Here is a 56,011-nt window from a genome sequence, read left to right on the forward strand (position 1 = left end):
CCGCGATCTGCCGCTCCTGGGCCGGACTCAGGGCGATGCCATGCTCGATCCCCGCCTGCTCGAGGAATGCCTGGGCAGCCAGATAATCATGCAGGTCGATGATCGATGCCCGGGCACACTCCAGGCTCGCCTCCTGCCCCTCCTCGAAGTACAGCAACAGGTCCGAGAAGGCATACAGGTACAGGTTGCCCAGTACCTGGGCGCCACTGGCATCCTGCTCGTCCACCACCACGGCATCTAGCTCCGCTTCCAGGCCTTCGCAGTCCGGCGCCGACCCTCCACCCAGGCAGATCCAGGCCTGGTCGAGAAAGTCCCGGCAGAACCCGGGAACCGTCAGCGGCTGCGGCAACTGGAGGCTTGCCAGTCGATCAAGGGACTTCAAGACGACGTACAGCTGGATGCGCTCTTGTGCTTGCATAAAATCTCTTCGCTCCCGGGCTTACTGATACTGATCCAGCTCGTCGTGGATCAAGCCTGCCAGGTCATCGGGGCTGATGAATACTCCTGGATGCGTCGGCACGGGGAATACCTGGCAGGCGCGGTTGTCCGCCTGCAACCCCGGCAACCATCTGCCACGAAACTCGTCGAGGGCGATAGGCCGCGCGCTAAAACCAGCCCAGGCGCCGGTGGCGCAAGACTCGGCCAGCGCGGCCTCGGCCCAGAAGGGCACGGCCTCGCCAGTATCGCAAGCCGAGGTGGCCCATCCGCTGTCGTAGAGTCCCCATGCCTGCTCGAAATCCACCAGCTTGCGCACGAAATAGTCGAGCCGCTCCTCGGGCCCCAGGGCCAGGAGATTGTGCAATTTGCGCTCATGCATTCCAGGCACCTGCCGCGAGCTGTCGAAGGGTCATCGCCGATATCCGGCCTGGCAGGTCATTGGCCATTGCTGGCCACCACTGGCACACAGTGCTGCTGGTTGTCCCAACGCAGTCGCGCGATCGAGCGCGGATCGTCCAGCTCGCGGCACTCCAGAAGCTCCAGCAAGCTCGAACACCAGGCAAGCTCATGGGCGATTTCCTGCTCCAGAGGTTCATCCAGCACATCGATGGCCTCGAGCACCTTGCCGACGGCCCAGCGAGCCTTGTCAGGTTCGCCCGCAAGCAGGTACTCGATGCAGTAGCAAGTACCGATCACCGCGCACTGAGCCTGGTCGGCCAACTCGTCGCTGAAGTCCTGGGTATCCGGGATCGCCTCGTACAACCGCTGGTGCAGCGCCTGCAACGGCAAGCCGTGCCAGCGACCGACCTGCTGGAACAGCAGCTCCAGGACCTCGGCATTGACGTCCGTGCCCGAACGGTACTTCTCGGAAAAAGCCCGGTAGACCGGCACCAGCCGCTCCGCAGCCAGCAGACAGAACAACCCGGCTTGCGCCCTGGGCATGCCCTGCAGCCTTCCATGGTCGAACATCATTGCAGCCACTCTCCCGCTCAAGCTTCCAATTCCAGGCGCCCCGCGATCAGCGGCAGGGGCGCGCCATGGTAGACAACCCAGCGCCCTTCCCGAAACCCTGACGGAATCTCTTGGCGACTTGCACGGGGGCCATATCGGCCCTCTGCCGAAGCGCCAGGACCAACCAGCGGCAAGCCCCGCCCCGTTCAACTGCTGGAACACTCCTGCACTTGCTGGCGCAACCAGCGATGCACCTGGTCGTTGTTCACCCGTGGGTGCCAGGCCTGGGAGAACTCGCCGCTGGGGGTCACCACCGGCAGGGTGAAGATGCTCAGCGGCAGCAGCGGCAAGGACCATTCGACGAAACGCCGGGGAATCACCGCCACCAGCTCCGAGGTGCTGGCCAACTGCATGGCCGCCTGGAAGCCGGGCACCACCAGCGGTACCTTGCGTTGCAGGCCGATCTTCTCCAGCTCCAGGTCCAGCGGCCCGCGGGTGCGCCCCCGACGCGAGACCGACAGGTGCGGATAGGACACCAGGTCCTGGGCACTGACATGGGCCAGGCGAGCCAGCGGATGCTGGTTGTTGACCACCCCGACGAAGCTGTCGATGTACAAGCGCTGCTTGTACACCTCGGGGCCCAGCGGCCCGGCGATCCCAATGTCCAGATCGCTCAAGCCATCGCGCAGGGCAGCGACATCCTCGTTGCCCTGGGACATGAAGCGCAGGGTGACATGGGGCGCCTGCTCGGCGACCCGCTGGCTCAGGCGCAAGGCCCAGGCACCGGTGAAACCGTCCTCGGCGCGCAGGGTGAACACCCGCTTGATGGTGCCCAGGTTGAGCTGCTGCTTGTTGCCCAGGACATTGCGCGCGTCTTCCAGCAGGTCATGGACCTGGGGCGCCAGCTCCAGGGCCAGTGGCGTGGGCACCAGGCGCCGCCCCGCCAGGACGAACAGCGGATCGCCCATGGTCTCGCGCAGGTTGGCCAAGCGCCGGCTCATGGCCGGGATGCTCAGGCTCATGCGTTCGGCGGCACCGGTGACGCTGCCTTCGCGCAGCATCGCGTCGAAGGTCAAGAGCAGATTGAGGTCGGGGAAGTTCATCGTGGCGTCTCGTTTGCATTTGGCGCAAATCTAAACTCCGTTATTTGCAATTTTCAATACACCTGGGCCTCTCTAGCATCCCGTCACAACCTAATCGTTCAAGGACGTTGTGATGGCTCCTTATCGTTTGCTCCAGTCTGCAACCCTGCTGGGCCTGCTACTGACGCTGCCGGCCTGCATCAGCCCCGGGCACACGCCCGAACCGCCCAAGCTGCTGTCCGCCGACGCTCTCGCGGCCGGCCAGGACCTCACCCAGGCCACCACCCGGAGACCGGCCAGCGACCACGACCTGTGGTGGCGAACCTTCCAGGACCCGGACCTGGATCGCCTGCTCGACGCGGCCCTGGATAATTCGCCCAGTCTGGCGATCGCCAGTGCGCGCATCAGCCGGGCCGAGGCCGAGGCCAACGTCGCCCAGGCCAATACCCGGCCCGGCCTGTCGGCCATGACCCAGATCCTGCGCAGTCAGGATTCCGAGCACTACAAGACCAGTGCCAGCGAATCCGGCACCTGGCATAGCGACGGCCAGGCATTGCTGCAAGGTCGCTACAACCTCGACCTCTGGGGCCTGAACCGCGCGTTGAACGAAGCGGCAGTGGGTAGCCTGCGGGCCGCCGAGGCCGACCGCGCGGTAGCGCGCCTGGCCCTGAGCGGCAGCCTGGTGGAAACCTGGTTCGCCCTGGCCGGCGTGCTGGAGCAGCAGACCGTGGTCGACCAGGCCCTGGAGCAGCGGCGCAGCATCTACCGCATCAGCGAACAACGCTTGCAGTCCGGATTGGGCACCCAGGTCGACGTGGTCCGTGCCCGCGGCCCCATCCCTTTGCTCGAGGCCGAGCAGGCCCGGCTGCAGGGTGCTACCCGCGTTTATCAACTGCGCCTGGCGGCCCTGGCCGGCAAGGGACCGGGCTGGGGCGAACAATGGCGGCCTCGCGGCACGGACCTGCGACGCAGCGTGGTATTGCCCGGGCAGTTGCCAGCCGACCTGGTGGGCAACCGCCCGGACGTCATCGCCCAGCGCTGGCGCGTCGAAGCCCAGGCCCAGCGCATTGGCGCGGCACGCGCGGCGTTCTACCCGAACATCGACCTGCTGGCCTTCGCCGGATTCCAGAGTTTCAGCTTCCAGAACTTGTTCCACCACGACAGCCGCACCTACGGCGTCGGCCCGGCGCTGACCCTGCCGATCTTCGATGCCGGCCGCCTGCGCGGCCAGTACCAGGCCCAACAGGCCGGCTATGCCGAGGCCGTGGCGAACTACAACCAGGTGCTGGTGGATGCCCTGGCCGACGTCGCCCGCTATCTCTCGCAACTGCGGGCCCTGGAGGGCCAGCGGGTGAAGACCGTGCAGGGCCTGGACGAAGCCGAACGGGCCTATGACCTGGAATACCTGCGCTACCGCCAGAGCCTCACCGACTTCCTGCATGTGCTCGATGCCCAGACCCGGGTGCTCGATGCCCGCATGCAACTGGTCCAGCTCAAGACCGCAGCGCAACAGAACCACGCCGGCCTGTTGCGTGCCTTGGGCGGCCGGACCGAAACCGACAAGAACGTCACCCGACTTGCAGAGACTTCCCATGACTGACGCCTCCCCAACCCCGACCCCGGCCAAGTCGCGCCGTGGCCTGAACTTCCTGATCATCACCCTGGTGGCCCTGGCCCTGATCCTCGTGGCCGGTGCCTGGTGGCTGCTCTACGGCCGCCTCTACGAAAGTACCGACAACGCCTACGTGCGCGGCGACGTGATCCTGGTCTCGGCCCAGGCCCGCGGCACCGCTACTGCAGTGCACATCCAGAACACCGACACGGTGAAGGCCGGCGACGCCCTGGTGGAGATCGACCCGGTCGACTCCCGCCTGGGCCTGGATGCCGCGACCCATCAACTGGCCCTGACCGTGCGTGCGGTCAACAGCCTGTATGCCGAGGAAAACGACCTGGCAGCCCAGGTCAAGTTGCGCCAGGCCGAGGCCAGCCGCGCCAGCCAGGACCTGCAGCGGCGACGCGCGGTGATCGCCCAGGGCGGGGTCTCCGGCGAAGACCTGCACCACGCCGAGGAAGCGGCGCAGGTGGCCCAGTCCGGAGTGCGCGCCGCCGAGGCCAAGCTGGCGGCCCTGCAGGCACGGATTCAGGGGACCACGGTGGAAAATCATCCGCAGGTTAGCGCGGCGGCCGAACGGGTACGCGAGGCCTACCTGGCCCTGGCCCGGACCAAGGTTCCCGCGCCGGCCGATGGCCTGATCACCAAGCGTGCCGTGCAAGTGGGCCAGCACATCGAGCCCGGCACCGTGCTGATGGGGCTGGTGCCATTGGACAAGGTCTGGGTGGAAGCCAACTTCAAGGAGTCGCAGCTGGGGCAGATCAAGGTCGGCCAGGCGGTGGAACTGTTCGCCGACCTGTATGGCCAAAAAGTGACGTACCACGGGCGCATCCAGGGCATCGAGGCCGGCAGCGGCGCCGCCTTCGCCACCATCCCGGCGCAGAACGCCACCGGCAACTGGATCAAGGTGGTGCAACGGGTGCCGGTGCGTATCGCCCTGGACCGCGAGGAAGTGCTGCGCCACCCACTGCGCATCGGCCTGTCGATGACCGTCAAGGCGATCCTCGGTGAACCCGGGGAACAGCCCGCGCAAGCCAAGGTGCAAGACAGCACCGGGGTCTACGACAACCTCGAGCAGGGTAGCCAGGCGCTGGTCGAGCAGATCATCGCGCAGAACCTGCAAGCGTCGAAACTCAGCCTGTCGAGGAACGAACGATGATCGCCAAGCGTCCCATCGAACCACTGAGCGGCGGCACGCTGTTCCTGGGCGCGCTGGCGATCGGCATGGCCAACTTCATGATGGTGCTCGACACCACCATCGCCAACGTCGCGGTGCCGACCATCTCCGGCAACCTCGGCGTGGCCCCCGACCAGGGCACCTGGGTGCTGACTTCGTTCAGCATTTCCCTGGCCATCGGCCTGCCCTTGACCGGCTGGCTGGTACAGCGCTTCGGCCAGGTCAAGCTGTTCATGACCGCGGTCGCCCTGTTCGTGCTGGCCTCGGTGTGCTGCGGCCTGGCGCCGAACCTTGGTTCGCTGCTGCTGTTCCGGATCTTCCAGGGAGCGGTGTGCGGCCCCCTGGCCCCGTTGTCCCAGGCCCTGCTGGTGGCGATCTTCCCGCCTGAACGACGCACCTCGGCGCTGGTGGTGTGGTCGATGACCACCTTCCTCGGGCCGGTGTGCGGCCCGATCCTGGGTGGCTATCTGACCGACAACATCAGTTGGCCGTGGATCTTCTACATCAACGTGCCGGTCGGGGCATTCATCCTGCTGACCCTCGGCCAGGTCCTGCATGGCCGGGACAACCCGACCCGCAAGCTGCCGGTGGATGTGGTCGGCTTGCTGCTGCTGATGGTCGCGGTCGGTTCGCTGCAGATCCTCCTCGACAAGGGCCAGGACCTGGACTGGTTCGCCTCCACGCCGATCCGCGTACTCGCGGTGGTGGCGGTGCTGGGCTTTGCGTCATTGATCAGTTGGGAACTGACCGAGCAGCATCCGATACTCGACCTGCGCCTGTTCAAGGAGCGCAACTACGCCATCGGCACCCTGTGCGTGACCCTGGGCTTTTCCCTGTACTTCGCCTCGCTGGTGCTGGTGCCGCTGTGGCTGCAGACGGAGATGGGCTACACCGCGACCTGGGCCGGGATCGCCACCGCGCCGCTGGGGATCGCCGGGGTGGTGCTGGCGCCCTTCATCGGGCGGCTGATGCAGCACCTGGATGCGCGGATGCTGGCGAGCATGGCCTTCATCTGCTGGATCGGCGCCTCGTTGTGGCGCATGGGCTTCGAGACCGGCCTGGACATCCAGTTCATCGGTTGGAACTCGGTGCTGATGGGCGCCGGCACGGCCTTCCTGTTCACCCCGCTGGTGGCCATTTCGCTGTCGCGCCTGCCACCGGAAAAGATTCCCGCGGCCCTTGGCTTGCAGAACGCCCTGCGCATGACCGGCGCCAGCTTCGCCGTGTCCCTCGGCCCGGCGTTCTGGGATCACCGGGCCCGCGGCCACCAGGTCGACCTGGCCGAACGCATGAGCCCTTTCGATCACTGGAGCGGCCAGGCCCGGGCCAACCTCGACAGCCTCGGCCTATCACCCGAGGGCGCCCTGGAATGGCTGGGCCGGGCCATCGATCGGCAGGCCCACATGTTGGCGCTCAACGACTTCTCGCTGGCCAGCGCATGGCTGTTCTTCGCCGTGCTCAGCATCGTCTGGCTGGCTCATTCACCCAAGGCGAAAGCCAAGTAGATCCGGAGTATTCATGTTCCTGCGTAAAAAATGAAGTACGACATCGAAGTCACCGCCATCCATGACCTCACCCCCCTGGTACGGCGCGTCACCTTCAGGGGCGAGCTGTTCGGTGGCGACCTGGAGTGCCAGCCGGCCCAATGGCTGAAGCTGTTCCTGCCCAATGGCGGCAACCCCGCCAGCCGTGCCTACAGCATCCGCCGGCATGATCGGCAAGCGTCCAGCGTCGATATCGATTTCGTCCGCCATGGCCATGGCCCGGCCGGACGCTGGGCGGAACAGGCCCGGGTCGGCGACTGGATCGGCTGCTCGGCATTGCGTGGTGGTTTCCAGCCCCAGGAAGAGGCCGAATGGTTACTGCTGGCCGCCGATGAAACCGGCACCCCGGCGGTGATGAGCATCCTCGAGAGCCTGGCCCCCGGCGACCGCGCGGTGGTGGTGCTGGAAGCGGCGAACATGAACGAGCTGCAGGCCATGGACACCCTGGCCACGGTCAACTACGAATGGATGTTCCGCGACGAGCATCCGCACGCCACCAACCTGCTGCTCGAAGGCATCGACAAGCTCCAGCTGCCTTCGGGGGTCGGGCAGTTCTGGATCGCCGCCGAAGCCCAGGCGATCAACGAAGTCCGCGACTACCTCACCGACGCCTGCTCGATCCAGCGCCGCCTGGTACGCAGCAAGGGCTACTGGATGCGCGGCGTCGCCGACCACCGCGACCGCGACTGAAGCGCCCTCCTGCCACTCCCCTGGGCCACGACGTCCAGTCGTGGGCCCGGCGCCGAGCCGGGCCCCAGGTCCTAGTCGATCCGCGGATGCTGCTGCACCAGGTTCTTGCGCTTGGCCTCGAGCTCGGCGATCTGCGCATCGATGTCTTCGATCTTCTGCTCGATGTTGTCGTGGTGCTCTTGCAGCAACTCCCGAGCCTCCTCGATATCGGCCGCCGCCGGAGCCGCACCACGCAATGGCTTGTTGGCCGTCTCGCGCATAGAAATACCGGTGATCAAGCCGATCACCGCGATCACCATCAAGTAGTAGGCGGGCATGTACAGGTTCTGGGTGGTTTCCACCAGCCAGGCGGCGATCGTCGGGGTCAGGCCGGCGATCAGCACCGAGATGTTGAAGGCGCTGGCCAGGGCGCTGTAGCGGATGCGCGTGGGGAACATCGCCGGCAACGTGGAGGCCATCACGCCGATGAAGAAGTTGAGCAAAACGGCCAGGATCAGCAGGCCGGCGAAGATCACCCCCAGCACCCCGCTGTTGATCAGCATGAAGGCCGGGATGGCCAGCACGAACAGGCCGACGCTGCCGAAGATGATGAAGGGCCGGCGTCCGACCTTGTCGCTCATGAAGCCGATCAGCGGTTGCACGAACAGCATGCCGACCATGATCGCGATGATGATCAGCACCCCGTGGTCTTCGCTGTAGTGCAGGTTGTGCGACAGGTAGCTGGGCATGTAGGTCAGCAGCATGTAGTAGGTGACGTTGGTCGCCACCACCACGCCGACACAGGTCACCAGGCTGCGCCAGTGCTGGGTCGCCACTTCCTTGAACGACACCGCCGGGCCCGAGGCCAGGCCTTCGCGGTCACCTTGCTCGAGCTTCTCGACATGCTGCTGGAAGGCCGGGGTCTCCTCCAGGGCATGGCGCAGGTAGAGACCGATGAGACCCAGTGGCAAGGCCAGGAAGAACGGCAGGCGCCAGCCCCATTCGAGGAACTTCTCTTCACCCAGGATGGTGGAGATCAGCACCACCAGGCCCGCGCCGAGGACGAAGCCGGCGATCGAGCCGAAGTCCAGCCAGCTGCCGAGGAACCCGCGCTTGCGGTCCGGGGCGTATTCGGCGACGAAGATCGAGGCGCCGGTGTACTCCCCGCCCACGGAAAAGCCCTGGGCCATCTTGGCCAGCAACAACAGGATCGGCGCCCAGATGCCGATCGAGGCATAGGACGGGATCAGGCCGATGGCGAAGGTGCTCAGGGACATGATCACGATGGTCGCCGCCAGGACCTTCTGCCGTCCGTAGCGGTCGCCCAGGACCCCGAAGAACAACCCGCCCAGGGGCCGGATCAGGAATGGCACGGAGAAGGTCGCCAGGGCGGCGATCATCTGCACGCTGGGGCTGGCATTGGGGAAGAACACCTTGCCCAGCGCATAGGCGACGAAACCATAGACACCAAAGTCGAACCACTCCATGGCATTGCCCAGCGCGGCGGCGGTGATCGCCTTGCGCATCTTGGCGTCGTCGACGATGGTGATGTCCTTCAAGCCGATCGGCTTGACCCTTTTCTTGCGCGACTTCATAGCAGTTTCCCTATGGCTGGACTGTGCTCATGCATACCTTTGCCCCGGGCCCGAATGGTGGCAGGTACGAGCTGACAGCGAGATGACCAGTGTTCTACCGGCCGGGGCTCCATGCCATCAGATAGCCAGGAATCCGAAAAAATTCACTGTCCATGGCAATTGGCGATTTGTTTGTCCCGTGGTGCCTGCTGGCAGGCCGTACGACAAGGGCGCCTTGCGCTTTCCATCCCTAGGGCTTTAGTGCTATTGAAAACGCCGATCAGGCTGTTCGACAGTGATCCAGTCGACGGCAGGTTGGAACTCACGGTGCTGCCCATCCACTAACTTCGGTCGCCGCAACTCCAGTACCCAGACATGGCCTAGTGCCGATAAGGACATCCAATGAAAACTCTAAAAAGCCTGCGTTCCTTGGCGATCCTGGCCCCCGCCAGCTTGTTGGCCGCCTGCGCATCGATTGGCGGCCCTGCCAGCCCGCCGCAACAGAACCCCACCAACCAGCTGCTGGACATGCTCGACCAGGCCACCCGCGAAGGCATGTCCGTGGTGCTGGTGCCGACGCTGATGCCCAACAAGAGCGTGACCGATCTTTCCAGCTATTCGCACCGGGTCATCTTCAAGAACAAGGACATGCCCGGCATCGCCTACATGCAGGCCTTCGCCAACAACGACCTGGAGAAGATCAAGGACGCCGTCTACCTGTGGGACTTCCTCGAGGTCAACATCATCCCGCCGGGGACCTACCTGTTGTCCGGCGGGATCGACTACAAGATCGACAGCACCCTGGCCGACATCAAGGCGCCCAAGGGCCAGCCGGGGGCCACGCCCTTGGGCGCGGTGAACCTGTCCGCCGTGCTGTATCGCCGGTTCGTCAAGGAAGAGTATTGGCGTGATGCCTCCTATGCCGACAGGACCTACTCCCAGAACGTCTGCAGCGCCGTGCACATGGCGTCCGGCCAATGCGTGAGCTGGTCACAACAGAACTACACCCAGCGCGAGCAGGTCTCCCAGGGCGGTTGGACCGAAGGCACGAAGATTCAGGACGTCCAGTCCATCAAACTGCAAGCGCAGATACCCGACGCCTATGCCCCGCTGGCCTTCACCATCAAGCCGGGCCAGATCCTGCTCAGTGACCGCTTCCACCTGAAGACTCCGGGCGTGCACTACGACCCGAAAACCTGCAAGGCCGTGGACACGCAAAACATCAAGTGCGCCCTGCGGGACATCCAGGTCTACATGCGACCCGCGCCCATGGAGTTTACGCAGAAGTTCATCGATCACGAGCAACCGAAACTCTCCGAGACAGGCCGCCAGGTGCTGGCGCGCATCCAGCCGATGAAGACCCAGGTACTGGGTGAGAAAGGCATGGAGGACCTGGTGTGGGGCCTGCCGGTCAGCCTGAAGAAACCAGGCAAGTAGACCCGTCGCCGCACCGCACCCGGCCTAGGGAACCGGCTCGCCATCGGGCCGGAACTCCACCGTTGCCCCTGCTGCCTGCAATTGCTCCTGCAGCGCCAGCAGGCGTATGCGCAAGCCGCTGCCGACCAGGATTTCGTCCTGCTGCGCCAATGCCAGGGCCTGTGCCAGGGGCACATCGAGCGCGGCGCGGCAAATCTTCACCACCTTGATCTTCTGCGGACCGATGTGGGTGACGAGCAATTGGCCGCGTTGGTAGAGGCTCTGGTCCAGCACTTGCTGCTCGGCATCCGGTTCTGCCGGCTGGTCGCACTCGCTGCGTTGCCGATGGACTTCGCGCCACAGCTCAAGGGCCAGGTCGGTTTCATTCTCGATCAAGTGCAGGGCTTGCGGACTTGCCGGGGCCAGGTCGTGCAATGCCGACAGCAACTGGGCGAAACCCTGCAGGCTGGGGGCGATCATCGTCGCCTCCCAATGACCCGCTCCATGCCTGGCAAAGTACACGGGAAAGCCCGCGGCCTGCTCATGGATATCGATGAAGAACGGATCGTCGAAGTAGTTCCTGGCGATCACGTACCAGCCCGGCTGCCAGGCGCCGCAGGTAGAGGCGACAAGGCTTTCGCCGGTCAGGCCATGGGAGCGATAGCCGATCTGGAAGCGCGCCCACTCGCCTAGCGTCGGATAGCTATCCGGCAACTCGAGGTCGCCGGTGACGATGGCTGCGGCAATGAACTCTGCGACCTCGCCCGGCATGGGGTCAGGGAGGTGGTCCTGGTCGGTGCTGGACATACGGCGGATCATCCTGGCTGGTATGGGCGCAGGGCCTGGAGTGCAGGCGCCATCATCTGGACAGTTGCCTGGCCTGGGTTTCATCGAAGCCCTCGGGCGCCAAGTCCTTCATCACAAGATTCATGTGGAAGACCCGATGCTGGTCTTTCGACCAGGCGCCATGAACATGCCGCCAGGTCGCAAAGTCGGCCCGCGCCAGTTTTCTCTCGGCGAAATAGAGGTTCTTGCCATCACCCGAAAACTCCTCGGTGAGGATTCGCCATTGTGCGGCGAGCACGCCCTTGAGCGGCTTGCCATCGTAGTAGACGGCCTCGCCATCACAGGCATACAGGTCGTTCTCGGCAATGACCCGCAAGTCCATGCAGCGTGGGTTGCCGCTCATCTTCCGGCCGTAGTACCAGGCGCTGTGGTCGTCGGCGCCGTAACTGCCGCCCACATGGCGAAAGCTGCCGGGATCGACGTCCCGCAGGGCCTTGAACGAGGTTTCATATTCGAAGTAGACATGCTGCCGGTCCAGCCAATACAGGCCGACTCGGCGAAAGCTGTCGCGGTCTATTTTCGGCAAACGGCTCCAGGCGTGGTAAATGCAGGAAGCATCCCGGCCCAGCAAATACTGCTCTTCGCAGAACTCGAATGTCTGCGGATCAGCGGCCGCCAGCTTGCGCCCTTGATGCCAGACCTTGCCCTCGCGAATGGCCCAGTATTGGATCCCGTAGGCACCGACGAACTTATGCTCGGGGAGTGCGGCCAGCTTTTTCCATGTCATCGAAGCGATCCCTGGTGCGAAATGAGGGCGAGGCTACGCCATCTGGCCTTGGGGTTGCCAGCGCTAGACAGGCGCAGGCGACAGCGGATGGCCTTGCAGCCCTGCGGGCGACTGATCTCAATCCGCTTTCAACTGCACCCAGAGCTTGCCAAGAACCTTTTGCAGCAGCGCGCATTCGTCCTGGTCCAGGCTGCTGGTCAGGGATTCGCACATCCCCCAGAACACCGGCAAGGACCGCTCCAGCAACTCGCGCCCCTGCTCGGTCAACTCCAGGGCGAAGCTGCGCCGGTCCTCGGTACTCAGGCGGCGCCTGAGCAGGTCGCGCTTCTCCAGCCAATCCAGCAGGCCAGTCACCGTCGAACGGGTCACGCCAAAGTAATCCGCGATGTAGGACGGCGTGACCGCCTGGCTTTCTATCAGGCCCCGCTCGGCCAGGCCGAAGAACATCAGCAGGTCGAACTTGCTTTCCGATAACCCGAACGGCGCCAGGCTGGCATTGGCGCGTTGCTCGATGTCATCGCACAGCCAGAGCATCAGCAGGCCCAATCCGGCACGGGATCGATCGGTCGCGCCTTCGGCGGTATCGCGCATCAGGGCGAGGTGGGGACGGGTCGCGGCGGATGCGGCGAAAGATGTTCCGGAGCCTTGCTCGGGACTGGCGACAGGCTTGGATGCAGGTGGTTTTGAGCGGGACATGGGCGACATGGGTCAATGAGGAGGTTGCCAATCATACCAAGGGGAAATAGTATTTTATCCGTATAGTACGTCACACGTACTATATTTCGATATTGCTATCACGCCCCTTCCCGGGGCCAGCGCGTGCAAACCAACAAGGAAAACGCAATGTCCGTGAAAGTTGTTGAGCTTCACCACGTAGGCTTCGGCGTGAACAACGCCCAGGCCGATGCCATGCTGGACTTCTATCGCGATGTCCTTTCACTGCCCCAGGACCCGGCCCGCTGGAAGATCCCGGGTATCTACGGCTCGTGGTTCAACCTGCCCAATGGCACCCAGTTGCACATCCTCGGGTGCGATGGCGTTTCGCAATATGCCAAGCGCCCTGACCAGGACCCGGTCTCCAACCACTTCGCGCTTGCGGTGGAGGATGTGCTGGCAGCCGAGAAGGTGCTCGTGGAGCGGGGTATCGAGTACTTCACCCTCGACAATGTGGCCTCGCCCTCCTTGAAACAGCTGTTCCTGCGCGATCCGGCCGGCAACCTCATCGAGTTGCACCAGGCCAGCGAGCGGCGCCCCGGCGTCGACTCGGCCAACCAGGACAAGACCCTCACCGCCAATCGCTGAAACCGTTCAGGACATAGCCATGTATTTTGATATGAAGGCGCTGAGCCCGGAGCAGCGCAGCAACCTGGTGCACTCCACCGTGATCCCCCGCCCCATCGCCTGGGTCAGTTCCTGCGATGGATCGGGGGCGGTCAATGTCGCGCCATTTTCCTTTTTCAACGTGATGTCGGGAGACCCACCGCTGCTGTGCCTGTGCATCGGCTCGCGCTCGGGAGAACCCAAGGACACCGCGCGCAACATCATCGAGCGTGGAGAGTTCGTGGTTAACCTGGTCTCGGCCCCGATGGCCGGGCGCATGACCGTCACCTCCATCGATTTCGATGCCCAGATCAACGAGGCCCTCGAGGCCGGCCTGCAGATGCTGCCCGGCCAGCAAGTGAGCATTCCACGCATCGCCTCGAGCCCTTGCTCGATGGAGTGCCGGGTTCGCCAACTGATCGACATCGATGGCGTGCGTACCTTCATCCTCGCCGACATCGTCGGTACGCACCTGTGCGAGGAAGCGATCATCGACGTGACCCGCATGTTCATCGACCCGACGTCCATGGCCTTGATCGGCCGACTGCACAGCCCCGGCTGGTACTGCGAAGTGTCTGCGGACTTCCAGATGCCGACACCGACGCCACAGGCCTGGCAGTCCTTGAAGGCCCAGGGCCGAGAACAGGAACTGCTGGCATGGCGGGAACCATCCACCTCGCAAACAGGCGCAAAAGAACGATGCTGAATGCCCATGAAATACAGGAATGCGCCAATCGCCTGGATGCCGCCGAACGCTCGCGCGAACAGATTCGCCAGCTCTCCCTGAGCCATCCGGACATGACCATCGCCGATGCCTACGCCATCCAGCGTGCCTGGGTCGAGACGAAACTGGACCGTGGCCGGAGGATCATCGGGCACAAGATCGGCCTGACCTCCAGGGCGATGCAGATGGCCTCGCAGATCGACGAGCCCGACTACGGCGTGCTGCTCGACGACATGCTCTGGCCCGATGGCGGCGAGATTGCCCGCGAGCGCCTGATATTGCCCCGAGTCGAGGTCGAACTGGCCTTCATCCTCGATCGTCGCCTGGTGGGGCCGGAGGTGACGATGCTGGATGTGCTGGATGCGACGCGCTATGTCGTGCCGGCGCTGGAGATCATCGATGCACGTTCGGAACAGCTCGACCGCGACACCCAGCGGCCGCGCAAGGTGGTCGATACCATTTCCGACAACGCCGCCAATGCCGGGATCATCCTCGGCGGGCGCCCGGTGCGCGTCGACGACCTGGACCTGCGCTGGATCGGCGCCATGCTCCTGCGCAACGGCGTGATAGAGGAAACCGGCCTGGCGGCAGGCGTGCTGAACCATCCGGCCAACGGCGTTGCCTGGCTCTCCCGGCGCCTGGCGGTATTCGACACCGCCCTGGAGAAAGGACACATCGTGCTGTCCGGCTCCTTCACTCGCCCGGTGCGGGCGGAGGCCGGCGATACATTCCACGCCGACTTCGGTCCATTGGGCAGCGTGGGCTGCCGTTTTATCTGAGTACTGCATGTGCAGGAGATAGTCATGCATAACGAATTCAAGCAGGCCCTGGTGACGGGGGCTCCCCTGATCGGCCTGTGGCTCGGCCTGGCCAACGGGTACACCGCGGAAATGCTCGGGGGCATCGGTTATGACTGGTTGGTGATCGACAACGAACATGCTCCCAATACGCTGCAATCGACCCTCGCCCAGTTGCAGTGCCTGGCGGCGTCCCCTACCCATGCGGTGGTCCGGGCGGCCAGCGACGATGCCGTGGAGATCAAGCACTTGCTCGACCTGGGGGCCCAGACGTTACTGGTTCCCATGGTGGAAAGCGCCGAGCAGGCGGCCAGCATCGTTGCCGCCACCCGCTACCCTCCCCATGGCATCCGCGGCGTGGGAGCGGCATTGGCCCGCGCCTCGCGATGGCAGCAGATCCCCGGCTACCTGGCGACGGCCGATGAACAGATTTGCACCCTGGTGCAAGTGGAAAGCCGGGCCGGCATCCAGGCCTTGGCGGAGATTGCCAGGGTCCCGGGGGTCGATGGCGTGTTCATCGGGCCTGCCGACCTGGCCGCCTCCCTCGGTCACCTGGGCAACCCGGCACATCCCGAGGTGCAGGACGCCATCGCAGGGGCCATCCGGGAAATCCGCGCGGCCGGCAAGGCCCCCGGGATTCTCACCAGCGACGCGGCCATGGCCCGGCGCTACCTGCAGCTGGGTGCCGTGTTTGTCGCCGTGGGCTCCGATGTGGGGTTGCTGGTGAGTGGCGCCAAGGCACTCAGGGAAGCATTTGGGCAGGTGCCTTGACCCCGGGGCCGGGATACCCGGCCTGCGGGTCGATGTCCCGATGATTGCTGCGGGTGGAGATTGCCCCGGTACTCGAGACAGAACCTGGCGAAGGGAAGCGAAAGGACCTGCTGCCAGGGCCGGGGCAGATGAAAAAAACCCGGCCTTTGCACTGCGCTGGCAAGCCCTTCAAGGTCGTCTTGCGGCGGCCTTGAAGGGCCTGGGCTCGGCGCCGCTATTTGGACAACGACAACGGTACGCCCCAGATCGGGTCTTCCATGCCTTGCTTGCCCAGCGGCGTGATCTGCATGGGCTGGAGCCTGGACAGCAGTTGCCGATGCTTGTCGCTCAGGACCCGTTGCTCGATGAGATTCTGCGTAAAGCTCATGGGCGCCGGCCAGGTGTAGACGGTCAGGTTGTCCAGCGGACACTCGATCTTCTTCGGATCGATCGCCCGGCACTTGGACTGCTGGTACTTGTAGCCAGGGGTCTTGAGGTGCATGCGCGGGGCCAGCAGCAATTGCCCGCCCTGGAGGGTGAAGCTGGCCAGCGCCTTGTCGACCGGCAGGCGCGCCTGGACCTTGATCGACGGCACATCGCGGGAATCGGTCTGTTGGTAATACCCGGCCCCAGAGCCCTGCGTCGTCTGGGTATATTGCTGCTCGCCCCAGGCCACGCAGGCGCCAGACGCCACGTGCACGGTGGTACAGACCTTCTCGGTCTTGATCTCGCTGCCATAGGTGGCGTCCTTCCAGACCTCTTCCCGGTAGTACTCGCGATAGAGCTCGGCGGACAGGTAGGCGGTGCCATTGGCGCCACGACCCGAACCGGGCGGGCCGCTACGGGCGCCGATCTGGTCGAGCAAGCCGTGGATCTGGTAGTCGTCGCCACCGGTCAGCAGGTATTTGCCGGGGGGCAGGATATGCACCTCGAAGGCCTTGAACAGGTAGGTCTCGCCAGGCTTTCTCTGCAACTCGTTGGTCTGGAACTTGCGGCCGAAGGTCACCTTCGGGTCCTTCTCGTATTCCCAGATCGCTGTCGGCGTCCACTGGGTCATGGTCAGCGCATCGCTCAGCGACTTGTGCGGCATCACGTCGGCCACCAGCACCACCGCCATGTTCGCCTTCAGCGCCGCGTCCACCTGGTCCAGCAACTGCGCGTAACGCAGATCGTCCTGGGTGACGTAAGCGCCCGAACCGAGGTCGGACACGCAGCCGGAAAGGGAAAGAGAGAGAAGCAGTGCGGCGGGCAGGGTAAAACGCGGCCAGGACAGTTTCATGTATCGATCCTTGATAGGCGTTGGTATGGAACCTCGAACAGCCATGATCACTGGCTTGGGGGGCGCAGCGCAATATTTGCCAGAGTGCGCCGGATGACTTGCATATGCGAGCGCCCCCCTCGCTCCTCGCGCAAAGCTGCCCCCTGCCCCTGGACGGCAACTCGAACCTGTTGCCCAGTGGGCATTCAGCGGACCGCTTCAAGTCCAGCGCCGCCCGCAGAGGATTCCGGCCGCCTTCATGGGATCGGGCTCACATCCAGTTTTTTCTTGCGTGATGTTCAACTGATGTCCATTGCGCCTGTTTCCAAAAACCGAACGCCCTCCTACAATCGCGACTCATTCTTATCTGCACCTCATTCATGGGAAGAGGAAAGTGCCCACTGACTCCCTGTTGCAACCGCTCGATAGTCTTTACCGCAACCACCACAACTGGCTGCAGGATTGGCTGCGCCGCCGCCTCGGCGATCGCGAGCGGGCAGCCGATATTGCTCAGGACACCTTCCTGCGCCTGCTGGTACAGCGACGCCTGCCGGAGCAGGGCGAAGGCCGTCGATACCTGGCGCAGATCGCCCGCAACCTGGTCATCGATCAGTGGCGTCGCCAACGCATCAAACAGGCTTATCTGGAAAGCCTGGCCGCCATGGCCGAACCGGAAAGCCCCTCGCTGGAAACCCGCGCGATCGTGATCGAAACTCTGATGCAGATCGACGCCATGCTCGACAGCATGCCGACCAAGGTACGCAAGGCCTTCCTGCTGTCGCAGTTCGAAGGGCTAACCTATGCCCAGATCGCCGAGCGTCTGGGGGTCAGCGTCAGCTCGGTGCAGAAATACATGCTGCGGGCCATCACCGCCTGCTACCAAGTGCTGTACGCCGAATGAAAACCGCCAGCGAAGCGCCTATCCTGCCCGCCATCGTCGAGCAGGCAAGCCACTGGCTCATGCTGCAATGGAACGGTGGACTGGATGACGAACAGCTGCGACGCCTGGCTGCATGGCGTGCCGCCGACCCCGAACATGAGCGCGCCTGGCTACGCCTGGAACATCTGCAGAGCACCCTTTGCAGCGTACCAGCAGACACCGCTCGAGTTGTCCTGAGTGAGTTGCCCGATGCGCGCCGCCGACATGCGCTCAAGCTCCTCGGCGCCTTGCTGCTGGCCGGAGGCAGTGGCTATCTCGTCCAGTCGCAACTCCCCTGGCGCGAGGCCATGGCAGACCTGCGAAGCGGCACGGGCGAGCGCCTGCAGCGCACCCTGTCCGATGGCAGTAGCCTGAGCCTGAACAGCGGCAGCGCCGTGGACATCCTGTTCAGCGCCAGCGAACGGCGCATTCGACTGCTGGCTGGTGAACTGCTGCTCGACAGCGGCCATGATCCGGCCAAGCGCCCATTGATCGTGGAAACCATCGCCGGGGAAATCCAGGCGCTGGGTACACGCTTTTCCGTGTACCAGCATGATGGCGGTTGCCAGGTCGAACTATTCGAAGGCGAACTGGAATTGCGTCCCCGCCAAGCACCCGCCACACGCCTGCAAGCTGGACAGAGCCGTTGGTTCGACGCCAGCCGACTGGGCGAGATGACCCCGGCGAACCGCAACGCCATCGCCTGGCACGACAACCGGCTGATCGCCGAGCGCATGCCGCTGGGACGGTTCATCGCTGAATTGGCTCGCCATCGTCCCGGCATGCTGCGCTGCGAGCCGGCCGTCGCCAGTCTGCCGCTCACCGGGGTCTTCCCCCTGGCAGACACCGACCGCGTGCTGGCTGCATTGCAGCAGTCGCTGCCAGTGAAGATCCGCAGCCTGACACGCTATTGGGTGGTCGTCGGCCCTGCTTAGAGAGTGATGCACGCTTAACGCGCGTTATCCGGTTAGTCACCAGTCCTTCTGTGCCACAGGTTAAAAAAAAACGCTGCAGCTTGTCGGTTTTGCCAACTGGCCCGGGATACCTCTTGAACTCAACTAAGAAGCATTCTCAAGAGGATTATCCAGAATGCCGCATCTGCCCCTCACTCCCCGTTCCCGGCTGAGCCTTGCGGTTCAGCGCGTACTGTTCGCCGGTTTGCTCAGCGGTGGCCTGCTGTTTGCCATACCCAAGACGCCGGCCTGCGCCAGCGAGCAAACCCGCAGCTACGCCATTCCCGCGGGCAACCTGGATCAAGCCCTGAACCGCTTCGCGAGCGAGAACGGCATCCTGCTTTCCGTCGATGCCCAGCTCACTGCCGGCAAGCGCAGCCCAGGCCTCGACGGCAGCTATCCGGTGGCAGAGGGCCTGTCCCACCTGCTAGCCGGCACGGGTCTGCGGGCCACTAACCGCGGGGGCAACTATGCCGTGGAAGTGGCGCCGGACAACGCTGGAGCGCTGCAGCTAAAGACAACGACGGTGACCGGTGCCGGCCTCGGCGCGACGACCGAAGGCACCGGCTCGTACACCACCGGCCAGACCAACACCGCGACCAAGCTCGACCTGAGCCTGCGCGAGACGCCCCAGTCGGTCAGCGTGATGACCAAGCAGCGCATGCAAGACCAGAACCTGCGCAGCATCGGCCAGGTGCTCGAGCAGACCCCGGGCCTCAATGTGCAGAGCCCCGGCAGCGACCGCCTGTATGTGTACTCTCGTGGCCTGCCCATCGACAATTTCCAGTACGACGGCGTGCCGACCACCTCCTTCGCCTTCAGCCAGGCAATGCCCCATGCGCTGTCGGACATGGCCATCTACGACCGGATCGAGGTAGTCCGGGGAGCCACCGGCCTGATGTCCGGCGCTGGCGATCCCTCCGGCACCGTGAACATGGTACGCAAGAAGCCCACCAGCACCTTCCAGGGCCATGTCAGCGCCGGGCTCGGCTCCTGGGATCTATACCGCACCGAGGTCGATGTATCCGGCCCGCTGACCGACAACGGCGCCGTTCGCGGCCGCGCCGTGGCTGCCTACCAGCAAGGCAACAGCTTCACCGACCACCTGCAGCAGGAAAAGACCATCCTCTACGGCGTGACCGAGATGGACCTGTCCCCGACACCCTGTTCACCCTGGGCGTCGAGTACCTCAACAATGACCAACGCGGTTTTTCCACCACCGGCCTGCCCGTGGTCGGCAGCATCAGTCGCCATGGTTTCCAGTACAACATGCCGCGCTCATACAACGGCGCCAGCCGCGACAGCAGCAACCGCCAGGAGTCGGTCAACACCTTCGCCTCGCTCGAGCAGAAGCTTGCCAGTGACTGGACCCTCAAGGTGGCCGCCAACTACCTGTACGGCACACGTGACTACGACTCGATCATCGTCGGCACCACCACCGGCTTCCTCAATCCTGCAACCGGCAGCGGCCTGAACTACACCGCCACCAAGGGCGACAACACCCAGAAGCAGCGCGGTGTGGACATAGCCCTGAGCGGCCCGTTCGAGCTGCTTGGCCGCGAGCATGAGTTGGTGATGGGCTTCAACTACCAGACCTACGAAAACCGCCGCAACGGTTTCGGCAACCTGCTGGCCAACGGCAAGAGCGACAACGGCGTCAGTAGCAAGCCGGTGAACGTCTGGAGCTGGGACAACCACGCTCCAAGCGCGTCGTACAACTTCACCCGCGAAGACGACAACATCGACCAGCGACAGACCGGGGCCTACCTGGCCACCCGCCTGAAGCCCACCGACGACCTCTCGGTGATCCTCGGCGCTCGTGTCAGCGACTACAAGTACAGCGCGATGCTGCACTACAACACCTACGACATGGTGAAGTGGAATACCGACGATTCGGTCAAGGTCTCCGGTGAAGTGACGCCCTATGCCGGCGTGGTCTATGACCTGAACGACGTGCACTCGGTGTATGCCAGTTACACCAGCATCTTCAAACCCCAGCCCTACCGCACCCGGCAAGGCAAGCTGCTGGACCCACGCGAGGGCGACAACTACGAGATCGGCCTGAAAAGCGAATATTTCGGCGGACGCCTGAACACCGCCATCGCCTTGTTCGAGATCGAGTTGGACAACGACGCGGTCGGCGACGGCACGATCGAAGGCAGCGGCGGCACCGTGACGGCCTACAAGGCGGAAAAGACCAAGACCAAGGGCATCGACATGGAGATCAGCGGTGAACTGAGCCCAGGCTGGAACCTGCTGGCCAGCTACACCTACTCGCAGGTCAAGGACAAGAACGGCGAGCGGGCCAAGACCACCATCCCCACCGACATGTTCAAGCTGTGGAGCACCTACCAGCTGCCAGGCGCACTGGACAAGCTGACCATCGGCGGCGGAGTCAATTGGCAGAGCGGCATGCACTTCACCGCGGACAACTGGCAGCTCAACAGTCCGGTCAAGGTCAAGCAGGATGACTATGCCGTCGCCAGCGTCATGGCCCGCTACCAGTTCACCCCGAAACTGTCGGCCACCGCCACTGTCGACAACCTGTTCGACAAGAAGTACTACAGCGCGCTGGATGAGAACTTCCGCAGCGCTTCGTACGGCAATCCTCGCAATTTCCTGCTTACCACCCAGTACGAGTTCTGATCCTGCAGCCGGTGGCTCCCACGTCAGGATGTGGGAACCACCAGTCGCGAGGCCCATGAAAGAGCTGCGTAGCACACCGACAAGCCCGGCCGCAGATCACCCCATACAGATGCCCCTGGCACAATCGGCCAGATGATCGGCCGCCTGATAGATCTTGCTTTGCATATCCTGATCGTACATATCGGCGTTGCTGGTCATCGAGCCCCACATATCGAGGAAGATCCCCGCCAGGTTCTTGGGAATGCTGCCCTGCCCCTCCAGCCCGATCTCGATCTGCTCCAGCAAGTCCATCAGCACCTCGAGCGAATCCCCATCGAGGCCGCGTTTTTCACGCAGTTGCAGGTCAAAATCCAGCCACTTCTCGATGAATGTCGAGATCAACTGATCAGTCATTGATGATGTATTCCGCCAGTGCAAAAGATGTTTGCGGTACAGGGCAGCCATGCTGTGCCCCCAAACCGATAGAGGGGGCCACTCTACAGCCTCGTCACTGGTTTATCTTGCCGCTCGCACAAACCGTCTCCATTGCCCGGCAGGCTTTGGGCACTGGCCATGCCACCGCCTGGTCTGCATGACGCCGACGGAGCGCAGGATATCGGGTCCATCGCCTAGGCGGGATTGGGAAAATGTCGTCTGGCTGGAGCTATCAGCACTGCTCGATTCAAGCCTCCAGCACACTCAACACTTTGACCGCCTCTACAGTGAAAACCATCACTGGTTGCAAGGCTGGCTATGGCGCCGATTGGGCTGCCATGCCAATGCCGAAGACCTGACTCAAGACACCTTCCTGAGACCCTTGAAATCCATCCAACTGGCGAGCATTGAGGAGCCCAGCGCGTTTCTGTGCTTGATCGCCTGTGCTCGTTTTCGCGGCGTACTGAACTTCACCGAGCTTACCTCGATGCCTTGGAGTCTCCACCCGCGGCTTCGAAGTCGAGGTTTCCGGCGAGTTGATGCCCGACTGGAACATGCATGGCGGCTATACCTACCGCCACTGCGAAGACCAGGACGGCAACAAGGTCAGCACCACTCAGCCCGAGCAGATACTGCGCGTGGTCACCACCTACCGACTGCCGGGCGCATTCAACCGCATGACCGTGGGTGGCAACATCTCCTGGCAGAGCAAGATCTACTACGACACCACCCTGGGCTTTAGGGCCAATGCCATCGATGCCCACTTCGAGCAAAAGCCCTACACGCTGCTTGGGCTGATGGCCGCATATGATTTCACTGACAAGCTGCGCGGTACGTTCAACCTGAACAACCTGACCGACCGCAAGTACTTCAGTGGCATGGGCAGCTACACCTCCACGTTCCATGGCGAACCACGCAACCTGATGGCAAGTATGAAATACAGCTTCTGATCTGGTGGGCAGTATCCGACATCACCGGCGGCCAGGCCGGCTGGAGGAAGGTCGCAGAAGGAGGGCAATGGGGCAGGCGTAATACCCAGGGAGTCGAGACACGTGGCTTGTTAGGTGCAGCCACATGTCAATTTGGGCCGATACTTCGACCAAACACCGCACCAGACGGTGCGAGGGCCTGTATTGTGTCGGCAGTGCTTGATCGCCGCACACAACCAGTGCTGATCGTCACGACACCATCGAGGTCTTCGCCGCACAGCCGGTAGGTTTCCTCGCCTACGCGCTTCAGCAGTGATCATCCGCGAACAGTCCAACCTTGGTCAGTTCGACACGCTCGCCCACCTCCAGCGACTGCGCCATCGCGCACGAACATCGGCGTGGACTCCTCGACCTCCAACTCACCGTCGAGCAGCTCGTCACAGGCCGCTAGCGCGCAACCACGCGCTATAGCCCCGCGACGGATCGGCACGCCCTACCGCCGCCATCAAGCGACTTTCCCGTGGCGTATAGCCGAAATACTGCTTGTAGGCGCGACAGAATTGCGTCGGGCTGTTGAACCCATATCGATACGCCAGTTCGGAAATGGTCCGGTGCGACACCTGATGCGCGAGCAGGTGCGTACGGATCTTGATGAGCCGGCGCCGGCGAATATAGGTGGCGACGCCATCCATCGGCGTGAACAGCCGGTACAGCGCCGATCGCGACAGCCCGACCTCGCGGCAGATCTGCTCGACGTTCAGGTCGGGCGAGTCCAGGTGCGTCTCGATGTATTGCCGCGCGCGCTCGTGCTTCAGGTGATCGACGCCCTGTGCAGACTGCTCGATCGTGTCGGCATCCTGGAATACGGCATGCAGCAGGCTCAGCGTGCCCTGCGCGACATGCGCGATCTGCTCCGCGCGCAGCACCGACAGGTAGCGCACGGCCAGTTGCAGCTGGCTGATGAGCAGTAGGCTCGCGTGGCAATTCAGTAGTTGGCCGTGCAGCAAGCTCGCCGATACCGGAATCATGCTGCGCGGAACGATGAGGATCACCGATTCACCCTCCGGCACCGTGGCGCTGAATGGCTTCGACATGTCCAGCAGCGCCAGGCACGCGCACGGCTGCTCGAAACCGCGCCCGTCGATTTCATAGCGCAACGTGCCGACGGGATTCAGCAGCAGGTAGAAGAAATCGAAACCGTCCTGCCGGATCAACGCCACGGTCCGTTCGAAGCGATAGCTCAATGGCGCGGCCGCCGTGGTGCTCTCGAAACGCCGGAAGCCGAGCACCATCGACCCGAACGGTACATCGACCTGATCGAACGCGAAACAGCCCGCCTGCACTCCGTGCATCGTCAGTTCGAGCAGCCGATTGTGCCCAACCCACGATTCGACCCGCTGCTCGCTCGGATAGTCTCGCGTGGAAAACTGGTAGCCGTCGCGCTTGCCCCCTATCCAGGCTGAAGGCTCAGCGAGGCTGCGCCGGCCGGTCTCGAGCGCCAGCACGGGCATGCACGGCGTGCCCCACGCCTGCGTACGCATCTCTTGCACTTCTTCCATGATGTGTCTCGTTATTCTTGTAGGTTGACACTAAAAATACTTGTCCGAACGTGCAAGGCAGATGGTCGCCCCGTCGCCTATTCAGGCGCCCTCGACGCCTGGGCAACGCTCAGCCGACGTCTTTGCTCAACGAAGAGTCCGGCAACGGCATCTCGGATTCCTCGTGCGTCCGTACTGACCCTAGTGCAGCGAACACCACGAGCGCCGTGATCACGGCCGCCCCTGCCAGCAGATAGAACTGGAACTCGAAGGCCGCGTTATATACCTGCAGCAGCAGCTCACGCGCCGCGCCCGGCAGCAGCGATACGGCATGCGTTACATCCGAGATCGCGAGCCGGTTCGCCGCCTCCTTCAGCACGGTGGGCTCAGCACCCGCGATCCCCGCGTGGCTCAGGTCACCGAGGATTCGCGCCGACAGGATTGCACCGACCACCGCAATCGCCACCCCATCCGCCGTGAGGCGCACCGCGTTGAAGATGCCGGTCGCCATGCCGGCCCGCTCCTTCTCCACGACGCTGACCGCCATCCCGTCCATCAACCCCCATGGCAGGCCAATGCCCACCCCGATCACGATCAGCGGTGCAACCGAGTTCGCGAGCGTACCGGACGCCATTGCGACGCCGAGCCACGCGAGCCCAACCGCCGCGATCAGCAGGCCAATACCGGAAATCACCCCGGCCGTGAGCCAGCGCGCGAGATACGCTGCGACGAACGGCAGCACCAGCAACGGTGCGGACAGCGCGATCATGAAGCATCCGGCCTCGAACGCGCTCTGCCCGTCGATGCCCATCAGGCGCATCGGTAGCAGCAGGATCAGCACCACATAGGTATAGGCCGGCGCGGCCGCGAGCACCTGCACGCCGATGAAGCGCGCACTGCGAAACAGCGACAGTTCGAGCATTGGCCGACGCACATGGGTTTCGATCGCGATAAAGATCGCGAGCAGCACCGCCGACGCCAGCAGCGAGCCGATTACGACACGGCTGCCCCAGCCGTTTTCCGGCACCAGCAAGATCGCATAGGTGAACAGCCCGAGCGTGGTCGTGAAGCTGATCGCGCCGGGCCAGTCGAGCCCGGCCGCGTTCGGGTCGCGCGACTCGCGTGCACTGATCTGCACGAACAGCACCACCAGCACGCCGAGTAGCGCGGGCAGCCAGAACACCCAGCGCCAACCAAGCGTATCGACCAGGAAGCCCGCCACCAGCGGGCCGAACGCGGCACCGAGCCCGAAGGTCGTGCCGATCATGCTGAACATCTTGGTGCGGTCGCGACCGTGGAACTCTTGTGCGAGCGCGGCCATCGCGCCCGCGAACGCGGCGGCAGCGCCGAGCCCCTGCACCAGTCGCAGCACATCGAGCACCAGCACGGTCGGCGCCAGCGGGATTGCGGCAGTCACCAGTACATAGACCAGCATGCCAAGCAGCCACAGCAGCTTACGCCCGTATACATCGGCGAGACTGCCCGCCGCCATCGTCGCACTGCCATAAGTCAGCAGGTACGCGTTAGAAACCCAGTTCAGTTCGACCGCGGAGCCTCCCAACACACGGCTGATCGACGGCACGGTCACGACAGGTCCCGCGATGCTGAGCGGAATCAGCACCGCGGTCATGCAGGCGGTCAGCAACAGAAGGTTCGTGTGGCCCCGCTTCGGATGATGCTCGGATTGGCTCATAGAATGTCAGTGGCTCGGTAGGAAAGAGGAATGAGGGTTGTAGCGCGGGCTGACACGCCCTGCGCAGTCGCGCATGCGAATGCACGGATTGCCTATAAACCGATTCACCCGGTTTGATCCAAGCGTACGAGATTCAACGTGAGAGAAAAATCACATACAATTCCTTTGTCACGGGAAATATATTCCGCACTGAAATAGCCATGGATAGGTTGAGCGGTATCACAGTCTTCGTTCTGGTCGCCGAGACGCGCAGCTACGTCGGCGCCGGACAGCAGCTCGGGTTGTCCGCGTCCGCGGTCGGCAAAAGCATCGCGCGCCTGGAAAAGCGGCTCGGCGTCAGGCTCTTGCATCGCAGTACCCGCAGTATGAATCTGACCGCCGAAGGCGCGCTCTACCTGAAGCGCTGCCAGCACATCCTCGCGGAAGCCACCGCGGCGGAATCAGAGCTGTCGCATACACTCGACGCACCGCGCGGCAAGTTCCGTGTCAGCCTGCCGCTGGTGCGCGACCTGATGCTGCCCGTGATCGCCGCATTCATGCAGCGCTATCCCGAGATCGAACTCGACATCGATTTTACCGATCGACTCGTCGACCTGATCGACGAGGGTTTCGACGCAGCGGTACGCACCGGCACGCTCAACGATTCGCGGCTGATGTCACGCCGGCTCGGCGTCTACCGCTTGCTGCTGGTCGGGGCACCCGACTACTTTGCACGCAAGGGCGTGCCGGAGCGGCCCGCCGACCTGCGTGAGCACGACTGCCTCCAGCACCGTTTCCCCACCACTGGCAAGCTCGAGAAGTGGCCGCTCTGCGCGGACTCGCTCGACGAAAGCCTGCAACTTCCAGCGCGGATGACCTGCAACAATATCGAGACCCTGCTGCATGTCGCAAAAGCCGGCCACGGCATCGCGTGCCTACCGGATTTCGCGGTGCGCGACGCGTTAGCCGCGCGCGAACTGCAGATCGTGCTCGACAAATACACACAGAATTCCGGCGCGTTCCACGTACTGTGGCCATCCGGCAAGCATCCATCGCCAAAGCTACGGGTCTTCGTCGAGTTCCTGCATGCGAACCTGTTCACCAGGCCCGACGCCACGCGTTCACACGTAGACCATGCCGCCGTCAATGACGATTTCAGCGCCGAGCAGGAAGCTCGACTCGTCTGAAGCCAGATAGACGGCCGCACGCGCCACGTCCTCCGGCAGCCCGACCCGGCCGGCCGGAATCATCGCCTTGACCTCCTCAAACACGCGCTCGGTGTTGTCTATCCCGAGCTTGTCGAACGCGGGCGTGCGGATCGGGCCCGGGCTGATGCTATTGACGCGGATACGCCGGCCGGTGAACTCTCCCGCCAGCGCGCGCCCCATCGACAGCAGAGCCCCCTTGCTGGTCGCATAGGCCGCGCTCACGCCACTACGCCCGAGATGGCCGCTGACCGAGCCACACAGGATGATCGACGACGGCTCCGCCAGCAACGGCGCCAGAGCCTGGATCAGGAACAACGGCCCTTTCACGTTGATCGCCATCAGCCGGTCATAGCTTTCCTCGCTCTCCAAGTCGAGTCCGTGGCTAGTGACGATGCCCGCGTTCACGAACAGCGCGTCGACGCGCGGCCAGCGCTCGCGCAACTCCTGAGCGAGCGCGTGTTGCGCAGCGACCGAGCCCGCATCGCTGCGGATCACCCACACGTCCCGTCCGAAGCGGCTTTCCGCCGCCGCGAGGGTTTCGGGGTTCTGGCCGGTGATCGCGACGATCGCGCCCTCCTCGAGAAACTGCCGAGCGGTCTCCAATCCGATCCCCGTCGTGCCGCCCGTGACCAGTGCATACTTTCCTTTGAGCCTTTCCATGCATCCTCCTTTAATTGATCGACAACGGAGCGACGCCGCGCACCACGTAGATCAGGGTTTCATAGCTGTGCCGGTGCAGCCGCGCCAATTGGCCGGACCGGCAGATCGACCACGCCCACCGCATGGTGGCGCGTGTAGCTGAACTCGGTGGACACCGAGGCCAGCACTTCGCGATGGACGAACCGTTCCGACGTAGCTACCGCCAACTTGTCCGGCACCACCACGAAATCTTTCGACGAGTCAGTCGTCTGGGTCATCATCGAGTCCCCATGAAACAAATGGAGCCCGTCACTGTACCGCCGGGGCCGGCTGCGCGACGGGCGCGACCGGGCGCGACAGACCAAGCAACGGCAGCAGCACCTCGCGCAAGCGCGCCGCGCAGGCCGCCTCGTCGCCAGGTGCAGCGCCGATCCATGCGATGTGGCCGTCCGGACGGACCAGCACACACGACCCCTCGTCGAAACCGCAGCGGGCGTGCAGGTCGCCGTACAGGTCCTCGACCGCCTCGCCCGGGCCGATCACCTGTGCCCGCAGCGGCAGGCCGAGTTGCACCGCGCAGCGCGTCGCGGCCTGTGCCCAGGCACGACCGGCGATGCCGGTCAGCACGGTAAATGCGCCGTGCCCGACCAGCTCGAGCAACGACACCTGCGTGCCGCACGACGATAGCCACACGTGTGGCACGCGCGCACCGGCGACAAACGACGAATGGAAGCGATAGAACAGGTCCGGGTCCTCGGCCGGCGGAGGTTCCTGCGGATCCGGCGCGATCGCCGCAGACCGGTACAGGTGATTGAGTTCCGTGCCATGTCCGTTGAATTCGTAGTTCTTCGCCCGCAGCGCACGATAAAAATGCTCGCGCCGGCGCTGCCCGGCCTCGCCGCCCAGCATGAGGTAGTCGTCGTCCAGCCCGCCCGCGCGGTCCAGGCCGAGCGCCGCACTGAGAGTGCGGCTCTCATCGATGCTTTTCATCGCGCGCTCGACGATCCCGCGCCCAACCGGCGCGCGCTCGTCGCTATAGGTGTCGAGCAACCCGGAGCCGGCCTGCCCCTTGATTACGTAGGCCAGTTTCCACGCCAGGTTGTACGAATCCTGGATCGAGGTGTTCGAGCCCAACCCGTTGTTAGGCGGATGACGATGCACCGCGTCGCCGACGCAAAACATCCGGCCGTTCGAATAGCGTGTCGCGTAGCGGCTGTTGACCGTCCAGGTCGAAATCGAGCGCACGCGGATCTCGGTGTCGTAATCGCCAATCATCTGCTTGAGGATGTCGGTCGCATCGTCGGCGCTCAGCTTCGGCGGCGGGCGATCGATGTCGTAGTTCCACACGCCAAGCCACTCGTGCCACGGCCGCACCATCCGCAACGCGCCGACGCCTATGCCGCCCGCCATCGCCGCACGGCTGAAGATCAGGAAGATCGCGCTCGGCCGGTGCTGGACCAGCGGCGCGAGGTCCGCGTCGAAGAAGATGTTGATGCATCCAGCCTGGTTCTCCTCGCCGATCATCGGCAGCGCCGCGTCGGCCGCGACCTGGCTACGTGCGCCATCGGCGCCGATTACGTATTTCGCGCGAATCGCGTATTCGCGATTGTCGAGACGGTCGCGCACAGTCACGGTCACGCCGTCCGCGTCCTGCACCGCGCGCACGTACTCGGTCGAGAACTTCGCGTGTGCGCCGTTTTGCAGGGCCTTGCCAAGCACGATCGGCTCAAGGTAGGTCTGCGGAATATCGCACAGCAGGAACGGGCTCGCGATCCGGTAGTCGCTGATACGCTCGGGGTGCGCGCCCCAGGACTTGAGGCGGGCGATCTCGTTGCCCGCGAGCGTCTCGCAAAAGACTGTGTTGCCCATGATGTCGTTGAGCACGGAGTTCGCCATCAGCGATTCGCCGACACCGAACTCGTTCAGGATCTCCATCGTCCGCTGGCCTGTGATATGCGCACGCGGGGTGTTGGCGAGCCAGCGGTGCTTGGTCACCACCATCACCTCGATACCGTAGCTGCTCAGGAACAGCGCCGCCGCGGCCCCAGACGGGCCGCTCCCCACAATCAACACTTCTGTTTCAATCATCGTGTTCTCCTGTGACAAGAAAACCCATCCACCCTGCGCGCGGCCATCAGATCCGGCCCACCGCACGATCGAGCACCGCGCCCGCATGGCGCGGCGCCGTATCGCCGCGCCATGCGATGTGCTGGTCGGGTCGTACCAGAACCAAGCGCCGCGCGTACAACGCGCGCGCCGCATCCGATTCCACATCGACGATCGCCAATGGGATCCCCCGCGCACGCGCCGCATCGGCCAACCGCGTGGCGTCGTCATCCCTCCCGGCGGACGCGTCGCACGCGCGGACCCGCAGCAACGTGAACCCCGTACCAAGCAGATCGAACATCGAACGCCGCACGCCGTCCGCCCCCGTCACCCACACATGCGGCAGTCGGCCGCCCGGCACACTGCTCGGCCGGTAGGCCAGCAGATCATCCTCAGGCGGAACGCCATCCGGCCACACGATCGGCGAACCGTCATAGCGCGCGCCCAGTTCCACACCGGGTGCCTCGAACTGGCGACGAAACCCCGTCAGCTGTTCGCCGAGCTCGCGCCGCGCCGCCTCGCCTGCCGCGTCGTCGGCCTCCACTTGCGCCGGCACCCGCAGTTCGCCAACCCGTTGCGTCAGAAAGCGCGCTGCAGCGGTGTTACGCTGTGCGATCGGTCGGCGCTCCGCCTCGTACGACGCCAGCAGGCTGTCTCCCGCCCAGCCCTGCACCGCCGCCGCGAGCTTCCACGCAAGATTCGCCGCGCCGTCGATGCCGGTGTTCATCCCGAGCCCACCTGTAGGCGAGAACAGGTGAATCGCGTCGCCGGCCAGATACACCCGCCCTGCCGAGAAGCGCTCCGCCACCAGCGCCACGCCACCCTGCCACGGCGCATGCGCGAGCACCTCCACGTCCACCGCGCAGCCCACGCCTTCCTGGATCCGCCGGATCACCGTCGCATCGTTCGGCTCCGCCTCTCCGATTGCCGGCTTCGACATCAGCAGGAACTCGTCGCCACCGTCCAGGCTCACCAGCAGCATCCGCGCGCCAGGCGCCATCACGTTGTACATCCAGGCCTTGCGGTCGCCAAGCAACTCCCCGTGCAACGCTGGGATCCGCACGTAGCTCGAGAACATGCGCCCGCCCAGGAAGCCATCGTGCGCGCCGCCAGGCCCCTCGTAGGCGATCCCAAGCGTACGGCGCACGAAACTCGCGCCGCCGTCGCAGCCCGCCAGGTAGGCGACGCGCCAGCGCTCGCCAGTGCCGCCGTCTGCCGGCTCCGCCGACAGCGTCACGCCCGTCGTATCCTGCTCGAAACCGCTTACCCGCCAGCCATAACGCAGCGTGATGTTCGAGCGCGTACCCGCATGCGCGAGCAGGAAGCGCTCCACGTACATCTGGTTGACGCGCAGCAGTGGCTCGGGCTGCTGATCAAGTTCACCGCCTTCGTGAGCCGCGCGCGACCGCTCGCGCTCCGTGCCCATGCCGAACCGCGCCAGCTCCCAGCCCGCAAGCCGTGTGAAGTAGGCGATGTCGCGCGGATGATCCACCGGCAACCCCAGCCCACGCACCGCCTCCGATACACCCAGCCGCCGATAGTGCTCCATGGTCCGTGTGTTGTGGGTACTCCCCTTCGGATGCCAGCGGCTGTCCTTTTCCAGGTTGAACACCACGCTCGCCACCCCGTGACGATCAAGGAACAGCGCCAACATCAGCCCCACCGGCCCACCGCCGACGATCGCCACGGGGCGCTGTCGGCCTTGCGACGACGCGTCGAATGCATCCGCCATCACGCGCCGGCCCCTCCCACGTCGCGCCCGGACGGCGCACCACCGGGCCACAGCCGCAGAATGTCGTAACGGTGCGCGCCCGGACCCTCGCCATACGCCGACGCAACCACCGTCGATGCATAGCCGTGCTCCGTCAGCAGCGCTGTAAGCGCGGACTCGTCGCCCTGGCTGCTGAAGCCGATCAACAACTGGCCCGACGGACTCAGGTACGACGGTGCTTCCCGCAGGAAGCGGCGATGGGCGACGTAGCCCGCGTCGCAAAACGCGCGCAGGATCGGCTGCTCGAACGCGTAGTCTTCCGGCACGAACACGAAGTTCGAATTCCAGAAAATCATGTCGAACCGCTCACCATCGTCCAGCACGTCAAACAGGTCGCCGTGGCGCGTCGATACTTGCTCCGCCACGCCGTGGCGCTCCACGTTCGCCCGTGCGTTGCGCACAGCCGCCTCGCTGATATCCGAGGCCACCACCCGCGCGCAGCCCGACAACGCAGCCGTCACCGCCGTCACGCCTGTACCGCAACCGATCTCCAGGAACGCGCCGCCGTGCGGATACGGCAGGTGCCGCGTGAAGATTCGCGTCGACTGGAAATGCGTTGGCGGAAACACGCCGTCGTGGACCTCGAAGATGCGCCCGTCGCATTCGTACTGCGTCAACCGCTCCGCCTCAGCGGCGGCCAGCCGCCGCCGTACCGACGCGACGGCGTCGGATTCATAGCTCTGATCAGCCATCTGTCTTGACCTCTCCATTCAGACCCCCACGCCGGCTGTCGCCCGACGCGTCACATGCAGTACGTCGTGGCTCGCCGCCCCGCCGTCCGCCGCCTGCTGCAGCAAGGCCCCCGCCGAGTGGCGCAGCAGCCGCTTCAGCACTTTCCCAGTCGCGCCCACCGGCAGGAACGACAGGCTGCGCACCACGGCCACCGCGACCACCTCCTCCGGCAGTTGCGCGCCGATCGCGTCGCGCAACGCGTCGCGTACACCCGAGGCCAGAGCGGCGGGATCCGTCACGCGGCGCTCCGGCAGCACCAGCGCGAGCAGCGCGGGATCCCCCGGCGCGGCACCTTCCACGCCGACTACAGCCACGTCGCACACGCCATCCACCTGCTGCGCGACCTCTTCCAGCTGCAGCGTGTAAAGCACACCGAACGGCGACGTCACCACATCGACTTCACGGTCGATCTGATAAAACACGCCGCCCTCGCAGTACGCGACGTCGCCAGTCAGGAAGTAGCCGTCGCGCCACGCGCCCTGGGTGCGCTGCGGCTGCTGCCAGTAGCCCGAGGTGATCGTGGGCGAACGCACCGCCAGCAACCCTGTCTGGCCAGGCGGCATCTCGTCGCCCGTTTCCGAGTGCAGGATCTTCGCCACCGCGATATCCACTGGCCGGCCGATCGCACGCTGCGGTGCCAGCGCGCCCAGCGTCGATTCGCTACGAAACAGCGCCATGCCCAGTTCGGAGCTGCCAAACGCATCGATGAAGCGCGATGCCGGCGCCCCCACCAGCAGGCGGCGCGTGTGGCTCTGGTGGGCCGCGTCGCCCATGCTGAACCAGCGCCGCACCGTGGCGAATTCGCGCTCCGCCACGCCGCCCTCCACCAACTGCATGTAGCTTTTCGGGAACGCCACCACCGTGGTCGGTGCGAATACCTTGATCGCAGCGCGCACCATATCGCCGTCCTGAGTGCCCATCACGAAGGTCGGGAGCCCGTGCAGCACCGCCGTCTCCAGATGGCTGATCGCCGCCGAATGCGACTGCGGCAGTGCCGTCAACAGGCGCTCGTCCGGACCTTCCGCGAAGCGGCCGATGCGCGCCCGCTTGCCCATGAAGAATTGCCGGTGCTCGAAGCGCACCGCCTTCGGCACGCCGGTTGTCCCCGACGTATGGCTCAGCATCACCAGCGTCGAATCCTCCGGCGCGACCGGCCACCACGCGGGCAGTTCGACCACCGGCTCGAGGCGCGCCTGCGATACATCGACGAGGGCCACCGCATTCAGCTCCCGCCACTGCTGCACGAAGCCGCTCGACGCCTGCGTCTGCGCATCTACCACCAGTTTGTCGAAGCCGTTCTCGCGCATGTAGGCCGAGCCCACCTCGGCGGGCATCGCCGGATTAATCAATGCGATCGCCGCGCCTAGGCTCGTCAGCGCCAGGTAATGCAGGAACGGTGCGATGCCATCTTCCACGCAGACCGCCACAACGTCGTCTCGGCCCACGTCTTGGCGCAAATACCAGTCCGCCAGCGAACGCCGGTACTGCTGCAGCGTCTCCAGGCTCAGCGCGTGGAGCCGGGTACCGTCCGCATAGCTCAGAGGCTTGTCGAGGTACAGGAACTCGACGCCCTTCACTGGGCTCAGCCCAAGGCACAAGTCAAGGAAGTTGCCACTGCCCAGCGACGCATCCGCACGCAATGCGGCTAGCGCCGCTTCCGGAAGGCGCGCGCCGCCGTCAGTGCCATAGGCCAGCAGCTCGCTCAGCATCGCCATCCGCAGCCGTACCATCTCCTCGCCGACCGCCACCACCCGAGCACGCAGATAGGGTCGTTCGCAGATCATCCGATCGATGATCTCGCGCATCACGATTGCGTGCTGCTCGTCTTCTTCCACATGGATCTGGAAGAACCGCAACGCCCGCGTCGACGCGTGCCGATGCCGCAACGCATCGAGGATCGGCCCGTAGACGATCGGCACGATCGCCTCCGCGCCGAGGCACAGGGCTGCCAGCCCATCCAGCGGATCCTCGCCGCGACAGTAGCGGAACATAGCGTCGATCAGCGCCCTCGTGCTCGATAGCACCGGCAGGCTGCGCGGCACTGCGCCCAGCTCGTCCATCGCCTCGCGATACAGCTCCGCATGCGAGACCTGGTCCGTGTCATTGCCCGACAGCTCTTCAGCCAGGTTGTGCGACAGCGCCTTGAATTCGCCCAGGTCCGTCAGGCTCCCCATCAGCGAGCACAGGTAACGTGTGAAGTACTGCGAATAATGATGGTGCTGAATCAGGAAACCGCGCAGTTGCGCTTCACTCACCGTGCCCGCCCGGCACGCCGCCAGGAACGGGTTTGCGCTCAGATCCTCCAGCAACCCCGCCGGAAACATGTCCACCCATAACGGCGAGAGCTCATGTGCTACCGGAGCTGGCAAGCCTGTTCCCTGGTGATTCGTTGTATTCATCGGTTCCGCCCTCAAGAACCGCGCCCGTCCCGGGCGCGGAGATCAGACTCATATCGGATTCACCTTCGCCCGCGTGCGGCATTCACACTGCGTCGAGCTCCAGCACACGTTCGGTTTCCTCTCCCTTCACGCAGCCGGCAAGCAGCCTCAGCAACGCTTGCGGCCGCGCATGCTGGAACACGTTGCGGCCGATACACAGCCCGCTCGCTCCCTGCTGCACCACCGCCCGCGTCATTGCTACCAGCCCTTCTTCGCTCGTCTTCTCCCCACCCGCGAAGAACATCCGAATATCGCCGCCATGCCGCCGCACCAGTTCCCCGATTTCATGCAGCGATTCCGGATACGCCAGCTTCACCGCGTCCGAACCCAGTTCCGTTACCACCCGCACCAAATGGTTCAGCCGCCCCAACCGCTCCGCTGCCGTCGCCGCCTTGACCTTGTCGTACAGCATCGTCAGCAATGGCAGGCCAGCCTCGTGCGCCGCGTCCGTCACCGCGCCCAGCATCGTGAAGTTGTGCGCGAAGTTCTCTTCTGTGAAGTTCACCTGCACCGACACCGCGTCCGCCCCCAGCCTCAGCGCCGTTTCGATATCCGACACCATCACCTTGGTATCCGCGTCCGGTGACAGGCTTGCCATTCCATTCAGGTGCACGATCACCCCAGTCGCCGGGTGCAGCCGCTCGCGCACAATCAGCCGCTCGATCAAGCCCTTGTGCCCCAGTACCGCGCTGATGTGCGGACTGCCGATCCACCCCTTGAACGCGTCCATGGCATCCAGTCCCGCGATCGGGCCCAGCGTCAGGCCATGATCAACGGGTACGATCAGCCCGCGCTGCGAATCCGGGAACAGAATTCGACGCTCTCTCAGTTTCCTGCCGACGTAGCCCATGTTCCCTCCTACTTCTCGATGATCGTCTCGTTGATCTTGATCCCCACGTGACGACCCGGCTCCGTCACATAGCCCAGTACCTTGTCTCCCGGTTTCAGCTCCGAGATGTTCAGCGGCTTCGCCCCATCCGAGAACACCCGCACATGCCAGTCGTCCTGCATCAGGATGTTCACCCGCTCCCGACCCGCGAATTCCACCTCAATCAGCCGCAGTGGACGCTGCTCGATCTTCATCCGCCCCACCGATGCACGCCGCACCCGCCCTTTCGAGTTCACCAGCATTACCGGCGAACCCGCCTTCAGCTCGCTCATGTAGTCGGTCCGGTTGTCCGTGTTGAACACATATGAATGCACCGCTCCCGCATTCACTCGGAACGGCCGCAGCTCCATGTATGGCAGGAAGAACACCTCTGGGCAGCACAGCAACCCACCCTGCGACGTGCTCCCCACCAGCATCCCCTCGTCCGGTTCGAACAATGTCGAGGTATCGATGCACGCGCGATAGCCCATCCCCACCGGCCGGCTTTCCACTACCGTCCCCACCTGGATCGCTAGGTTGCCGTGCTCCGCGTCTGACAACTGTCCCAGGAAGCACGTCATCACCGCGTGGTCGCGTGGCGAGAAGATCACCCCTTCCGCTCCGTACTCCATCACCCCGTACGAGACAATCGCGTCGTCCACGTTGGCCGGATCCTTGATCTCCTTCATCAGGATCGTTCCGGTCGATTGCAATGACGCGATCACCAGTTCCAGCGGAATGTTGGTCGGGTCACGGAACAGGATCCACAGATAGTTGAACGCCAACCCCTCGTTGATCGCGCTCAGCAGACTCTCGCGATCATCCACATAGCTCGTGTAGCAGGTCGTGAAGCCTTCCGCGCCCAGTTGTCGCAGCGCCCCCGCCTCGTGGTACGCAATGCTCCGGCAGTGCTTGCCGTCCGCCTTGAAGTCAGCACACTGCGGGCTGTCGCGGAACGCCTTCAGATCCGCGGCGTCGCGCAGCTTCAGCACTACCTGCATCCGCTCGGGGATCGCTGGTAGCAGGTTCACCACGTTGTCCAGGTACACCACCACCCCGCTGTACAGCGAGTTGATCACCCGCACGAACATGCTGTCGTCCGGCTGCGGCTTCGCCAGCTGCACCGTGTCGTACCACACCAGTTGGCTGTCCAGCCCCGAACGCTTCGACTGCCCAGCGCTCCCCAGATTGGTGAGCTTCACCGAGGTCCGTTTCGATACCGTCTCCGGTGTTTCAAACTGCTCTGCCGCCACCGGCGCTTCCTTGATCGACAGCGCTTCCTTAGCCTTCGCTACAACACTCACGTTGCTCATGCGGGTTCTCTCCAGGTGGATGTATGAAGCTGCGCCGACCAGGCGAGCCGGTCGCCGCGTGCAGTACGACGTGAAAAACCTCGGGCGGCGTCGCCGCGCCCAGCTTTCGCAGCATGCTGACAATTACCGGCAGGCATTCGTCAAATGCGCTGACGGGCTCATTCGGGTGACATACGTAGCTTTTCTTCTGGCAGGAAAAAACAAACCCCTGCTCAGGCAGGCACATCGTCTCGAACAATTTGACTTCCCATCTGATCCGTCGTGATTGCTCCATATGAGCGCTCCTTTGCCGGATTATTTTTGGCGGTCACGACGGCTTGGTTATCGTAGATCCCACAACAATCCGACTGTTAAGCGTTTCGTCCCAATTCATTGACGTTTTGTCCCGCGAAAAAAATCATCGGCAAATAATTGGCCATGCGAAGCATTGGGTATGGAGAGGAGCACAGCCGGTCGGGGAATGGCGCGGACGGCCGTAGAGTCCGACCGGAAGGATGCGTCGTGCCGTCATGCATGCGAGAGGAGGCGAATACGGGGCATTGCTCAAATATCCGCCACGCTCGCGCGGGAATCATGCACAGCCAGCCCTGGTCGCTCCGCACGTCGACAGCGGTAAGATCGTGCTGCTGCGCCGGCCGCAGCAGGTGATGGAAGGGGGAAAATCACGGTCTCCAGGTCACAGGCCACCGAGAAGCACAGCATCAAGCTGGCCACCTTGATCGCTGCGCTGTTCGTCGATGAGGCTCAAGGCAGCCGCATTTATTTCAGAATTCATCAGTGACTTCCAAAGCTATATGCGTGTTGCCGTTGACCTGGATGTTGAAAGACACCATTGCCTGACTTATCCGATGGCCCCAGCGCTGCTTCTTGGATCTCATGCGGCAACAGTTGAAGACTCACTCGCTCAGTGGTCCCCGACAGCCTCCGAGCTGCTGCAGCATTGCCCAGGCAGAGACGGCCTGAACAGTACCCGCTGGAACAGATATCCAAGCTCTGCACAGGGCTTTCTCATGAGCTGAGTTGGGACGGACCAGGGACGCTCTGGGCGGATCTAGGAATACCGCCCTGCCGCTCGATAGAAGATTCGTTTGAGCCAGCAGCGCTGATGGGGCTCATACCAGACCGAAGCGACTCTTTCATGTGGAATTGAGAACAAACTAAACGCCCGGCTTCGTTCGACTCCAGGAATGTCGGTATCGGCAAGGTGAACTGTGCACGCCCGATCGGCGCCGGACATCGGCATTCGATGTTTGCGCGAGGGTTCCAGATACGAGCGTCGAGATGGAACAATCCCAGCTAAGGCGAAGCTGATTTGTTGACCGCTTGAACGAAAAAACCCACTGACCGGGACCGGCAGTGGGCTATTTCATATTGACATCATCGAGGAGCGCGCCTTTTGTTCGCTCCAGACGGCTTCAGGACTAGTAGACTTGCCCTGGCAAGCCCCCTTCCTAGTACCGCATCCGACCTTGAATATGGTGGGTCGTGTAGGATTCGAACCTACGACCAATTGGTTAAAAGCCAACTGCTCTACCAACTGAGCTAACGACCCGCTGTGTGGTGGCGCGTATAATACTGATTTCTAACGATAATTCAACACCCCAGATGAAAAAAATCAAAAATAGGGTGTTGGATCGCTGACACCGGCTGCGCGGAAGCCATCGGCACGCAGGCGGCAGCTGTCGCATTTACCGCAGGCACGGCCCAGGTCATCCGCCTGGTAGCACGAGACAGTCAGCCCGTAATCGACTCCAAGCCGTACCCCAGCCTTGATGATGTCGGCCTTGCTGAGGTTCTGCAGGGGCGCCTTGATCCGAAAGCCCTGCCCTTCGACACCGGCCTTGGTCGCCAGGTTGGCCATGCGCTCGAAGGCCTCGACGAACTCGGGACGGCAATCCGGGTAGCCGGAGTAATCCACTGCATTGACCCCGATGAAGATATCCCGAGCCTCGAGGACTTCCGCCCAGCCCAAGGCCAGGGAAAGGAACACCGTATTGCGCGCCGGCACGTAGGTGACAGGAATGCCCTCACCAGGTGCCTGTGGCACGTCGATGGAGCTATCGGTGAGGGCCGAGCCGCCTATGCCATCGAGGTTGAGGCCAATGACCTTGTGCTCCACCACTCCCAGGTCACGGGCCACTCGTTCGGCAGCCTGCAGCTCCGCGCGGTGGCGCTGGCCGTAGTCGAAGCTCATGGTGTAGCAGCAGTAGCCTTCGGCGCGAGCCATGGCGACCACGGTGGCCGAATCCAGGCCGCCGGAAAGGAGGATCACTGCACGTTTTTCAGGTACTGCTTGGTGTTCTGCTGGCTTGGTCATTTCAACGCCCCGGCTCGTCGTTCCAAAGATACTTGTGCAGCTGCAACTGCAGGCGCACCGGCAAGTTGTCGGCAACAATCCAGTCAGCGAGTTCCCGTGCATCCAGGTCGTGATGACTTGGTGAAAACAGCACTTCACCGGCTCGTTGCTCGAGGCGGTACTGGATCAGCTTGGAGACCGCCCAGTCATAGTCCTCGCGAGAACAGATGACGAACTTGACCTGATCGTTGGCTGTCAGCAGCTCGATGTTCTCGTAACGATTGCGCTGGGCTTCCTTGGAGCCCGGGGTCTTGAGGTCCAGGACCCGACTGACCCGTGGATCCACCGCCGAGATATCGAGGGCGCCGCTGGTCTCCAGCGAAACCTCGTAGCCGGCATCGCACAACTGCTTGAGCAAAGGAATGGCGTTGGGTTGCGCCAGCGGCTCGCCACCGGTGACACAGACATAACGCGGACGGAATCCGGCAACCTGCTCGAGCAAACTGTCGAGGGTACGTTGGGTGCCGCCGCTGAAGGCATAGGCACTGTCGCAGTATTGGCAACGCAGCGGACAACCGGTCAGGCGCACGAAAACCGTAGGCAGCCCGGCAGTCCGAGTTTCCCCCTGCAACGAGTAGAAAACTTCGGTGATTCTCAATGTGTCTTGCATATTCGCCACGGGCGTAACAGCTAAACAGGCTGTCCGCCTCCATCAGGCACTTCAAGGAACCCCGTCAACGCGTAGATCCCAGGAAGCGTGTGTCATAAAAGGGCGCAGATTCTAACGAAAAAACCCGCGGCAAGCGCGGGTTTCTTGTAACGGTCGCCAGCACACTTACATGCGCTGCAAATCCCGCTGAGCCAATTGTGCGGCGGAAGTCCCCGGATACTGGGCCACAACCTGCTGCAGGATGCCCTTGACCCGGTCGGTATGACCCAGGCGGCGTTCTACGTCAGCCAGCTTGTACAACGAATCCGGCACCTTGCCGTGCTTGGGATAGAGCTGGGAAACCTTGGCGAATGCCTGGCCAGCGCCTTGCAGGTCGCCCTTGGCCAGGTTCACTTCACCCAACCAGTACTGGGCATTACCAGCGTACTGGCTGTTGGGGTACTTGCGCAGGAATGCCGAGAAGGCCTGGCTGGCCTTGTCGAAATCCTTGGCTTTGATCAGGTCGAAGGCAGCATCGTAATAGAGCTTTTCCTTGGCCGGATCACCCGGTTCGCTACTGGCGGCAGGCGCTGGAGCAGCAGCTCCGGCTGCCGTACCGGCGGCGCTGGCACTGCCAGCGGCGGAAGAATTCTCAGGAGTCGCGGCAGGTGCCACACCGCTTCCTATGCGCCGATCAAGATCCTGGTAACGCTCCAGGCTTTCTTGCTTCATGCGCGCTACATCATTTTGCAGAACTTCGATCACACCCTGTTGCCGTGCGATCTGCTCCTGCATTTGCTGCAGTTGCTGGAACAGCTCGCCCTGTGCCGAGACAGGGGTCGAAACCCCTCCCCCGGCATAGGCGCCGTTCGTGCCATAACCCGCTGGTGGATAACTGCTCCCGCTATTTCCATAGCCAGAGTTGCTATCGACCACAGGAACCGCAGACCACGCCGCGAGAGGCGTGAGACTGAGAGCCAAGATAGTTACAGCACGACGGCACGTTCGCATGACGAATTACTTACGCAGTTCGACGCGACGGTTTTGAGCCCAGGACTGCTCGTCGTGGCCAGTGGCAACTGGACGCTCTTTACCGTAGGAAACCAGCTCCAGCTGAGCTGGGGACACGCCCTGCAGTACCAGGTAGCGCTGAACGGCTTTCGCACGACGCTCGCCCAGAGCCATGTTGTACTCACGGGTACCACGTTCGTCGGTGTTGCCTTCCAGAACAACGCGAGCGCCGTTACCTTTCAGGTCCTTGGCGTGAACGTCCAGAGCGCGCATGGCTTCTGGCTTCAGATCCGAGCTGTCGTATTCGAAGTAGAAGGTGGTGATTGCGCGCAGAGCTGCTTCTTCGCTCAGGGAGCCATCAACAGCACCAGTGTTAGCGCCGTAACCAGCGTTTGGATCAACAGCGCCTTCACCAGCGTTGTCGCCGCCTTTAGAGGAGCAACCTACAGCCACAGCCATGGCCAGAGCCAGCGCAGCAAACTTACCAAACTTCAACATTTCCATCGTGAAACTCCTAATGAACCCCAGTGTGTTAAGTGAAACATTGTAGCGCCGCGTCAGTTCAGGTAAGGGGACCAGGACGGTTCTCTGACTTCGCCTTGAGCGGTAGGAAGCGGGAGCCTCACACGTCCATTAATGGACACGAGCATCAAGACTCCCCGGCCCTGCTGGCGGGTGGCGTAGATTACCATGGTGCCGTTGGGCGCAACAGTAGCTGACTCATCAAGGTTGGTATCTGTAAGGATTTTTACACTACCGCGCTGCAAATCTTGAGCAGCCACCCGGAAGTTGGTGAAACCATCCTGGCGATGAATCATTACCAGGGTCTTTTCGTCAGCAGAAAGTTTCGGGTTGGCGTTGTAGTTACCAATAAAGGTCACACGTTCTGCGCCACCGCCGTTGACATTGCTTTTATATACTTGCGGCTTTCCCCCCCGGTCGGAAGTGAAGTAGATGGTCGAACCATCCTTGCCCCAAAACGGCTCGGTATTGATGCCTGGGCCGCTGGTGACACGACTGATCTGGCGCGAAGCCATGTTCATCACATAGATGTCGGGGTTGCCATCCTTGGACAGCACGAACGCCAAGCGACTGCCGTCCGGCGACCAGGCTGGCGCACCGTTGAGACCTTCGAAGTTGGTGATCTGCTCACGACGGCCAGTATCGATGTGCTGGACGAAGATGCGCGGGCGCTTCTGCTCGAACGATACATAGGCGATACGCTTGCCATCGGGGGCGAAACGTGGCGACAGGATCGGCTCGCGGGATTGCAGCAGGGTCACCGCCCGGGCACCGTCGTAGTCCGAACGCTGCAGGGTGTAACGGGTGTTATTGGTGGAGAAACGCTCCGCGGTCACGTACAGCAGGCGCGTGGAGAACGCACCCTTGATGCCGGTAAGTTTCTCGAAGGACTGGTCGGAGATGTAGTGCGACATGTCCCGCAGTTGGTCAACCCCACCAGAGACACTGCCGGTCAGGACCTGCTGCTCGGTGGCGACGTTGAACAGCGCGTACTGCACCTGCAGTCGACCACCGGCCGGCACAATGCTGCCGACCATCACGTACTGGGCACCCAGGGCCTTCCAGTCACGGAAGATGACTTCGCTGGCCTGGGTCGGCAAGCTGATCATGTTCTGCTTGGGAATCGGCGCGTAGTAACCCGAGTTGCGCAGGTCATCGCCGATGATCTGCGCCATGTCGTCCGGCAGGACGCTACCGCCCTGCCAGCCGAACGGAACCACCGCGATCGGCGTCGCCCGGTCACTGCCACTGGTGACCAGAATGTTTTTTTCATCCGCCGCCGCTATCCCTGCCATGCAGCAAATAACGACAAGCATTCCTCGAAGAAGGTTTCTCACAAGGCTAGGTCCTCAGGTGTGAATGTCATCTTGAATGAACGATAGGGAGCGAAGTCCTTCGGACTCAGACCCTGCATTTCTGTCAAACGTCCAATGTTCTTGACTGCCGCTACCGCCGAAGCGTCGAACGGACCGTCACCACTGGACTTGATCACGCTGACCGTGGTCACCGTACCATCTGGCAACATGCCAATCCGCAGTTCCACCGTCATGCCCTTGCGCGCCGAAGGAGGACGAGCCCAGCCTTCCGCCGCACGAATACGAATCAGGTCATCGAAACTGCCTGCGACACTGTCACCTACCTCATCCGATTTCGTGGCTTCACGCTCCGGCTTATCGGAAAGCAAGTCCGCCAGGGCCTGGGCCTTTTTCTCTTCGGCAGATTTGCGCGCTGCTTCCTGGGCCTTTTTCTTCGCGGCGTCGGCAGCAGCTTTCTTCTTCGCATCCTCGGCGATCTTTTTCTTCGCCTCGTCAGCTTCGGCTTTCTTCTTGGCGTCTTCCGCGGCTTTCTTCTTCGCGTCTTCGACGATTTTCTTCTTCGCTTCTTCAGCGGCCTTTTTCTTGGCCTCTTCTTCAGCAGCTTTCTTGGCTTCTTCCTCGGCCTTTTTCTTGGCTACATCGGCCAGTTGCTTCTCTTCGGCCTTTTTCGCTTCAGCGGCTTTCTTGGCTTCATCAGCCTTCTTCGCCTCATCGGCTTTCTTGGCCTCGTCAGCCTTTTTCGCTTCCGCGGCTTTTTGGGCAGCCTCTTCTTTCTTTTGTTCCGCGGCCTTGATCTCTTCCTGCTCGACCTTCTTCTGCTCCAACTGCTCGGCTTCGGTCTGGCGCGCGGCGGATTTCTTCGCCTCACCCGCAATCTTGTGATTGGTCTGGGTGGTCGCCGGACTCTTCGATTTCAGCTGGTACAGGGTCGCCTGGACGATCGGCTTGGCCGGTGGCAACTCTGGAGTCATGGCAAAGCTGACGAACAGCATGCCGAACACCAGAACGTGCAGGGCGATCGCCCAGACACTAGGCCAGAAGTAGCTTTCCGAAGCGGACGGCTCTCGCTGTTGCTGCATCAGGGCGCCTCGGTAATCAGGCCAACGTTGCCGACGCCGGCTTTTTGCAGGCCGCCCATGGCACCCATCACGGCGCCGTAGTCGACGGATTTATCGCCGCGAATGAACACCTGGGTGTGCTTGCCGCCTTCGTTGCCGGCACGGATGATCTTGGTCACCGCGTCGGTCATCTGCGGCAAGGTCATTGCCTTGTCCTGTTGCTTGTCGGTATCGACTTCGCTGCCAAGGTTCCAGTAGTAGGTCTTGTCAGCCTTGATAGAGATGGTCAGCACCTGGGTGTTGTTGTCCTGGGGCAAGGCTTCGCTGGAAACCTTGGGCAGGTCGACTTTCACACCCTGGTTGAGCATCGGCGCGGTCACCATGAAGATGACCAGCAGTACCAACATCACATCGATGTAGGGCACTACGTTCATCTCGGCAACCGGCTTGCGTTTGTGGCGAACTCGGGCCATTGGGTTTACCTGCTCACTCTTCGCTGGTGTGCACTTTACGGTGCAGGATCGCCTGGAACTCGTCGGCGAAGGTGTAGTAGCGGCTGATCAGCGTCTCGCCGCGAGCGGAGAAACGGTTGTAGGCGATCACCGCCGGGATGGCCGCGAACAGGCCGATGGCAGTCGCTACCAGCGCTTCGGCGATGCCTGGGGCGACAGTGGCCAAGGTCGCTTGCTGGGCGGAAGCCAGGCCACGGAAGGAGTTCATGATCCCCCATACAGTACCGAACAGACCGATGTATGGGCTGACGGAGCCGACGGTAGCGAGAAACGGCAGGCTCTGCTCGAGCTTCTCTTCCTCGCGGGAGATGGCTACGCGCATGGCCCGGGCCACGCCTTCCATCACCGCCTCGGGTTCGACACCCGGCTGCTGGCGCAGGCGGGAGAATTCCTTGAAGCCGGCACGGAAGATCTGCTCGACGCCAGAGTCCGGATCAGGATTGCTACCCGCCTGGCGATACAACTTGGACAGGTCGATACCGGACCAGAAGCGCTCCTCGAAGCTCTCCAGGGCACGTCGACCGGCGCGCAGCAGGTTGCTGCGCTGAAAGATCATGATCCATGAAGTCACCGATGCGGCTACCAGGGTCAGCATTACCAACTGCACTACAACGCTGGCATTGCTGACCAGGCTCCACATGGAGGAATGGTCGACGACGTTAGCTTCCACGCTTTATCTCCTGCTCTGAGTGTGTACCCGCGCTGCCCTCGTCGGCGAAGGCCGTACGCAGGGCGTCTGGAATGGCGCGGGGTTTGAAATTGTCGGCGCGTACACAGGCCACCAGGAACTGCCCCTCGCAGAGCAGCACATGATCCGAGGACCGCCTGACCTGCTGGGTGAATCGCAGGCTGGCCCGGTTCAGCTCGGTGACTTGGGCACTGATCAGAAGCTCGTCGTCCAGCCGCGCCGGCGCGTGGTAACGCGCTTCGCTGGAATGCACGACAAACAACAGGTTCTCCCCCACCAGCTGCGATTGGGCAAAGCCCAGGTGTCGTAGCCGCTCGGTTCGAGCCCGCTCCATAAACTTAAGGTAATTGACGTAATACACGATGCCGCCGGCATCGGTGTCCTCGTAATAAACGCGACAACGATGTGCGAACGGCTCAAGCCCGTTTTGCGCGCGCATACTCTAGTGCTTACTCCTCGGGTTGCCAATCCGGCCAGGCAACTGTTTTTTCATTCTTGGACGACTTTCGCTGAAGTTTCGACGGAGCCAGCCCCTAGGACAGCACAAACTCCGAATAAGTCGACGAAAAGTGTGTCCGATCAATCGTCCACGGCATCGAGAAACTCGTCTACAACGGGCGCTTCTGCCAATCGTGACGGAATGTTTAGTCCGAAATGCAGATAAGCATGCCGGGTCACCACCCGACCACGCGGGGTCCGCATGATGTAGCCCTGCTGGATCAGGTACGGCTCCAGCACGTCCTCGATGGTATGGCGCTCTTCGCTGATCGCGGCGGCCAGGCTGTCGACCCCCACCGGCCCGCCATCGAACTTCTCGATCATGGTCAACAATAGACGCCGGTCCTGATGATCGAAGCCACGCTCGTCGACATCCAGCAGGTTCAGCGCCAGGTCGGCCACCGCCTTGGTGATATGCCCCTTGGCTCGCACCTCGGCGAAGTCGCGCACCCGGCGCAGCAGGCGGTTGGCGATCCGCGGCGTGCCCCGCGCCCGACGCGCCACTTCGATGGCGCCGTCCGGGTCCAGCGGCAAGCCGAGGATGCTGGCGGAACGACTGACGATGGTCGCCAGGTCCGTGATGCTATAGAACTCCAGGCGCTGGACGATACCGAAGCGGTCCCGCAGCGGGTTGGTCAGCATCCCGGCCCGCGTGGTAGCACCGACCAGGGTGAAGGGCGGCAGGTCGAGCTTGATCGAACGCGCCGCCGGACCCTCGCCGATCATGATGTCGAGCTGGAAGTCCTCCATCGCCGGATACAGCACCTCCTCAACGATCGGCGACAGGCGATGGATCTCGTCGATGAACAGCACGTCATGGGGTTCGAGATTGGTCAACAACGCCGCCAGGTCACCGGGACGCTCCAGCACCGGCCCGGAGGTGCTCTTGATCGAGACGCCCATCTCCTGGGCGATGATGTTGGCCAGGGTGGTCTTGCCCAGCCCTGGCGGACCGAAGATCAGGGTATGGTCCAGGGATTCGTTGCGCCCGCGGGCGGCCTGGATGAACAGTTCCATCTGCTCGCGCACGCCGGGCTGGCCGATGTAGTCGGCCAGGCTGACCGGGCGAATCGCCCGGTCCTGGATTTCTTCGCGCTCACGGGGGCCCGTGGCGGCGATCAGACGATCAGCTTCTATCACTTAGATCATTCCCTTCAGAGCCCGGCGGATCATTTCTTCGCTGCTCAAGCCTTTCTCTTTGATCGCGGACACTGCCTTGCTGGCCTCCTGTGGCTTGTAGCCCAGGGAAATCAGCGCACTGACCGCGTCCGATTCAGCACTGGCCACCGGCATCGGCGCATCCGGCTGGTTCGGTACCAGGGCGAACATGCTCGGGACCGCCTCCCAGGCCTTGAAACGGTCCTTGAGTTCCACCAGCAGGCGCTCGGCGGTCTTCTTGCCGACCCCTGGCACCTTGGTCAGGGCCGAGGTGTCCTGGGCCTGCACGCTGCGCACCAGTTCATCCACCTCGAGGCTGGACATCAGGGCCAGTGCCAGTTTCGGCCCCACGCCATTGAGACGGATCAACTCGCGGAAAAAGTCTCGCTCGCGCTTGCTGGCGAAGCCGTAGAGTAACTGCGCGTCTTCGCGCACGACCAAATGAGTGTGCAAGGTCAGTGGTTCGCCGACCGACGGCAAGCGGTACAGGGTGGTCATGGGCACTTCGACTTCATATCCCAACCCATTGACATCAAGAATCAGGTGCGGCGGCTGTTTTTCAGCCAAGGTGCCGCGCAAGCGTCCAATCACGTTCGAATCCTTAAGGCGATGGCCAGCGTTAGCTGGCGACTCACTGAGCAGGCATCCGGGCCGAGCACTCTGGCGCCACGATGCTCCACTCTTGAAATGACTGCGCCGATGCTATCAGAGACGCAAGCGGCCGCCACGACTGCGTGCCGTCCCCAAGCCGTGGGGTAACAGGCTGGAGCGGGTATGGGAATGACAGATGGCGATGGCCAGGGCGTCCGAGGCATCGATCTGCGGCTTGGCGGTCAGCTTGAGCAGATGCATCACCATCATCTGCACCTGCTCCTTGTTGGCGCCACCGGTGCCGGCGACGGCCTGCTTGACCTGGGTAGCGGTGTACTCGGCGATCTCCAGGCCCTCCTCGGCCGCAGCCACTATGGCCGCGCCCCGTGCCTGCCCGAGCTTCAGCGCCGAATCGGCATTACGCGCCATGAACACCTTCTCGATGCCCATGGTCACCGGCCCGTAGGTCTGGATCACCTCGCGCACCCCGCGATAGACGATCTGCAAACGCTCATGCAGTTCGCCGGCGCCAGTGCGAATACACCCCGAGGCCACATATACGCAACCGCGCCCGGTGTCGCGAACCACGCCATAACCGGTGATGCGCGAACCGGGGTCGATGCCAAGAATAAGAGTCATAACGCCTGCTGCTGGAGTGAAAAGGCCTGCCGGGGATGACCGGGATAGCGAAAAGAGCGAAGCCGGAAGCGCCCTGCCGCACAATCATCGCGGCGTTGCGCATCCGGCTTCAAGGTCGGTGCAGTCGAATCAGCCCAACTGGGCAGCAACCGACTCTGGAATATCCGCGTTGGAATAGACGTTCTGCACATCATCCAGGTCTTCCAGCATGTCGATCAGCTTCAAGACCTTCTCCGCGCCGTCCAGGTCCAGCTCGGCACTGGTGGTCGGCAACATGACGATCTCCGCATCCGCCGCCTTGAAGCCCGCAGCTTCCAGGGCATTGCGCACGCCATAGAAACCGGCGAAGGAAGTGAATACGTCGACCGAGCCGTCTTCGTTGCTCACTACGTCGTCGGCATCGGCCTCCATCGCCGCTTCCATCAGCCCATCTTCGTCGACACCTTCGGCAAAGGTCAGCTGGCCCTTGCGCTCGAACAGATAAGCCACCGAACCGTCGGTGCCCAGGTTGCCGCCACACTTGCTGAAGGCATGACGAACCGCCGCCGCGGTGCGGTTGCGGTTATCGGTCATGCATTCGACCATCACTGCCACGCCATTGGGACCGTAGCCCTCGTAGGTCAGCTCGACCACGTCGTCGCTGCCGGCAGCACCGGTACCGCGGGCGATAGCCCGATCGATGATGTCACGGCTCATGTTGGCGCCCAGGGCCTTGTCCAGAGCCAGGCGCAGGCGCGGGTTGGAACCGGGCTCACCACCACCCTGGCGGGCTGCGACGGTCAGCTCACGAATCCATTTGGTGAAGATCTTGCCTCTCTTGGCATCCTGACGCTCTTTGCGGTGCTTGATGTTCGCCCACTTGGAATGACCGGCCATAATTTGCTCCAAATTCTCCTTGAAACCTTACCAGCGCTGCCATCAGGCAGGCGGGTAACAAAAACTCGCCCATAGAAAAAGCGCACCCGAAGGTGCGCCTTGTCGGGCCAGCTTACTCAGCCTTTGGCTGTTCGCGCAGACGGATGTGCAGCTCGCGCAGAGCCTTGGCATCCACCGCACCCGGCGCTTCGGTCATGACACAGGCCGCGCTCTGGGTTTTCGGGAAGGCGATCACTTCACGAATCGATTGCGCGCCGGTCATCAGCATCACCAGGCGATCCAGGCCGAAGGCCAGGCCGCCATGGGGTGGCGCGCCGTACTTGAGGGCGTCCAGCAGGAAGCCGAACTTCTCTTCCTGCTCCGCTTCCTGGATGCCCAGCAGACGGAATACCGCTTGCTGCATTTCCTTGCGATGGATACGGATCGAACCGCCACCCAGCTCCGTGCCGTTGAGCACCATGTCGTAGGCACGGGACAGGGCCTCGGACGGGTTGGCCTCGAGCTCGGCTGGCGAGCACTTGGGCGCGGTGAACGGGTGGTGCACGGCGCTGACGCTACCGTCGTCGTTCTCTTCGAACATCGGGAAGTCGATGACCCACAGCGGAGCCCAGTCGCTGGTCAGCAGGTTCAGGTCGTTGCCGACCTTGATCCGCAGCGCGCCCAGGGCTTCGCTGACGATCTTGGCCTTGTCGGCACCGAAGAACACGATGTCGCCATCGACCGCGCCAACGCGATCGAGGATCACGTTCAGGCTGGCTTCAGGAATGTTCTTGACGATCGGCGACTGCAGGCCTTCGACGCCCTTGGCGCGCTCGTTGACCTTGATGTAAGCCAGGCCCTTGGCACCGTAGATGCCGACAAACTTAGTGTAGTCGTCGATCTTGCTGCGCGGCATGCTCGCCCCGCCAGGAACGCGCAAGGCCGCCACACGGCACTTCGGATCGTTGGCCGGACCACTGAATACCTTGAATTCCACGTCCTTGAGCTGGTCGGCCACGTCCACCAGTTCCAGCGGGATACGCAGGTCCGGCTTGTCGGAACCATAGCGACGCATGGCTTCGTGCCAGGTCATGTGCGGGAACTCGCCGAATTCCACATCCAGCACTTCCTTGAACAGGTTGCGGATCATGCCCTCGGTGAGGCCCATGATGTCCTGTTCGTTGAGGAAGCTGGTCTCGATGTCGATCTGAGTGAACTCAGGCTGACGATCGGCACGCAGGTCTTCGTCGCGGAAGCACTTAGCGATCTGGTAGTAGCGGTCGAAGCCGGCCACCATCAACAGCTGCTTGAACTGCTGCGGCGATTGCGGCAGGGCGAAGAAGTTGCCGGCGTGGGTACGGCTTGGCACCAGGTAGTCGCGGGCACCTTCAGGGGTGGCGCGAGTCAGGATCGGCGTCTCGACGTCCAGGAAGCCGTTCTCGTCGAGGTAGCGACGCACGCTGCTGGTGATCCGCGAGCGCAGGCGCAGCTTCTCGGCCATTTCAGGACGACGCAGGTCGATATAGCGATAGCGCAGGCGCGTCTCTTCGCCTACGTCGGTGTATTCGTTGAGCGGGAACGGCGGGGTTTCCGCGTCGTTCAGCACTTCCAGCTCGTAACCCAGGACCTCGATCATGCCCGAGGCCATGTTGGCGTTGCCGGCACCGGCCGGACGCAGGCGTACCTTGCCGGTGACCTTGACCACGTATTCGCTGCGCACGCGGTCGGCGGTTGCGAAGGTTTCAGCGCGGTCCGGATCGAACACCACCTGGGCCAGGCCTTCACGATCACGGATATCGAGGAAGATCACCCCGCCGTGGTCACGGCGACGGTGGACCCATCCGCAAAGGGTTACTTCCTGACCTTCCAGGCTTTCGTTCAGTTGGCCGCAATAATGGCTGCGCATCATGGTAGTGGTTTCACTTCTCGTAATTCGAAATTCGATGGAGGCCTTGCGCCCCACTTGGGGCCGGATAGTGCAAGAACTCGCGCGTGTCGTTCAACTTAGTCAGCTTTGTCGCCACCGGCCAGGTTCTTCTTCGAGCCGGTCTTGAAGTCGGTTTCATACCAGCCGGTGCCGCTCAGGCGAAAACCGGGCATGGACAGCATCTTTTTCAGTTCAGGTGCCTGGCAGGCAGGGCAGTCGACCAGCGGCGCAGCGCTGATCTTCTGAATGGCTTCCAACTGATGACCACAGGAAGCGCATTGGTAGTCGTACATCGGCATGGGGGCGTCTCGGCAATCAGGTTACTGCTTGAACTACAGCCAGAGCCCACGCCAAAGCTCGGGCTACGTAGCAAAGAGCGGGATTATATCCATTAAATCGGCCCTGTGCAGCCGTATGCCCCATAACCGATGCGCCTTGCAGATACGGATGACGCGCAAGGCGCCATCCGTAGCGGAGGGCTTAACGGTTTTCCAGCAGCGAACGCAGCATCCAGGCGGTTTTCTCATGCACCTGCATGCGCTGGGTCAGCAAGTCCGCCGTGGGTTCGTCGCTGACCTTGTCCAACAGCGGGAAGATACCCCGGGCGGTGCGGGTCACCGCTTCCTGGCCACTGACCAGCTGCTTGATCATTTCCTCGGCTGCCGGCACACCTTCTTCCTCTTTGATCGAGGACAGCCTGGTGTAGATGGAATAGGCACCTGGAGCCGGAAAACCCAGGGCACGGATGCGTTCGGCGATCAGGTCGACCGCCAGGGCCAGTTCGTTGTACTGCTCCTCGAACATCAGGTGCAGGGTGCGAAACTGAGGGCCAGTGACGTTCCAGTGAAAGTTATGGGTCTTGAGGTACAACACGTAGGTATCCGATAGCAGACGGGAAAGTCCGTCGACGATGGATTTACGATCCGCTTCGCTGATACCGATATCAATTGCCATGTTTCTCTCCGTTAACCAGATGAATTCACCCAATCGCTGCCGGACCACTCTAGCAAGAGCATCGCCCCTGCGCCGGCTTCTGTCCCCCGACCGGCCTGCGGTGGATTGTCCCGTGGCCAGCCGGCCCCTCAGACGCTGGGCTCGAGCCTGTTCTGACCACGGAGGAAACCCCACGTTCCTTGAAAAACCCGCCACCACCTGTCTAGCACAGACCTTTGCCTGATGCTCCGAATCACCATCGTCCACGATGGGGTTGCCCCCCTCTTGCCAGCCAGCGTCGGTGATTTGAGAAGGCCTGGGCTTTGCGGTTAAATAGAGCCCGTGTCGTTGTTGCCTATTTCTTCGGCCAACGCGCATAGGCTGACACCACGCATGTACCCGCCTTAACCTTTTTTTCCAAAGCGAACCGTGCGCGATCAGCTCTTCCTTAGTGCTACTTCTTAACGTGAGTTAATCAAAATGTTGAAAATCGTCCACCTGCTGACAGGGCTTGCAGCCTTGCTGCTGTCCTTGATTCCGAGTCTGAGATCTGACGCGGTTCCCTACCTGCAACAACCCGATGCTCTTTACCTGGCCATTTTCGGCCTGCTCAACCTGGCCCTGGCTCCAGTTGCTCCCCACTGGAACAAAGGTCCGCGCCAGCACCTGCAGAACCTGGTCAGCGCCCTGCTGGTCCTGGTCGTTGTCCTGCAAACCCTCACCCTGCTGGCTCCCATGCCGGTGATCGGGGGTCAACCTGCGGTCCTGGTCAGCCTGCTGACCGCATTGATCGCCGTGGCCCTGCACCTGGCCGTGAGCTTCTACAAGTCGTCACCAGCCGCCGCTGCTTCACCTGCCTATGACATGAGCAATCGTGATACCGGCACCGTGAAGTGGTTCAACACCTCCAAAGGCTTCGGTTTTATCTCCCGGGACTCCGGCGATGATATTTTCGTGCACTTTCGCGCCATTCGTGGCGAAGGCCATCGCGTCCTGGTCGAAGGCCAGCGCGTGGAGTTCTCGGTGATGAACCGCGACAAGGGCCTGCAAGCCGAGGACGTGATCGCAGCTCTGCCGCGCCGCTGACCGCCTCGCTGCATAAAAAAACCGCGCCAAGAGGCGCGGTTTTTTTTGCTCTGCAGCTCCCCCCTCAATAGTGGGGAGGCGGGGCGTCTTCTTCGAAGGAGCCGAACTGACCGACCATCTCCTCCTGGCGCTTGAGCATGGCGGTCATCTGCAGTTGCAGGCGCTCCAGCAACTTGTGCTGCGCCACCAACTCATCATTGAGGGCCTGGATGGTGTCATCCTGAAATGCCAGGCGACTTTCAAGATCAATTACCCGCGCTTCCAGACTCATGGTTCAGCCCTCCAGAAAGCGAAAATCTTCGGTCAGCACCAGCCGCAAGCGCTCGCGGATCTGTACAACCTGCTCTGCACTGTAAGGTTTGGCCGGTTGCTTGCCCCATACCGGTGCAGGCCAGGCCGCATCGTCGCGCTTGCGCACGATCACATGCATGTGCAGTTGGCTGACCACGTTGCCCAGCGTCGCCACGTTCAACTTGTCGGCATCGAAGGAGTCCTTCAGTACTTCGGCCAGTGCTGTGGTTTCTCGCCACAACTGTTGCTGATCGGTGACATCCAGTTGAAACAACTCGCTGATATCTTCGCGACGCGGCACCAGGATGAACCAGGGGTAGTTTGCATCATTGGACAGCAGCAGCCGGCAGAGGGGGAAATCCCCGATGGCTAATGTGTCTTGCTGCAATCGTGAATCTAAAGTGAACACCGCGCTTGCTCCCGCTCAGCCCATTACAGCCTGGCCGTCCAGTATTACTGACACCTGCCAGGCGACAGAGGCGCAGCATACCTGCGAATGCCTCGCGCTTCATGGGCAATGAGCCTGCGCCCCTCACCCCCACTTGGCAAGGAGCCACTGCATGCAACCCGCTGCGCCCCAAGGCAGGACACTTTCCGAAGCCCCGCACCAATTGCCTACAAAACGTCAGAAGTGTTCGAAAGATGACCAGGCAAGCCCTTGATGTTTGTCGTTCTTTGCGCGCCAGTGCACATGGGACTCGCACCGCGTTTCGTCGGCCTTGCACCAAAACCGCACAAAGGGTCTATGCTGAGTACCCCAAGCATCCGCCGTTTACTCACTTTGCAGTGTGCAGCGGTAACATTTTGCAAAGCTGTGCAACTTATTGCACACCCCTGCACCATGGGTGCAGCCACGTCAAGCCAAACGAAAAGCCAGCGGAAACAGTGGTTTTATGCGGTTTTTGCAGGCTCATATGGCGCCTGGAACAAAAATCGTCGAACAAAATGGATTTGTGCACGCTTGTTGCATTCAGCCCGGAACCGTCTGCGATGGCTCACAGGAAGTGAGAGCTTACAGACTCATGATAATAGTGGCAGGGCTGCCCCAAAGTACTTTTAAAGTGTTTGCATCGGGGCCTTCGCGGCCTCCTTACATTCTCTCGAAAAGTACTATTAAAGTTGTAGGACCGGATACATTCCGGCCAAACAATTGCGACACCGATCGAGCAATTTGCGACAGCCTCGTAAAGAAGGTGCAAGGATAGATAGGCAAGTATCGCCAATATTGTCAGCGTGATATAAGTTTGCGCCGACACAAAAAGAAAGAGCCGCCCAGATAAAAATACAGGTGGGACGGCAATAGTCTTCTAAAAACCAAAGGAGCAAATCACGATGCGCGTGATGAAGTGGAGCATGATCGCCCTGGCTGTATCCGCAGGGACCTCGCAGTTCGCAATCGCGTCCTCCCAGGACGATTCCAAGGGCTTCTTCGAAGATCAGAGCCTGAAGTCTAAGACTCGCCTGGAATACATGAATCGCGACTACAAGAATGGCGCTGGTAACATTTCCAAGCCAGGTGGAGGCTACAAGAGCGGTTATCGTCAAGATACCGGTATCAGTGAACTGCTGACCTACGAGTCGGGCTTCACTCAAGGCACCGTGGGTGTCGGCGTGGATGCCATGGCCATGGGCGCAGCCCGCCTGGACGGCGGCGCAGGTCGTGCCGGCAACGGTCTGTTCGCAGTCAATAGCGACGGCCAACCTGAAAAGACCCAGTCCAAGACTGGCGCCGCCATCAAGTTCCGCATCTCCGACACTACCCTCAAGTACGGTCGTCAATTCGTCGCCAGCCCGGTATTCGCCACCGACGATAGCCGCCTGTTGCCGGAAGTGGCCGAAGGCACCCTGATCACCAGCAAGGAAATCAAGGGCCTGGAACTGAACGCTGGCCGCTTCACCGCGCTGAGCAAGCAGACCGGCATGGGCAAGGACAGCATCGGCGGCGTGGCCGACCTGGATGGCCAAGGTGGCAAAGGTCTGCCTTCGGCGGACATCTTCGGTGCGACCTACGCCTTCACCGACAACTTCACCGGCACCCTGGCAGCCTCCAAGGTCGACCAGTACTTCAAGAAGCAGTACATCAACCTGAACTACACCCTGCCGATCGCCGAGTCGCAGTCCCTGAACTTCGACTTCAACGGCTACAAGACCGAAGGCGACAAGCGTGGCGACCTGGTCGACATGATCGGTGATGGCCGCAAGGGTGTAGACAACAAACTGTGGAGCCTGGCAGCGGCATACAGCCTCGGCGCGCACAAGTTCACCCTGGCCCATCAGCGCTCCAGCGGCGACAACGGCTACTACTACGGCGTTGACGGCAACGGCACGGTCTTCGTGGCCAACTCCATCCAGATCTCCGACTTCGTAGGCCGCGACGAGCGCTCCTGGCAAGCACGTTACGACTTGAACATGGCCACCTATGGCGTGCCAGGCCTGAGTTTCATGGCTCGCTACGTGACTGGTGACAACATCTCCACCAATGGCCTGGGCGAAGGCAAGGAAAAGGAGTTCAACTTCGAGACCAAATACGTCATGCAGGAAGGCCCGGCCAAGGACCTGTCCTTCCGCCTGCGTAGCGCAGTGTATCGCGTCAATAATGCCTACAGCGGTTACCAGTCGGATAACAACGATGTTCGTATCATCGTCGAGTACCCTCTGAGCATCTTGTAATCCCGATATCCGGCTAATTAAGCAAACACGCGATATCAATAAAAACCGCCGCACTGAAATAGCGCGGCGGTTTTTTATACCTACGAAAAGTACCAACCAGAATACGCAAACAAATAGCAAGCTAACTAATAAACCGTCTATCGCTAGTTGATACTCATCAACCAGCAACAAACCCGCTTAGTTGCCAGGCCGCAAAACAAACAAGGGGCCCATGGCCCCTTGTCTTGAACAACATTAGCTGACCGAACAGCCAACTTGTGAAACCGTCTTGTTACACGGC

Annotated in this window: 56 protein-coding genes, 1 tRNA gene and 2 pseudogenes (2 of these 59 only partly in view); 18 read left to right on the forward strand and 41 right to left on the reverse strand. The window is 62.5% G+C overall.

All coding sequences use genetic code 11. The annotated features are described in order from the left end of the window. From C4K40_RS24050 to C4K40_RS24065, 4 genes are all read right to left on the reverse strand, one after another. Positions 1–418, reverse strand: the 5' portion of a protein-coding gene (locus C4K40_RS24050; protein WP_053131480.1) for a hypothetical protein. Its footprint begins 92 nt before the window's first position; 418 of the gene's 510 nt are visible here — the first part of the coding sequence; the start codon lies at positions 416–418; the stop codon falls past the left edge of the window. Positions 419–439: 21 nt separating this feature from the next. Then, positions 440–817, reverse strand: a complete 378-nt coding sequence (locus C4K40_RS24055) for a DUF2750 domain-containing protein (protein ID WP_053131483.1) — start codon at positions 815–817, stop codon at positions 440–442. A 56-nt stretch (positions 818–873) separates the two neighbouring features. Continuing rightward, entirely contained in the window at positions 874–1,380 is a 507-nt protein-coding gene (locus tag C4K40_RS24060; protein WP_124421359.1) for a hypothetical protein, read from the reverse strand. A gap of 215 nt (positions 1,381–1,595) precedes the next feature. Beyond that, positions 1,596–2,492, reverse strand: a complete 897-nt coding sequence (locus C4K40_RS24065) for a LysR family transcriptional regulator (RefSeq protein WP_053131488.1) — start codon at positions 2,490–2,492, stop codon at positions 1,596–1,598. Positions 2,493–2,604: 112 nt separating this feature from the next. Between C4K40_RS24065 and C4K40_RS24070 the strand changes: the two genes are divergently transcribed. From C4K40_RS24070 to C4K40_RS24085, 4 genes are read left to right on the forward strand one after another with little or no spacing between them, the layout of a single operon-like run. Then, entirely contained in the window at positions 2,605–4,071 is a 1,467-nt protein-coding gene (locus tag C4K40_RS24070; RefSeq protein ID WP_053131491.1) for an efflux transporter outer membrane subunit, read from the forward strand. Continuing rightward, the gene (locus tag C4K40_RS24075; RefSeq protein WP_053131494.1) at positions 4,064–5,242 is read left to right on the forward strand and encodes an HlyD family efflux transporter periplasmic adaptor subunit; all 1,179 of its coding nucleotides are present in this window, start codon (positions 4,064–4,066) and stop codon (positions 5,240–5,242) included. The genes C4K40_RS24070 and C4K40_RS24075 overlap by 8 nt, the downstream gene beginning before the upstream one ends. Continuing rightward, positions 5,239–6,765: a DHA2 family efflux MFS transporter permease subunit gene (locus tag C4K40_RS24080; protein ID WP_053131497.1), complete on the forward strand. Its 1,527-nt coding sequence runs from the start codon at positions 5,239–5,241 to the stop codon at positions 6,763–6,765. Before C4K40_RS24075 ends, C4K40_RS24080 begins: the two co-directional genes overlap by 4 nt. Before the next feature lie 30 nt (positions 6,766–6,795). Further along, positions 6,796–7,494: a siderophore-interacting protein gene (locus C4K40_RS24085; RefSeq protein ID WP_124421360.1), complete on the forward strand. Its 699-nt coding sequence runs from the start codon at positions 6,796–6,798 to the stop codon at positions 7,492–7,494. Positions 7,495–7,565: 71 nt separating this feature from the next. Here the strand turns inward: C4K40_RS24085 and proP are convergent, their stop codons facing one another. Next, positions 7,566–9,068, reverse strand: coding sequence for a glycine betaine/L-proline transporter ProP (gene proP, locus C4K40_RS24090; protein WP_022640485.1), 1,503 nt, complete (start codon positions 9,066–9,068; stop codon positions 7,566–7,568). A gap of 381 nt (positions 9,069–9,449) precedes the next feature. Here proP and C4K40_RS24095 point away from each other — a divergent pair, with 381 nt between their 5' ends. Then, positions 9,450–10,484 carry a hypothetical protein gene (locus tag C4K40_RS24095; RefSeq protein WP_053131503.1) on the forward strand — a complete coding sequence of 345 codons (1,035 nt, stop codon included), beginning with the start codon at positions 9,450–9,452 and terminating at the stop codon, positions 10,482–10,484. Between the two features lie 24 nt (positions 10,485–10,508). Here C4K40_RS24095 and C4K40_RS32030 read toward each other — a convergent pair whose 3' ends face one another. From C4K40_RS32030 to C4K40_RS24110, 3 genes are all read right to left on the reverse strand, one after another. After that, positions 10,509–11,270, reverse strand: coding sequence for a hypothetical protein (locus tag C4K40_RS32030; protein ID WP_053131505.1), 762 nt, complete (start codon positions 11,268–11,270; stop codon positions 10,509–10,511). Between the two features lie 52 nt (positions 11,271–11,322). Beyond that, a complete protein-coding gene (locus tag C4K40_RS24105) occupies positions 11,323–12,036 on the reverse strand; it encodes a DKNYY domain-containing protein (protein ID WP_022640488.1) in 714 nt (237 codons plus the stop codon). 117 nt (positions 12,037–12,153) lie between these two features. Next, complete coding sequence (locus C4K40_RS24110; RefSeq protein ID WP_201770009.1) at positions 12,154–12,732, reverse strand: MarR family winged helix-turn-helix transcriptional regulator; 579 nt, start codon at positions 12,730–12,732, stop codon at positions 12,154–12,156. Positions 12,733–12,879: 147 nt separating this feature from the next. Between C4K40_RS24110 and C4K40_RS24115 the strand changes: the two genes are divergently transcribed. The 4 genes from C4K40_RS24115 to hpaI are packed head-to-tail and all read left to right on the forward strand — an operon-like array spanning position 12,880 to position 15,648. Further along, a complete protein-coding gene (locus C4K40_RS24115) occupies positions 12,880–13,338 on the forward strand; it encodes a VOC family protein (protein ID WP_053131508.1) in 459 nt (152 codons plus the stop codon). 19 nt (positions 13,339–13,357) lie between these two features. Then, the gene (locus C4K40_RS24120) at positions 13,358–14,062 is read left to right on the forward strand and encodes a flavin reductase family protein (RefSeq protein WP_053131510.1); all 705 of its coding nucleotides are present in this window, start codon (positions 13,358–13,360) and stop codon (positions 14,060–14,062) included. Next, on the forward strand, positions 14,056–14,859 hold the full coding sequence (gene hpaH / locus C4K40_RS24125; RefSeq protein WP_053131513.1) for a 2-oxo-hept-4-ene-1,7-dioate hydratase: 804 nt from the start codon (positions 14,056–14,058) through the stop codon (positions 14,857–14,859). Before C4K40_RS24120 ends, hpaH begins: the two co-directional genes overlap by 7 nt. A 24-nt stretch (positions 14,860–14,883) precedes the next feature. Next, positions 14,884–15,648 (forward strand): 4-hydroxy-2-oxoheptanedioate aldolase, encoded by a 765-nt coding sequence (gene hpaI / locus C4K40_RS24130; protein WP_053131516.1) that lies wholly within the window; start codon positions 14,884–14,886, stop codon positions 15,646–15,648. Between the two features lie 214 nt (positions 15,649–15,862). Here hpaI and C4K40_RS24135 read toward each other — a convergent pair whose 3' ends face one another. Further along, the gene (locus C4K40_RS24135) at positions 15,863–16,906 is read right to left on the reverse strand and encodes a hypothetical protein (protein ID WP_053131519.1); all 1,044 of its coding nucleotides are present in this window, start codon (positions 16,904–16,906) and stop codon (positions 15,863–15,865) included. 373 nt (positions 16,907–17,279) lie between these two features. On the opposite strand from C4K40_RS24135, the gene C4K40_RS24140 reads away from it, so the two are divergent. From C4K40_RS24140 to C4K40_RS32040, 4 genes and pseudogenes are all read left to right on the forward strand, one after another. Further along, the gene (locus tag C4K40_RS24140; RefSeq protein WP_053131522.1) at positions 17,280–17,786 is read left to right on the forward strand and encodes a sigma-70 family RNA polymerase sigma factor; all 507 of its coding nucleotides are present in this window, start codon (positions 17,280–17,282) and stop codon (positions 17,784–17,786) included. Continuing rightward, the gene (locus tag C4K40_RS24145; protein ID WP_022640497.1) at positions 17,783–18,739 is read left to right on the forward strand and encodes a FecR domain-containing protein; all 957 of its coding nucleotides are present in this window, start codon (positions 17,783–17,785) and stop codon (positions 18,737–18,739) included. The genes C4K40_RS24140 and C4K40_RS24145 overlap by 4 nt, the downstream gene beginning before the upstream one ends. Positions 18,740–18,893: 154 nt before the next feature. Continuing rightward, positions 18,894–19,625: pseudogene (locus C4K40_RS32035) on the forward strand (TonB-dependent receptor plug domain-containing protein); the annotation flags it as partial. A 305-nt stretch (positions 19,626–19,930) separates the two neighbouring features. Then, the gene (locus tag C4K40_RS32040) at positions 19,931–21,403 is read left to right on the forward strand and encodes a TonB-dependent siderophore receptor (RefSeq protein ID WP_372238140.1); all 1,473 of its coding nucleotides are present in this window, start codon (positions 19,931–19,933) and stop codon (positions 21,401–21,403) included. A gap of 96 nt (positions 21,404–21,499) precedes the next feature. Here the strand turns inward: C4K40_RS32040 and C4K40_RS24155 are convergent, their stop codons facing one another. Next, positions 21,500–21,847 (reverse strand): hypothetical protein, encoded by a 348-nt coding sequence (locus tag C4K40_RS24155; protein WP_256223949.1) that lies wholly within the window; start codon positions 21,845–21,847, stop codon positions 21,500–21,502. Between the two features lie 127 nt (positions 21,848–21,974). Here C4K40_RS24155 and C4K40_RS32045 point away from each other — a divergent pair. Continuing rightward, positions 21,975–22,199: pseudogene (locus C4K40_RS32045) on the forward strand (sigma factor); the annotation flags it as partial. 157 nt (positions 22,200–22,356) lie between these two features. Further along, positions 22,357–22,767 (forward strand): TonB-dependent receptor domain-containing protein, encoded by a 411-nt coding sequence (locus C4K40_RS24165; protein ID WP_083456897.1) that lies wholly within the window; start codon positions 22,357–22,359, stop codon positions 22,765–22,767. A 416-nt stretch (positions 22,768–23,183) separates the two neighbouring features. Here C4K40_RS24165 and C4K40_RS24170 read toward each other — a convergent pair whose 3' ends face one another. Both C4K40_RS24170 and C4K40_RS24175 read right to left on the reverse strand, forming a co-directional pair. After that, positions 23,184–24,305 carry an AraC family transcriptional regulator gene (locus C4K40_RS24170; RefSeq protein ID WP_053131535.1) on the reverse strand — a complete coding sequence of 374 codons (1,122 nt, stop codon included), beginning with the start codon at positions 24,303–24,305 and terminating at the stop codon, positions 23,184–23,186. Positions 24,306–24,414: 109 nt separating this feature from the next. Further along, the gene (locus tag C4K40_RS24175) at positions 24,415–25,977 is read right to left on the reverse strand and encodes an MFS transporter (RefSeq protein ID WP_053131538.1); all 1,563 of its coding nucleotides are present in this window, start codon (positions 25,975–25,977) and stop codon (positions 24,415–24,417) included. Positions 25,978–26,177: 200 nt separating this feature from the next. Here C4K40_RS24175 and C4K40_RS24180 point away from each other — a divergent pair, with 200 nt between their 5' ends. Further along, positions 26,178–27,143, forward strand: coding sequence for a LysR family transcriptional regulator (locus C4K40_RS24180; protein WP_083456898.1), 966 nt, complete (start codon positions 26,178–26,180; stop codon positions 27,141–27,143). Here the strand turns inward: C4K40_RS24180 and C4K40_RS24185 are convergent. The 26 genes from C4K40_RS24185 to C4K40_RS24320 all read right to left on the reverse strand — a co-directional run bounded on the left by C4K40_RS24185 (position 27,078) and on the right by C4K40_RS24320 (position 51,705). Then, entirely contained in the window at positions 27,078–27,824 is a 747-nt protein-coding gene (locus tag C4K40_RS24185) for an SDR family oxidoreductase (protein ID WP_053131541.1), read from the reverse strand. The two genes, C4K40_RS24180 and C4K40_RS24185, sit on opposite strands and share 66 nt — an antisense overlap. A gap of 59 nt (positions 27,825–27,883) precedes the next feature. After that, complete coding sequence (locus tag C4K40_RS24190; RefSeq protein ID WP_124421361.1) at positions 27,884–28,081, reverse strand: hypothetical protein; 198 nt, start codon at positions 28,079–28,081, stop codon at positions 27,884–27,886. Positions 28,082–28,112: 31 nt separating this feature from the next. Then, on the reverse strand, positions 28,113–29,891 hold the full coding sequence (locus tag C4K40_RS24195; RefSeq protein WP_053131547.1) for an FAD-dependent monooxygenase: 1,779 nt from the start codon (positions 29,889–29,891) through the stop codon (positions 28,113–28,115). A 46-nt stretch (positions 29,892–29,937) separates the two neighbouring features. After that, positions 29,938–31,641 carry an FAD-dependent monooxygenase gene (locus tag C4K40_RS24200; protein WP_053131550.1) on the reverse strand — a complete coding sequence of 568 codons (1,704 nt, stop codon included), beginning with the start codon at positions 31,639–31,641 and terminating at the stop codon, positions 29,938–29,940. Next, on the reverse strand, positions 31,641–32,372 hold the full coding sequence (locus C4K40_RS24205; protein ID WP_053131553.1) for a class I SAM-dependent methyltransferase: 732 nt from the start codon (positions 32,370–32,372) through the stop codon (positions 31,641–31,643). The genes C4K40_RS24200 and C4K40_RS24205 overlap by 1 nt, the downstream gene beginning before the upstream one ends. An 18-nt stretch (positions 32,373–32,390) precedes the next feature. Next, the gene (locus C4K40_RS24210; protein ID WP_083456900.1) at positions 32,391–34,811 is read right to left on the reverse strand and encodes an AMP-binding protein; all 2,421 of its coding nucleotides are present in this window, start codon (positions 34,809–34,811) and stop codon (positions 32,391–32,393) included. Between the two features lie 82 nt (positions 34,812–34,893). Further along, positions 34,894–35,700, reverse strand: coding sequence for a class I fructose-bisphosphate aldolase (locus C4K40_RS24215; protein ID WP_053131560.1), 807 nt, complete (start codon positions 35,698–35,700; stop codon positions 34,894–34,896). Between the two features lie 8 nt (positions 35,701–35,708). Further along, a complete protein-coding gene (locus C4K40_RS24220) occupies positions 35,709–37,031 on the reverse strand; it encodes a 3-dehydroquinate synthase II (RefSeq protein WP_083456901.1) in 1,323 nt (440 codons plus the stop codon). Beyond that, entirely contained in the window at positions 37,000–37,305 is a 306-nt protein-coding gene (locus C4K40_RS24225) for a hypothetical protein (RefSeq protein WP_124421362.1), read from the reverse strand. The genes C4K40_RS24220 and C4K40_RS24225 overlap by 32 nt, the downstream gene beginning before the upstream one ends. Before the next feature lie 1,202 nt (positions 37,306–38,507). Further along, positions 38,508–38,583, reverse strand: a tRNA-Lys gene (locus C4K40_RS24240). Positions 38,584–38,646: 63 nt separating this feature from the next. After that, positions 38,647–39,348, reverse strand: a complete 702-nt coding sequence (gene queC / locus C4K40_RS24245; protein WP_053131563.1) for a 7-cyano-7-deazaguanine synthase QueC — start codon at positions 39,346–39,348, stop codon at positions 38,647–38,649. A gap of 1 nt (position 39,349) precedes the next feature. Next, complete coding sequence (gene queE, locus C4K40_RS24250; RefSeq protein WP_031320383.1) at positions 39,350–39,997, reverse strand: 7-carboxy-7-deazaguanine synthase QueE; 648 nt, start codon at positions 39,995–39,997, stop codon at positions 39,350–39,352. 165 nt (positions 39,998–40,162) lie between these two features. Next, positions 40,163–40,987 carry a tol-pal system protein YbgF gene (gene ybgF / locus C4K40_RS24255; protein WP_053131565.1) on the reverse strand — a complete coding sequence of 275 codons (825 nt, stop codon included), beginning with the start codon at positions 40,985–40,987 and terminating at the stop codon, positions 40,163–40,165. Between the two features lie 6 nt (positions 40,988–40,993). Next, complete coding sequence (pal, locus tag C4K40_RS24260) at positions 40,994–41,491, reverse strand: peptidoglycan-associated lipoprotein Pal (RefSeq protein ID WP_022640504.1); 498 nt, start codon at positions 41,489–41,491, stop codon at positions 40,994–40,996. Between the two features lie 53 nt (positions 41,492–41,544). Then, positions 41,545–42,825, reverse strand: coding sequence for a Tol-Pal system beta propeller repeat protein TolB (gene tolB, locus C4K40_RS24265; protein WP_152898525.1), 1,281 nt, complete (start codon positions 42,823–42,825; stop codon positions 41,545–41,547). Positions 42,826–42,842: 17 nt separating this feature from the next. Continuing rightward, positions 42,843–43,904: a cell envelope integrity protein TolA gene (tolA, locus tag C4K40_RS24270; protein WP_022640506.1), complete on the reverse strand. Its 1,062-nt coding sequence runs from the start codon at positions 43,902–43,904 to the stop codon at positions 42,843–42,845. After that, positions 43,904–44,356: a protein TolR gene (gene tolR / locus C4K40_RS24275; protein WP_022640507.1), complete on the reverse strand. Its 453-nt coding sequence runs from the start codon at positions 44,354–44,356 to the stop codon at positions 43,904–43,906. The genes tolA and tolR overlap by 1 nt, the downstream gene beginning before the upstream one ends. A 13-nt stretch (positions 44,357–44,369) precedes the next feature. Next, positions 44,370–45,065 (reverse strand): protein TolQ, encoded by a 696-nt coding sequence (tolQ, locus tag C4K40_RS24280; RefSeq protein ID WP_022640508.1) that lies wholly within the window; start codon positions 45,063–45,065, stop codon positions 44,370–44,372. After that, positions 45,055–45,522, reverse strand: a complete 468-nt coding sequence (ybgC, locus tag C4K40_RS24285) for a tol-pal system-associated acyl-CoA thioesterase (protein ID WP_022640509.1) — start codon at positions 45,520–45,522, stop codon at positions 45,055–45,057. Before ybgC ends, tolQ begins: the two co-directional genes overlap by 11 nt. A 140-nt stretch (positions 45,523–45,662) precedes the next feature. After that, positions 45,663–46,721 carry a Holliday junction branch migration DNA helicase RuvB gene (gene ruvB / locus C4K40_RS24290; RefSeq protein ID WP_022640510.1) on the reverse strand — a complete coding sequence of 353 codons (1,059 nt, stop codon included), beginning with the start codon at positions 46,719–46,721 and terminating at the stop codon, positions 45,663–45,665. Further along, entirely contained in the window at positions 46,722–47,330 is a 609-nt protein-coding gene (ruvA, locus tag C4K40_RS24295; RefSeq protein ID WP_022640511.1) for a Holliday junction branch migration protein RuvA, read from the reverse strand. Between the two features lie 114 nt (positions 47,331–47,444). Then, entirely contained in the window at positions 47,445–47,969 is a 525-nt protein-coding gene (ruvC, locus tag C4K40_RS24300; RefSeq protein WP_022640512.1) for a crossover junction endodeoxyribonuclease RuvC, read from the reverse strand. Positions 47,970–48,098: 129 nt separating this feature from the next. Next, a complete protein-coding gene (locus C4K40_RS24305) occupies positions 48,099–48,845 on the reverse strand; it encodes a YebC/PmpR family DNA-binding transcriptional regulator (RefSeq protein WP_022640513.1) in 747 nt (248 codons plus the stop codon). A 112-nt stretch (positions 48,846–48,957) separates the two neighbouring features. Next, positions 48,958–50,733 carry an aspartate--tRNA ligase gene (aspS, locus tag C4K40_RS24310; RefSeq protein WP_022640514.1) on the reverse strand — a complete coding sequence of 592 codons (1,776 nt, stop codon included), beginning with the start codon at positions 50,731–50,733 and terminating at the stop codon, positions 48,958–48,960. 95 nt (positions 50,734–50,828) lie between these two features. After that, positions 50,829–51,050, reverse strand: a complete 222-nt coding sequence (locus C4K40_RS24315; protein ID WP_010457489.1) for an FmdB family zinc ribbon protein — start codon at positions 51,048–51,050, stop codon at positions 50,829–50,831. Between the two features lie 181 nt (positions 51,051–51,231). Then, positions 51,232–51,705: a Dps family protein gene (locus C4K40_RS24320; protein WP_053131567.1), complete on the reverse strand. Its 474-nt coding sequence runs from the start codon at positions 51,703–51,705 to the stop codon at positions 51,232–51,234. 459 nt (positions 51,706–52,164) lie between these two features. Between C4K40_RS24320 and C4K40_RS32110 the strand changes: the two genes are divergently transcribed. Further along, on the forward strand, positions 52,165–52,770 hold the full coding sequence (locus C4K40_RS32110; protein ID WP_022640517.1) for a cold-shock protein: 606 nt from the start codon (positions 52,165–52,167) through the stop codon (positions 52,768–52,770). Positions 52,771–52,834: 64 nt separating this feature from the next. On the opposite strand, the gene C4K40_RS24330 is transcribed toward C4K40_RS32110, so the two are convergent. Both C4K40_RS24330 and C4K40_RS24335 read right to left on the reverse strand, forming a co-directional pair. Continuing rightward, entirely contained in the window at positions 52,835–53,041 is a 207-nt protein-coding gene (locus C4K40_RS24330) for a SlyX family protein (protein WP_022640518.1), read from the reverse strand. Between the two features lie 3 nt (positions 53,042–53,044). Further along, positions 53,045–53,470 (reverse strand): HIT domain-containing protein, encoded by a 426-nt coding sequence (locus tag C4K40_RS24335; RefSeq protein WP_031320386.1) that lies wholly within the window; start codon positions 53,468–53,470, stop codon positions 53,045–53,047. Between the two features lie 923 nt (positions 53,471–54,393). Here C4K40_RS24335 and C4K40_RS24340 point away from each other — a divergent pair. Beyond that, on the forward strand, positions 54,394–55,731 hold the full coding sequence (locus C4K40_RS24340; protein WP_022640520.1) for an OprD family porin: 1,338 nt from the start codon (positions 54,394–54,396) through the stop codon (positions 55,729–55,731). A gap of 271 nt (positions 55,732–56,002) precedes the next feature. Here the strand turns inward: C4K40_RS24340 and C4K40_RS24345 are convergent, their stop codons facing one another. After that, positions 56,003–56,011 carry the 3' end of a mechanosensitive ion channel family protein gene (locus C4K40_RS24345; RefSeq protein WP_022640521.1) on the reverse strand. 831 nt of this gene lie beyond the right edge of the window, so the window shows 9 of its 840 coding nt (coding positions 832–840); the start codon falls outside the window, past its right edge; its stop codon occupies positions 56,003–56,005.

Origin of the sequence: Pseudomonas sp. CMR5c, from assembly GCF_003850545.1 — a bacterium.
Classification (GTDB): Bacteria; Pseudomonadota; Gammaproteobacteria; order Pseudomonadales; family Pseudomonadaceae; genus Aquipseudomonas; species Aquipseudomonas piscis.

Coding starts and splice junctions, on each gene's coding strand:
- C4K40_RS24060 (WP_124421359.1), bottom strand. CDS start 1,380: ATGCCCAGGGCGCAAGCCGGGTTGTTCTGTCTGCTGGCTGCGGAGCGG.
- C4K40_RS24155 (WP_256223949.1), bottom strand. CDS start 21,847: ATGGCTGCCCTGTACCGCAAACATCTTTTGCACTGGCGGAATACATCA.
- C4K40_RS24075 (WP_053131494.1), top strand. CDS start 4,064: ATGACTGACGCCTCCCCAACCCCGACCCCGGCCAAGTCGCGCCGTGGC.
- C4K40_RS24215 (WP_053131560.1), bottom strand. CDS start 35,700: ATGGGCTACGTCGGCAGGAAACTGAGAGAGCGTCGAATTCTGTTCCCG.
- C4K40_RS24315 (WP_010457489.1), bottom strand. CDS start 51,050: ATGCCGATGTACGACTACCAATGCGCTTCCTGTGGTCATCAGTTGGAA.
- C4K40_RS24170 (WP_053131535.1), bottom strand. CDS start 24,305: ATGGAAGAAGTGCAAGAGATGCGTACGCAGGCGTGGGGCACGCCGTGC.
- C4K40_RS24095 (WP_053131503.1), top strand. CDS start 9,450: ATGAAAACTCTAAAAAGCCTGCGTTCCTTGGCGATCCTGGCCCCCGCC.
- C4K40_RS24225 (WP_124421362.1), bottom strand. CDS start 37,305: ATGGAGCAATCACGACGGATCAGATGGGAAGTCAAATTGTTCGAGACG.
- C4K40_RS24070 (WP_053131491.1), top strand. CDS start 2,605: ATGGCTCCTTATCGTTTGCTCCAGTCTGCAACCCTGCTGGGCCTGCTA.
- C4K40_RS24120 (WP_053131510.1), top strand. CDS start 13,358: ATGTATTTTGATATGAAGGCGCTGAGCCCGGAGCAGCGCAGCAACCTG.
- C4K40_RS32110 (WP_022640517.1), top strand. CDS start 52,165: ATGTTGAAAATCGTCCACCTGCTGACAGGGCTTGCAGCCTTGCTGCTG.
- proP (WP_022640485.1), bottom strand. CDS start 9,068: ATGAAGTCGCGCAAGAAAAGGGTCAAGCCGATCGGCTTGAAGGACATC.
- ybgC (WP_022640509.1), bottom strand. CDS start 45,522: ATGCGCGCGCAAAACGGGCTTGAGCCGTTCGCACATCGTTGTCGCGTT.
- C4K40_RS24210 (WP_083456900.1), bottom strand. CDS start 34,811: ATGAATACAACGAATCACCAGGGAACAGGCTTGCCAGCTCCGGTAGCA.
- C4K40_RS24320 (WP_053131567.1), bottom strand. CDS start 51,705: ATGGCAATTGATATCGGTATCAGCGAAGCGGATCGTAAATCCATCGTC.
- C4K40_RS24205 (WP_053131553.1), bottom strand. CDS start 32,372: ATGGCTGATCAGAGCTATGAATCCGACGCCGTCGCGTCGGTACGGCGG.
- C4K40_RS24080 (WP_053131497.1), top strand. CDS start 5,239: ATGATCGCCAAGCGTCCCATCGAACCACTGAGCGGCGGCACGCTGTTC.
- C4K40_RS24195 (WP_053131547.1), bottom strand. CDS start 29,891: ATGATTGAAACAGAAGTGTTGATTGTGGGGAGCGGCCCGTCTGGGGCC.
- aspS (WP_022640514.1), bottom strand. CDS start 50,733: ATGATGCGCAGCCATTATTGCGGCCAACTGAACGAAAGCCTGGAAGGT.
- ybgF (WP_053131565.1), bottom strand. CDS start 40,987: ATGCGAACGTGCCGTCGTGCTGTAACTATCTTGGCTCTCAGTCTCACG.
- C4K40_RS24145 (WP_022640497.1), top strand. CDS start 17,783: ATGAAAACCGCCAGCGAAGCGCCTATCCTGCCCGCCATCGTCGAGCAG.
- C4K40_RS24085 (WP_124421360.1), top strand. CDS start 6,796: ATGAAGTACGACATCGAAGTCACCGCCATCCATGACCTCACCCCCCTG.
- pal (WP_022640504.1), bottom strand. CDS start 41,491: ATGGAAATGTTGAAGTTTGGTAAGTTTGCTGCGCTGGCTCTGGCCATG.
- C4K40_RS24110 (WP_201770009.1), bottom strand. CDS start 12,732: ATGTCCCGCTCAAAACCACCTGCATCCAAGCCTGTCGCCAGTCCCGAG.
- C4K40_RS24340 (WP_022640520.1), top strand. CDS start 54,394: ATGCGCGTGATGAAGTGGAGCATGATCGCCCTGGCTGTATCCGCAGGG.
- C4K40_RS32030 (WP_053131505.1), bottom strand. CDS start 11,270: ATGTCCAGCACCGACCAGGACCACCTCCCTGACCCCATGCCGGGCGAG.
- C4K40_RS24055 (WP_053131483.1), bottom strand. CDS start 817: ATGCATGAGCGCAAATTGCACAATCTCCTGGCCCTGGGGCCCGAGGAG.
- queC (WP_053131563.1), bottom strand. CDS start 39,348: ATGACCAAGCCAGCAGAACACCAAGCAGTACCTGAAAAACGTGCAGTG.
- queE (WP_031320383.1), bottom strand. CDS start 39,997: ATGCAAGACACATTGAGAATCACCGAAGTTTTCTACTCGTTGCAGGGG.
- C4K40_RS24165 (WP_083456897.1), top strand. CDS start 22,357: ATGCCCGACTGGAACATGCATGGCGGCTATACCTACCGCCACTGCGAA.
- C4K40_RS24190 (WP_124421361.1), bottom strand. CDS start 28,081: ATGACCCAGACGACTGACTCGTCGAAAGATTTCGTGGTGGTGCCGGAC.
- tolB (WP_152898525.1), bottom strand. CDS start 42,825: ATGCTTGTCGTTATTTGCTGCATGGCAGGGATAGCGGCGGCGGATGAA.
- C4K40_RS24305 (WP_022640513.1), bottom strand. CDS start 48,845: ATGGCCGGTCATTCCAAGTGGGCGAACATCAAGCACCGCAAAGAGCGT.
- C4K40_RS24175 (WP_053131538.1), bottom strand. CDS start 25,977: ATGAGCCAATCCGAGCATCATCCGAAGCGGGGCCACACGAACCTTCTG.
- tolR (WP_022640507.1), bottom strand. CDS start 44,356: ATGGCCCGAGTTCGCCACAAACGCAAGCCGGTTGCCGAGATGAACGTA.
- ruvC (WP_022640512.1), bottom strand. CDS start 47,969: ATGACTCTTATTCTTGGCATCGACCCCGGTTCGCGCATCACCGGTTAT.
- C4K40_RS24115 (WP_053131508.1), top strand. CDS start 12,880: ATGTCCGTGAAAGTTGTTGAGCTTCACCACGTAGGCTTCGGCGTGAAC.
- C4K40_RS24105 (WP_022640488.1), bottom strand. CDS start 12,036: ATGACATGGAAAAAGCTGGCCGCACTCCCCGAGCATAAGTTCGTCGGT.
- C4K40_RS24135 (WP_053131519.1), bottom strand. CDS start 16,906: ATGAAACTGTCCTGGCCGCGTTTTACCCTGCCCGCCGCACTGCTTCTC.
- C4K40_RS24200 (WP_053131550.1), bottom strand. CDS start 31,641: ATGGCGGATGCATTCGACGCGTCGTCGCAAGGCCGACAGCGCCCCGTG.
- C4K40_RS24180 (WP_083456898.1), top strand. CDS start 26,178: ATGGATAGGTTGAGCGGTATCACAGTCTTCGTTCTGGTCGCCGAGACG.
- tolA (WP_022640506.1), bottom strand. CDS start 43,904: ATGCAGCAACAGCGAGAGCCGTCCGCTTCGGAAAGCTACTTCTGGCCT.
- C4K40_RS24185 (WP_053131541.1), bottom strand. CDS start 27,824: ATGGAAAGGCTCAAAGGAAAGTATGCACTGGTCACGGGCGGCACGACG.
- C4K40_RS24065 (WP_053131488.1), bottom strand. CDS start 2,492: ATGAACTTCCCCGACCTCAATCTGCTCTTGACCTTCGACGCGATGCTG.
- C4K40_RS24330 (WP_022640518.1), bottom strand. CDS start 53,041: ATGAGTCTGGAAGCGCGGGTAATTGATCTTGAAAGTCGCCTGGCATTT.
- C4K40_RS24220 (WP_083456901.1), bottom strand. CDS start 37,031: ATGAGCAACGTGAGTGTTGTAGCGAAGGCTAAGGAAGCGCTGTCGATC.
- hpaI (WP_053131516.1), top strand. CDS start 14,884: ATGCATAACGAATTCAAGCAGGCCCTGGTGACGGGGGCTCCCCTGATC.
- hpaH (WP_053131513.1), top strand. CDS start 14,056: ATGCTGAATGCCCATGAAATACAGGAATGCGCCAATCGCCTGGATGCC.